Below are 56,607 nucleotides of genomic sequence, written 5' to 3'. Positions count from 1 at the left end.
TCGATCAGGCCGTTCACACCGCCCATGATCAGGACCTCACCGCCTTCATTGCCGCGTTCCAGCATCTGGTCATAGGCAAAGCCTGCCTCGGCTGTCGATTTCAGACGACCCAGCGCCTGCATGGTGTTTGCCAGCTTGACCTTCATCTCAGCGTCCAGCGACGGGTCGGTGGCCAGTACCAGATCCGACAGCGACGCACCGGAAACCGGTGTGCCGTCGATGCGGGTATAGCTGCCCAGATAGACGTTCTGAATGCCCAACCCATCGTAGTAATGACTGTTGTGAGTGTTGTCCGAGAAGCAGTCATGCTCCTCCTCGGGGACGTTCAGCATCAGGCCAAGGCGCATCCGCTCACCCGCCTGTTCGCCATAGGACAGCGAGCCCATGCCGGTGAGGATGGCGCTGACACCGGCCTTGTCGCTTTCGGCCAGCGCGGCGCGTGCCGCACCGCCTGACTGCCACTGGGCGGCCATCCATTCCAGATCGCTGACCAGCAGTTCGGTTGCGGCGCTCAGATACTGAGCGCGGCGATCGCAGTTGCCGCCGGTGCAATCGTCACCCTGCACATAGTCGGTGTAGGGACGGTTTCCCGCGCCCGAGCCGTGGCCGTTCAGATCCTGGCCCCAGAGCAGGAATTCAATGGCGTGATAGCCGGTTGCGACGTTGGCCTCGATGCCGTCTGCTTCGTGCAGGGTTTCACTCAGCAATTCGGGCGTGATTTCGGCGGCGTCGATAGTGTTGCCGGACAGATCGAAACTGGGGTTGGCGATGACGTTCAGCGCCGCAAACTCATTCTCGTCGGTCGGTCCGCCGTAGGAGGCGTCGACATAGTCGATCAGCCCCTCATCCAGCGGCCAAGCGTTCACCTTGCCTTCCCAGTCGTCGACGATGGCGTTTCCGAAGCGATAGACTTCGGTCTGCTGATAGGGCACGCGGGCCGCGACCCACGCGGCGCGTGCGGCGTTCAGCGTGGCGTCGGACGGATCGGCAATCAGTGCGTCGACGGCGGTTTGCAGGGATTTCGCGGCAATCAGGCTGTCTTCAAACGTGGCTTCGGCGATATTGGCATAGGTGTTCAGAACGTCCGCCCGGGAGGGCGCATCAGCGGCAATTGCTGAAGTTGCGGCAATTAGTGTCAACGTACCCGCTGCGGCAAAGCGTTTGGTCATGATGATTTTCTTTCCTGTCAGAAACAATAGTTCGGGTGTCTTGTGGCAGGCACCGTTCCGCCTATAGCTGATTTAATTAGTCAGGAATGTCAACCTGAGTTTTATTGTCGGAAATAGCCGTATTATGTACCGAACCGCGCCCCCTACCCATATCTGGCGAGGTCTGGCCGGGGTGCTGACATTGCGCGATTGACGGATCGGAATACAACAAAGCCAGTGATTCTTTTTGAACGGTGCACTGGTTATGAAAGCAGCGATGGTCGCATTTTCTCTGATGCCAGTCGTTGTTCTGGCCGAAGAATCCAATATTTCTCAATCACATAGCCACGGTACCGGAACACTGATCGTTACCCATTCCGATAAGAGCATACAGCTCTCATTGTCCGCGCCCGGAGCGGACATCGTCGGGTTCGAACATCCGGCGGAAAACAACGACGATCGCGTGCTGGTAGCCCGGGCCGTGTCGGACCTGTCCAAACCGCTGGAGTTGTTTGAACCTCCGGTCGAAGCTGGCTGTTTTAACGCGTCAGCGAATGTAACGCTGACCAGCGTCGCACAGGGGCAGAGCGACAAGGCAGGTGACGAACGGCATATGGAATTTGTTGCCGACTATCGGATCACTTGCCAGAACGCAGAGCAGCTTGATCGAGTAAAGTTCGCGTATTTCGACAGGTTTCCGAACGCAGGGATGCTGCGGCTTCAGGTTGTTTGCGGCGATGTTGGTCACGTAAAGGAAGTTTCCCGCACAGACCCGATTGCCGGTTTGGCCTGCACCCAATAGCACGCAAAGCAACCGAGGCGTCCGCGACGTTCAGATACCGAACCGGGTCAGTACGTTCCTTGTGATCCGTTCAACCTGCCAGTCCCGCCGGGTCAGCCCCATGACCCATTCACAGGTGGCGGCGTTGAACACCTCACCCTTGCCGCGGTGCCAGTGCACGATCACCCCGTTGCCGCGGGTGCTGCGGTCCAGCGTTTCTTCGGTGATCTCTCCAAAGATTGCCTGCGCTTTGAACGTGGCATCATCGTCACCGATGTAGACGGTTTCACCCCAGACGCCATATTCCGGCTCGATATTTGTGGCCAGACCCAGCGCAAGGATTTCGACCTCCGGATAGGTGCCGTCATTTCCGGTGGCAAAGGGCAGGCCATCCTCCATCCGGTAGTCGACGCCATCCACCTCGTACCCGAAAATGCGTGAGGTCGCCCCCAGGTGGTCGCCGTAACCCAGTTGGGTGCCTGCAAACGCCCAGTGCCGGGGGCGATAGACGGTGAAACCGCCGCTGCCCTGACCCGCGCAACGTCCGAGGCTGGCATACACGCCCCCCAGTCCGTTTGCGCCAAAGGTCTGCGCGCCGGGCCAGTTGGTGGGGGCGACCTCCCATGCGGATGTGACCAGATGGTCCCGGTTCGTCCCTACCAGAGGGTCCTGATCGGCATTGTACTTGTAGCAGACCTGCTGATGGCCCTGATCCTGGATCCGGGTCTGCCATAGGAAGTTTCCGCCAAACCGCGCCACCTTGCCGCCGTTTTCGGTGAACCGGTCCAAGGCGTGGCGCATCGGGGCAGACCAGTATTCGTCGTGACCCACGAAAATCGCACATTTGTAGCGGTTCAGCAGGTCCGGGTCAGCATCAAGATCGTGCTGAGTGGCAAAATCCAGATCAAAACCGTTCGCTTCGGCCCACACAGCAAAATGCCGCTCGTAACTGGCCCAGCCGGCCGAGGCGTATTTCTTGGAGTACCCATAGGAATAGGCCCATTCCATGTAGGGGTAACGTACCATTCCACCGGGCACATGCGGGGCTTCGGGAACCGCGCGCGGGGCGCCGTCGGGCAGTTTACAAAACCCACGGGTCCAGGGGCGCCGGGTCGAAACCACGGGCGAAAACGCATCGCCGTCTGGGCCCGTGATGCCCTGATAATGGTTCGAACCTCCCCAGCAGTTGTAGGCCAACCAAGTGCCGGTGGCACAGACCAGAACGTAAGGGGCGGGCACGCGATCCGCCGCGCGGCGCAGCAGAAACAGGTGATGCTCTTCGACCCGGTCGCCGTCCTGCTCCGCACTGAAGGTGATCAGGTATCCGCCCGGGCGCCAGTCATCGGGGATGGTGAATTCGTAGGCGACGGCCCAGTCACATCCATTCACCGAACAGTCCGGCGGGGTGGTTTGGTGCATGCCGGGCAGGTTGGTTTTGTGAAGCAGCGGCTCGTAATCCGGCCCGTCGCGGCCAATTTCCAGTGTCCAGTTTTGGGCAGTGGTCGAAACCCGCAACGCAACCCGATCGCCCGGTGTATAGGACATGCGGTCCGTGTAGCCCCAAATTTCCAGAACTGAGCCGTCCCCGGCCGGTCCGATATAATAGTTATCCAGAATGTGGCGGGCCTTGGCGCGTGTGCGCGGCGTTGTTGCGGGGCCGGGATTTTCCGATCTGGTCATGGGGCTATCCTGTATCGGGTTGCTGCGATCCGCTGTGCCTGCACGGTGGTTCGATCATGGCGAGAAACCGGAAAGCGGAAAAGCAAAAACGCTGTCCCCGTTGGGTGAGCAGGGCCAAACCCTATGCCGCCTGTGCGATCCAGTTCTGAAACAGGTGTGCGCCGGTCTTAGTTTTCCCCAAGGCCGTGACCGAGCAGAAGTAGCCGCGTTTGCTGTCATGCTCGTGGTCACAGGCCAGCGCCAGGGTTCCGTTGGCCAGAAACTCGTCAATCAAGGGCCGCCAGCCAATACCGATGCCCAGACCGTTCTGAATGGCGCGCAGATAGACCATGAAACTGAGGTAGGTGTCATGGCCGGGTGGTGGCGGCACTTTCTTTCCGGTTCCCTGGAAATACCGCCCCCAATCGCCGTTGTGGTCACGCTCGGACATATGCAGCAGTTTTTGCCCGGCCAATGCCGCGCGGGAATAGGGTTGCCCGTCGTGCAACAGGTCGGGGCGGCAAATGGCCACCATGCGCTCGGGGAATATTTGCAGCGATGGGCAACCCGGAATGCCGTGTTCGCCGAAAAGAATAACGACGTCACATTTTGCCGGATCATAGTCTGGGTTTTGATCCCGGGTGACAATCTGGAGCTTGGTGTCGGGGTGATCCGCCTGAAACCCGGCCAGTCTCGGCAACAGGTAAAGGCTGGTGAAACCGATGCTGGCGCTGACCACGATCGTGTCCTCGTGCGCGCGGGTTCGCACCGCGTCAAGCCCGCCTCGGATGGCCCCGAATCCTTGTGACACTGCCTTGGCCAGCAAAACCCCGTCTTCTGTCAGGGTCAGGCGAGGCTTGGTGCGGACAAAAAGCCGGGTCCCCAGTTCCGCCTCAAGCGCCGCGACATGGCGACTGATCGCGGGTTGCAGCACGTTCAACTCCTCGGCTGCACGGGAAAAGCTAAGGTGGCGGGCGGCGGCGTCGAAGGCGTTGATCTGGTGCAGGGGAATGGACATGCGTCACAATCATTCATTTTAGGAACAATATTCATTCATCATTTCCGTCTTTTTCTTTCGCTGCAAGCGGGCAAATCTGTTTGCGGAACCAAATCAGGGTCGTTCCATGGAAAAGACGATTCTTGCGCTGGGTGGCGATGGCATCGGTCCCGAGATCGTGGGCTATGGACTGCAGGTGGCCGAAGTGCTGGCGCAGCGATACGGTATTGCGCTGTGCGTCAGGCACGGGCTGCTGCACGGCGCTTCGTGGGAGGTGCATGGCACGTTTTGCACGCCCGAGGTTCTAGAACTTGCAAAGGCATCGGATGCTGTTCTGGTGGGCGCGGTCGGCGGACCCGACTGGGATGACATCCGGGTATCCGGCGGCGCGGAATGCCAGGACGGGCTGATGTATCTGCGCCACCATCTGCAGACCTATCTGGGGCTAAGGCCCGCGCGGGCATGGGCAGGATTGATGAACCGGACCCCGTTCCGGGCCGGTGTTGCCGACAGGGCGGACGTTTTGATCCTGCGCGAAATGTGTGGCGGTGCGATGTTTGCCCGCGAACGCGGCCAGCGTCGGGTCGATGGGGTGCGGCAGGGTCATGACCTGACCGCTTATGACGAAAACGAAGTCGCCCGGTTTGCACATGGTGGGTTTCAGTTGGCTCGCGAACGGCGCAGGCGTCTGATCAGCTGCGACAAATCCAATGTCATGGAAAGCTACAAACTGTGGCGCAACGTCGTGACCGAGGTGGCGCAGGAATACCCGGATGTCGAATTCGAAAACATGTTCGCCGACAATTGCGCCTATCAGTTGATGCAGCGGCCTGCTGATTTTGATGTCGTGTTGTGCTGCAATCAGATGGGAGATGTGCTCAGCGATCTGACGGCTGTGTACGCGGGGTCACTGGGTATGCTGCCCTCGGCAAGTCTGAGCGCCAGTCCCGCCCGTGGTCCGGTGTTTGGCATGTATGAAAGCACCGCCGGGTCTGCGCCGGACATTGCGGGTCAGGGGATCGCCAATCCGGTCGGGACGATCCTGTCGGTCGGGATGATGTTCAAATACAGCTTTGGCCTGCCCGACCCTGAAAACCACCTGCACAGAGCTGTTTCTGCCACATTGCGGGACGGGATCATGACGCCCGATCTGGGCGGCCCAGCAACCGGCGCCGAGATGACCGGCGCCATTCTGGACAGGCTGCCGCGATGAATAGTTCCTTCGATTATGTCATCGCCGGAGGCGGCTCGGCCGGATGCGTTCTGGCGGCGCGGCTGGCCGAAGATCCGGACATATCGGTCTGTCTGGTCGAGGCGGGAGGCGAGGGACGCGATCTGTTTATTCGGATGCCTGCGGGGAACGGATTCGTGTTCGGCAATCCAAGGCTGGACTGGGGCTATACATCCGTTGCTCAGCCCGGATTGGGGGGCCGTTGTGTTTACTATCCGCGTGGCAAGGCGCTGGGCGGGTCCTCGATCGTCAATGGCATGATCTACATGCGCGGCGTTGCAGCGGATTATGATCTGTGGCGGCAGGAAGGGCTGACCGGATGGTCCTACGCCGAGGTCCTTCCTTATTTCCGCCGGGCCGAAGGTGCCAGTGACAGACGGGATGCCTGGCATGGCGCGGATGGCCCCCTGAAGACGGAACCGGCGCGCAATTTCGGCCTGATGGAGCAGGCGTTTATCGCGGCGGCGGCAGCCGTCGGGCATCGCGAACTGGACGATCTGAACGGTCCGCACAGAACAGGCGTGGCGCGCAATGACAGCACGGTTGCCAAAGGCGTCCGGCAGTCGGCGGCGATTGCCTACCTGAAATCCCGGCCAAAGAACCTGACCGTCCGCACGGGCGTTCATGTTGCGCGGGTTGTCACCGAAGACTGCCGGGCCGTCGGACTGCTAACCTTGACGGGTGAGGTCATCCGGGCAGAGCGCGAAGTGATCCTGTGTCAGGGCGCCATCGGGACGCCGCAGTTGTTGATGTTGTCGGGGATTGGACCGGCAGATCATCTGCGGTTTCATGATATCGATGTTTTGGTCGACCTGCCCTCGGTTGGCGCGCATCTTTCGGATCATCCGAATGTGTCGATGCAGTTCGGATCGGACCGCGCGGACCTGAGCCACGCCAAACATCAGCGTCTGGACAGGGCAGCTCTGCTGATGGGAAGATGGTTGCTGAACGGATCGGGCCCCGGGGGCGGCGCTTTTTTCTCGACAGTGCTGTTTCACGCCTTCGACGACCACAAATGGCCCGAGCTTCAGGTGCACATGACCCCGATGGTGGTTTAGGAAAACCTGGGTGACGGTGCGCATGAAACTGTGCCGTTGCTGAACCGATTAGGCCGCAAGTTACTGGTGCGTGGGCGAAAGATGGCGCGACCTGGTGTGCAGATCGACATCAATCTGGAGCGCCCGATCTCGGAGGGTACGGTTCGATTGTCCGGCCCGGACCCTCTTCTGCACCCGGTCATCGACCCCAAATACTTCGCCGACCCCCGCGACCTGGAGTGTCTGAAGCGTGGCGTTGCCACGATGCGCGAGGTGATGGCACAACCCCAGATCGCGCAATATCTGACGGGTGAAATCGGCCCGTGGCTTGGGGCCAAAACCGATGCGCAGATTACCGATGCCATCCGAAGAACCGCCTATACCGGCCATCACCTGTGCTGCACTGCCCGGATGGGTGATGTGCTGGATTCCCAACTGCGCGTGCACGGGGTTGAGGGGCTGCGGGTTTGCGATGCCTCTGCCATGCCCGCTCAGATCACCGGAAACCTTTATGCAACCGTTGTGATGATGGCCGAGAAAACCGCCGACATGATCCTTGGCCGGGCACCTCGTCCCGCTGAACATCCAATGGAGACCGCGTCATGAGCAATATCCGGACCTTTCGGCACTTTGCCGGGAACCAATGGCACGACCCGGCGGGCGGCGCATATATCAACAGCGAAAACCCCGCCAACGGAGAAGTATGGGCCCGTGTACCGGACTGCCGCGAAACAGATGTGAACCGAGCGGTCGAGGCGGCGCGAAAGGCATTTTACGACGGACCCTGGGGACGAATGCAGCCCGCCGAACGCGGGCGGGTGCTGCGCCGGATCGGGGACGTGATTTCCCGACACGCCGAGCGTCTTGGGGTGATTGAGACACAGGACAACGGCAAGCTGCCTTCCATGATCACGCCGGGCTTGCAACCCGGTCAGTGGCAGGTCGACAGTTGGCACTATTACGCAGGCATGTGCGACAAGTTCGAAGGCCGTGTGATACCGGCCGAGGCACCGGACATCCACAACTACATGACATGGGAGCCGTTCGGCGTGGTGGCACAGGTGCTGCCGTGGAACTCTCCGTTGGGTACGCTGATCTGGAAGCTTGCGCCTTGTCTGGCGGCGGGAAATACCGTTGTGATCAAACCTTCGGAGCATTCCAGTTGTTCGACGCTTGAGCTGATGGACATCTTGCTCGAGGCCGATCTGCCACCCGGGGTTCTGAATGTGGTCACAGGGTATGGGCCGACAACCGCCAAACCGATGATCGAACACCCGGATGTGCGCATGGTCAGTTTTACCGGCGGCACGGCTGGCGGGCGGGCCGCAGCAATCGCGGCTGCGCAACAGGTCAAACCGGTGGTGATGGAACTGGGCGGCAAGTCGCCGCAAATCGTGTTTCCGGATGCGGATCTGGAACTGGCGGTGAATGGCGTGGCTGCCGGGATATTTCCACCCGGTGGGCAAAGCTGCATTTCCGGCTCGCGCCTGCTGGTGCATGCCGAATTGATCGAAGATTTCACCGACCGCCTGTTGGATGTCGTGAAAAAGGCGCGGGTCGGCGACCCGCTTGATCCCGCAACCCAGATCGGACCGATAGCCAACCGGCCACATTATGAATTTGTTCTGAGCCGGATCGCCGCCGCTGAGGAGGCCGGTCACAACCTGCGACTGGACGGACGCACGGCCTGCAGGGACAAGGGCTACTATATCGGTCCCACCATCTTTCCCGATGTCCCGAATTCTGCCGATCTGGCGCAAAACGAAGTTTTTGGCCCGGTTGTCAGCACCGAAGCCTGGACCGAGGAGCCCGAGGCCATTCGCGTCGCCAATGATACGGTTTACGGGCCGGCCGCCGGGATATGGACCCGCGATGTCGCACGCGCGATGCGGGTGGCGTCCAGGATCGAGGCCGGGACCGTCTATATCAACAACTACTTCAACGCAGCCACCCAGTCGCCGGTTGGAGGCATGAAACAATCAGGCTACGGCCGCGAAAACGGCTGGGAAGGGATGCGCTGCTTCATGCAGACCAAATCCGTCTTGCTGTCGACGAACCCGCATCAACCTGATCCATTCGCGGATTGAGTGGGTGCGGGCATGAGCATTTGGATGACGCTGCTTTCCGGGTCCACTCAGCCGAAAGGGGGTACACCGTGACGGCCATTGAAACACTTGCGCAATTTGCGGTTGCGGCCCGCCCGGACCCGTCTGTACAGGCGCAGATTGCCTCGGCGGTTGTCGATTGTTTCGGGTGCATTCTGGCTGGCGCGAACAGTGCGGTGGCGCGTCAAACGCGGGCTGCGTTGGCCTTGGTCGCGCCCGGTCCGGTCTGTGTTTACGGTGCGGATCAGACCCTGTCGGCTCCGGTTGCCGCGCTGGTAAACGGGGTCGCGGGCCATGCCTGGGATCTGGATGACTGGGAAGAGCCGGGAAATACCCACCCGACTGTTGTTCTGCTGCCCGCCTTGCTGGCGGCCGCGCATCTGACCCCGGTTTCCGGAAAGGACCTGATGACGGCCTATGCCGTGGGGGCCGAAATCATCATGCAATTGGGTAAAGCGGTGTCATTGGCGCATTATGCACGCGGATTTCATTCCACGGCCACGCTGGGTGTCATCGGTGTCGCCGGGGCGGTTTCGCGGTTGTTGGGGCTGTCGGCGGACCAGACAGTGCATGCCCTGTCTTTCGCGGTGTCGCAGGCGGCGGGCTACACAAGGCAATTCGGGTCCAACGCCAAGCCCTTGCAGGCCGGTTGGGCCGCCCGCAACGGTGTTGAGGCCGCCTTGCTGGCAGCCCAGGGCCTGACGGGGCAACTGCATGTAATGGACCACGAACGCGGATTTGCAGGGCTTCTGAGTGCCTATGATGCGAAACGGTTCTCAGACGTCATGTCGCGGTTGGGGCGGGACTGGGCTCTGTCCGATTATGGGCTGATCCTGAAACCCTGGCCCTCGTGCGGATACACGCACCGCCTGATGACTGCGGCGGTGGAAATCCGTTCGCGACTGGCCGGGTGCGTGCATGGGATTACGGCCATCGAGGCATTCATGCCGGATTTCCACTATGAAATCCTGCCATTCGATCGCCCGGCATCGCGTACCGAAGCCCTGTTTTCGGCTCCGGCCTGTGTTGCGCAAATCTTGGCAAAGGGACAGCTATCGCTGCGCGACAGCGCAGATGCGTTCTGGGCCAACCCCGAAGTTGCCCGGTTGATCGACTTGACCACCGTCAAGGCAGAACAGGCCAAAAACCCGGCGCTGAATTATGACCCGGATCAGCCAGACAGGCTCAGGGTTGAACTGACAGGTGGCGAGATTGTCCAGACCACCTGCGCCGCCCCTCTGGGTCATCCATCCAACCCAATGACGCCTGACCAGTTGGCGGACAAGTTTTCTGGTCTGACTGGATTGCCTGAGGACAGTTACAAGACTGCACTCAACTGGCCGCAGGCGGACAACGTTGCCAGGTTTTTTGACAGGATCGACCGATGACTGCACGTAAACGCAACGGCGGTCGCGCGGCCCGCAGACACGCAAGACAGGATGGCGCGGGAATGGGCGTGACCGAGGCGATCTGGCCGGGGATCGAAGGCGGAAAGTTCGCCGCACTTTCGGCCCGGGAACTGTCGATGATCGACACCACGGCGATGCGTATTCTTGGGGAAATCGGGCTGAAGGGGGCGACCCGGGACTGCATCGACACGGTCTGTGCTGTTGGTGGATCCCTGACCACGGACAGGCGGCTGTTGTTTCCCGAACCTATGGTGCGGCGGGTCCTGGAAACCGCCGGCCGCGGGTTTCACCTGTTTGGCCAGCGGCCCGAGCATGATTTGGACCCGTCAGGTGCGCGAACGCATTTCGGCACGTCGGGTGCGGCGGTTCATATCATCGACAGCGAAACCGGTCAGATCCGCGACACGACCTTGCGCGATCTTTACGATATGGCGCGGCTGGCCGAAGCGCTGCCCAACATCCACATGTTCCAGCGCACCGTGGTGGCTCGGGACATCACGGACCCGCGCGAGATGGATCTGAACACGCTTTACGCGTGCCTGAAGGGAACGGCCAAGCCGGTTGGCACCTCATTCGGTTCGGCAGCCGTTCTGGAAGAGGCCGTCGGTATGCTGACGATGATCACCGGCGGTCCAGAGGCGCTGCGGGCACGGCCGCCGCTTTGTATCTCAACCTGTTTTGTGGTGCCGCCGCTGAACTTTGCCGAAGATGCGCTGGAAGTCATCGCGACTGCCGCGCGCCATGGCATTCCGTTAAAGCTGGTTTCGGCGGGGCAGGCTGGCGCCACCAGCCCCGCACCGCTGGCCGGGGCGGTTGCCCAGCAGACCGCCGAGGTGCTGGCAGGGCTGGTATATGTCAATCTGCTGAATCCCGGTCATCCGGCCACTTTTGGAGCCTTACCCTTTGTCAGTGATCTGCGCACCGGTGCGATGTCGGGCGGCAGTGCGGAACAGGGGCTGCTGATGGCGGCCTGTGCACAGATGGCGCGGTTTTATGATATTCCTTGCGCAGTCAGCGCAGGGATGACCGATAGCAAGATGCCGGATTTTCAGGCCGGATATGAAAAGGGCTGTACCGAGCTATTGTCCGCGCTGTCGGGTGCGAACCTGATCTACGAGGCGGCAGGGATGTATGGTTCGCTTCTGGGCTGTTCGCTGGAAAGCTTTGTTCTGGACAATGACATGATCGGGTCGGTGATGCGTGCGACGCGCGGTTTCGAGGTTTCGGAAGAAACACTGTCCCTTGAAATCATCCGCGATGTCTGTGTCGGAGGGCCGGGACATTTTCTGGCGCATGACCAGACGCTGAACAGGATGGAAAGCGACTATTACTATCCGGCGATGGCGGACCGGCGCACGCCACAGGAATGGGCGGCGGCGACAGACAAGGATTCGCTGGAACGGGCCCGGCAGCGTACCCGCGAATTGCTGGCGGCCCCCGATCCCGGTCATATCCCGGATCGGGTGGACGCGGAAATCCGCGCGCGGTTTCCCATTCGCCGGCTGGGACGCGCCAAGGGTTGATCAGGCGGGATCCCCGCGCTTGGGCGTAGGCAATACGAGGCCGGATGGCCGGAACCGGCCTGGGTCGCTGAGGCCCAGATACATGCGCCCGATCCCCGCCAGACCAAGCATCAGGCCAGGTGTTTCACCGCCTTCGACCAGGCCGCATCTCCATTCCTCGTTTGCAGGGGGTCGCATTGCCAGACCAAGTTCGCGGGCCAGGGCTATTGCCTCGGGATCAGGGCGGAGCTGAGTTGAGTAGATCAGGGGTTCGACGATACTTCCAAGGCCATGGCAAACGCTTGCGTTTTCTTCGAAACCGGAGCGTTCGGTGGTCAGAGCCTGCCGCGCCCGTCGCTTGCAGGCGAAGATGGCGGCGTTGGCTTCTGCAAGGGCTGTCTTGTCGCCTGTCAATTGCCAGGCCCGAAGCCGCGACAACGCGATGCCGCCCGACCCGTAACACCAGTAGGTGGGGTAAACCATCGCTTTGGGGTCACCGGCCTGATCGGCCCTGACATCGCGCAGATCGGGCCAACCGCATTGGTGGCGATCGAACCATTGCCGCTCGTACTCAAAGGCGCGGAAACCGGCTTTGCGATAACGTTCGTCCCGGGTCGCGGCCCAAAGCTCCAGCAGCGCGAGCGCTGGGGAAGAGGCACCGTGTGCAAGGCCGCAATGTGGAAAGGCGTGTGACGTTTCCGCATTTTCTTCCTGCCAGGACAGCCCGATACCGGGTCCGGGCTGCGCCCGGTCCAACAGCCATTCGCCATTGAGGTGACAGGCGCGCAAAATATTATCGCCTGACGCCCCCCCGTGCAGAGTCAGCAAGCCCGCAATCGTTCCCGATGGCCCGGCGATCAGGTCAAAGCTGCTATCCTGGGGTGGTGCCGCTGTCAGAACTTCGTGCAGAAGGTTCGTATCGTCTGCCATCTCCGTTTCTGGCAGTATGTCGTACAGGGACCGAACGGTGCCCAGAGTGCCGATGAGACCGCTGAACCATCCGTGCGGTGTGACGCTGCGCCGTTCACGTATCAAATGCATGGCGCCGTTGGCTGCGCTGGATGCGGTGTTGGCGTAGTCCGGATTGCGGGTCTCCCGCCACATTTCCGCAAGAAACAGCGCAACCCCGGCCAGTCCGCCGTAAAGGGATTCGTCGATTGTCTGGTAAACGGACCGCCATTCCCCGTCGACCAGATCCATTTCATACCCAAGCCAGGTGCAGCAATCGCCGTCCCGAATAGCATCGCGCACCAGTTGATCCGCGATTGCAGTGGCGACCGCAAGAAAGGCCGGGCCCTGGTCGCCGCCGGGAGGCGGGGGTGATGGGTCCAGTTTTCTCACGGCAACGCGTACTCCGGGCTGTCGGCAGCTTCGGCCCACGGCCGATCCGGTGCGATGCCTTCGGACGAGAATACGGCGCGCACGGATTTGACCCAGTCCGTGGGCTGATCGACACCGCGATCAACGCATTGCAGGACACCCCGCGCCACCAACGCGCATCGGGACGACCCAAAGCTTTCACCCCGTGCTGCCGGGTCGTCGGCCACGCCGACCCCGGGACAAAGCCTTCTGGTCAGGGGGGGAACCGGATCACACAGGTCGTCGCATGCACGCCTGGCAGTAGCGGCGATGGCCTCGGCGGCCTGTGCGAAATCTGGTCGGGGCAGATAAAGGACAAGCGCATCCCGGCGGTCATATTCGGCCGGTCGCCTGGGGCACTTGAGGAAATATGGGAATACGTCGCCCAAAGCCTGACTCAGCGCGTGAACCAGAACAGGTGCACCTATTGGCATTGCGTTCCAGTACACCCGGACAATCGGGTGCCGGTTTGCATGCCAGGGTTCCGAGAAGGTGACGTAATCGCCAGGGTTCATGGTTTCGGAATCCCGGCGGGCCACAACCGAAACGGTGTCGCCGGGGCAAATACGTGCGCCACGGCCATCTTCGGGCAGGCAATCGATCACGTGGAGCACCCGCCTTTCGCGTCCGCGCGTTACGGCAACCTTGCCGCGTCTGGACACTTTCGCGACATGCCACCCTTCCTCCCATCGGTGCGAGGATGCGTGCGCTGTTCTCAGCAACTCGCACAGATCGCGGTCTTCTGCATTCAGGCCCGGTTTTTCACCGACTGCACAATACCAGTCCCGATAGAGCGCATCCGTCAGGGGGGCGGGATCGCCGCTCCTAAGGGGTCCACTGGCCAATACCCGCGAAATGACGTCAAACGCCGCAGGTAAGGCCTCGTCCAGCGCATCAGCACCCATTGCTATACCGATCCTGTTCCAATTCGCGGCCCGTCCCGAAGAAGGGTTTCAAGCCATTTCGGAGTCTGGCACACCCTCAGCGCCATGGCCAAGGCTACCTGACTGCGCGTCCCGTCCGGGCTTTCCATCGATTGCAACTCGAGAGTGGTCTGGACAAGTCGGATACCGGTGTAGAGGCTGCATCTTTTCAGGAAATCCGTATTTGCGGATCCTAAAGAGCCGGTGGCGCGCGTGTAGGCTGAATACAGATGGACCGCAGCCCGGCAGGCTTCGTTTTCAGGGACAGAGGCCAGTGGCTTATTGTCCGGGCTGACGGGCGGTTGCGCCAGCTGAAGGTACTCCTGCACGGCCGTTGCGACGTCCCAGGCGGGATCGCCCAGACCCGCCAGTTCCCAATCGACCAGCCGGATCTGCACCGTTCCATCCGGGCCGGACTGCAGCAGGCAGTTGTCCCATTTGAGATCGCCATGGATGAGGCAGGTTTCCCGCCATCTTGCCTGAGCGCGGTTGATGCAGGCCATGACCGCCGCACGCGCAGCCGGATCGGGCAGGAGGTGATGCAACTGTTCGTGCAGCCCACCGGAATCCCCGGCCAGCATCCAGGGACGAGCCGAGGGAAGGTGCGTGTCATCTACGTGTCCCTGATGCAGACGGGCCAGCACGTTTGCCAGACCATCAAGCACGGCTGGGTCATCCAAGGGGTTGCGCCCCATGAAGTCGTGCAGGGTTGTGGCCGGGTCCAGAAGTTCGGTGATCAGGATGCCTCGATCCGGATCGGAATGCGCCAGATAGGGCGCGATGCCGGGGCTGAGCGATTGTACCGCCTGATAGCAGGTTATCTCGCGCCGGTTCCAGTTGCTGGCGGATCGGGTGCCCAATTTGACCAGAAACATTCCCTGTCCGCCCAGATGAACCGTGGCTGTTGTTGCGCGGTCACGCCGGGTTGCCATGATGCGCATGCCCTGTTGCACGATCCGCGCCGCGGGGATCAGGTTACACCTGCGCAGAACAGAAGCGACCCGTTCTTCCGCACGCGGCCTGCGCGATGGTTCTGTGTTCGAACGAATGGCTGCATCGGTCATGTCGTAAGTCCCTCAGGAACACCCCCGGGCGGTTGGCCCGAGGGTGCGTGGTCGTTACATCCGGCAGGATGACTCAGTACTCGTCATCATACCCGTAGTCGTCGTCCCAATAGTCGGCGTCGGACTCGGCGCCGTACTCATCCACCCATTCATCGTCATAGGCATCTTCGTACATCGCGTAACCGTCGTCCCAGTCGTCGTATCCGTCGTCCCAGCCGCTGTCATAGTAATCCTCGTCGCCAGCGCGGAAGCAAGCCAGTGTGGGACGTGGGCAGCCTGCGAGCGTCGGACGCGGACATCCGGCCAGTGTCGGGCGCGGACAGCCTACCAGCGTGACCCTAGGACATCTCGGCCCGCTCAGGGTCGGGCGTGGGCATCCGGCGAAGGTCGGGCGTGGACACCACGGTCCGGTGAAGGTCCGGCGCGGGCAGCGCGGCCCGACGGTTGTCGGACGCGGGCACCACGGCCCGACCAGGGTCCGGCGCGGACACCATGGGTCAACCAAAGTCCGGCGCGGGCAGCGCGGCCCGACGGTTGTCGGACGCGGACACCACGGCCCGGTCAGGGTCCGGCGCGGGCAAAGGGGTCCAACCACCGTTCTGCGCGGGCATGCGGGTCCGACGATCGTTCTGCGGACAGGCCGGTGCAACCGGTCATATGCGGCCTTGATCTGGACAATGCCGGATCCGGAATGCTGGTCGAAGCCGCTGGCCCCGATATCCTTGGCCGTTGCTTTCAGTATGGATTTCAGCTGTGCCTGCGTTGCGCTGGGCTGGGATTGCTTCAGCAACGCCACCGCACCCGCAAGGATCGGCGTCGCTGCCGAGGTGCCGGAGTCACTTGTGAAATACCCCGTGAAATGGCTGATGGAACAGAAGTCAGGCTTGTTCGAATCCAGAGCGGCAGGTCCGCGGCTGCTGTATCCGATGAACTCTTCGTTCTTGTTCACCGCGCCGACGGTCATCACCAGCGGGTGGCCATTTGCACCCCAGATGCTGCGTCCCGGGCCGTTATCGGCGCCGCAACGGTTGTCGGGGCAGGTATCTCCGCAGTTACCAGCAGCGAAGAGCACGAGAATGCCTTCGTTGATCGCCTCGACCACCTTGCGGGTAAACGGGTGGTTGGGGTTGCGGGCATAGGTGGTATCCCATGTTTCCTGGAAAATACCCCAACTGTTTGTCAGAACTTGCGGAGTGCCATTGCTTCGAAACTGGTTGATGGACCAGTTGAACGCCTGCAATGCCCGGCTGATCGTCCCGGGCGAGCCGCCAGATCCGGCAATCCGCAGATCGTAAAGCTGGGCTTCGGGCGCCATGCCAAGAACATCAGTGGCGCACATGTTGCCGTGATTGCCCCATTTGCCGGATTCGGTGCCCCAGTCTGACGGCCATCCGCCGATTACGCGCGGGATGCGACGCGAGGTCTCTCCGTTCTTGACCGGCCGGCCTTGCGCGGTGATGCCGCTGTCCAAAACGCCGACAACAATTCCGTTGCCACGGAACCCCGCCGCCCAGACCTGATCGACGCCCAGATAGGTGGCGACGTCGGCCATGTTGCCCTTTGGCGTGCCGGGGCTGCAGTCGCAGGGCGGGATCGGGCATGCTGCCATGCCGCCGCCTGTCTGCGGCCCGTACGGATTGTCGACGGGGAAACCGTCGATTGGGACGTCGCGCCAGACACCGGCCACTTCGGGGCGGTTGCGCAAGGCTGCCATTGCGTCTTCGCTTGCAACGGTGCCGCGCACCACGAAGGTTTCGTCAGGGGCCTGACCCGAAGCGGCAAATTCGGCGCTTCCGGTGCCGCCCATGCTGACGGGCTCGAATTCATTGTCGACAGCGAAGCCGTCGCCCGAGAAACCTTCGGCCGAGGACATCGCCATGGGACCGGAGCCGCCGGGTGTATACCGCATTTCGACCAGTATACTCAGCCGGCCCTTGCCGTCAGTGGGCTGGGGAACCCCGTTTGGGGGCGAGCCGTTGTCGCCGTTGGACTTCCTGCCACGCGTGGTTTTTTTAGCAGCCATCTTTATACCTCCATTGGGTTAAATTTGTTGCACTGGAAACTGGTTGCGCAGGTTGTCGGTCGCGGCGAACGTCGCCACGACAGATTTCGGGATTGGTTGAGTTTGAGTGGTGGAAGAAATCCGGTTCAGCAGGTTGAACGCGGCTTATGGGGCAAAAGGCGCAATTGGCGTATCGCCCCAAATGTTTATGACGTCCGGCCGTAGCTTGAGTGCGTCCAGAGATGCCGCGTCGGCAATGGTTCCGCTGAGTATCACGCTGGTCGGCTGCCGTTGTGCGCCGTGGCCCGTCTCGTTCATCGGAACAGGTTCCAGATCCGGGTCGAGTTCGAACCCCAGCTTTCTCATCTGAGTGGCCAGTGCTTCGGGATCCTGCAAATCGAAATGTGCAGATGCGGTAATCTCGACCATAACGCGCATATTCACGGCCGGACCCTTTGCAAAGGGTGGGTGGTGTCTGACGAATGGTCTCGCGACAGAATATGCCCCCGGTGGATCCAGGCGGTTCGATCCGTTGTGGTCTTCTCAACACCTGTTTTGTGAAGGAGTGCCATTTCACAACCTCGGTTCGTACGGGATCCGGCGTAATACACGGAGCCATATCAAATTCTCGTCGGAGATTCGAGCGGGGAGTGCTCATGACCGTTTCTTTCAATACCTGCGCAGATGCGGGCTCGCCCGGGCGTCAAAGCATCAGGTCAAAAGAATACGGACTAACTTGTTAATGCCACGGCACGTGTCTGGTGTTTCATCCGAAAGCGGGGGCGTTCCGTCAGAGGCAGAAAAGCCTGCTGTCGAAGGGGCGCTGTATGCTTCGGTCAGGTCCAGCCGCAGTTCAAGCCGCAATCCTTTGGAACAATGGCTCTGAGGCCACCGAGCGGAGAAAAAGTGGTGCCCGCCGTCTACATTCAATAACTCGTATAAACGCGATCATAATAGCGTTTTAGGCTGGTTTTTTCAATTCTAAACAGAGTCCGCCGGGCGCCGGAATAGACCGCTTGCCTGTGCACCAGCCCTGTTCTGCGTCAATGATCCAGCGTTTGCAGAAAGAGGTTTTCCGGTCCGGTCTCGTGTAAAAGGTTGATAAGCTGCGCACATCCCGAGGTTGTCCGGAGTGGTTGCAACGCAGCGGGTTTGTTAGGCCGGGTCGCTCGCGCACATTGCGTTGATGGTCAATTTGGCTTGGCTGATTGGGTTGCCGCCGGGGTTGTGCTTGCGAACGCCCCAATTCGGATCCCCGTTTCGGCGCTGGGTCCGGGGCGACCGGTCCGCCATCGATTCCCCCGTTTTGCGGCGATAGGAACTGGGGCGGCCCGCGCCAGCCGGTCGGTCAGGGCTCTTCTCCAACTGGGGATTTTACGAACAGGATTCTGGTGTCGGAAACAGTTGCGAACGTGGTCTCTGACGGTGTGCATGGGATCATCCGGTTGGTTGATTGACTGATCAATAAAAATCCACCATGGTCATCCCCGCAGATAAAATGGCCGGTTCGATCCGCGCTGGCCCGTCTGCTTAGAACCATGCGTTCGCAATACAAACCTGCCGGAGAAAACCAGTTCCGGACTACCCATCAGCCATGTTTCGGAGACCTCAGAACATGATCGCGCAGCCTCAGGCCAGCCATTACGTGAATGGCGCCTATCTTGAAGATGAAAACGGTCGATCCCTTGATGTGATTTACCCAGCGACCGGAGAGGTGATCGCGCGGTTGCACGAGGCCTCTCCCGAGCTCGTCGATCAGACGATCGCGCTGGCCCGGACGGCGCAAAAAGCCTGGGGCGCCATGTCCGGCACCGAACGCGGGCGCATCCTGCGCCGAGCCGCCGACATCATGCGCGAACGCAACCATGAGCTTTCAGTGCTGGAAACCTATGATACCGGCAAGCCACTGCAGGAAACCCTGGTTGCGGACGCAACATCGGGCGCAGATGCATTGGAGTATTTTGGCGGTCTTGCAGGCAGCCTGACCGGCGAGCACATACAGCTTGGCGAAGACTGGGTCTACACCCGGCGCGAACCGCTGGGACTGTGTGTCGGCATCGGTGCCTGGAACTACCCCACGCAAATTGCCTGCTGGAAGGCCGCGCCAGCACTGGCCTGCGGCAACGCCGTGATTTTCAAGCCTTCTGAAGAAACGCCACTTTGCGCGCTCAAGGTTGCTGAAATCCTGTCCGAGGCAGGCCTGCCGCCGGGTCTGTTCAACGTGCTGCAGGGGCGGGGTGAAACCGGCGCTGCCCTTGTCACTGATCCCCGGGTGGACAAAGTATCGCTGACCGGTTCGGTGCCCACCGGGCGAAAGGTCTATGCTGCTGCGGCTGCGGGCATGAAACATGTCACGATGGAGCTCGGGGGCAAGTCTCCGATGATCGTGTTTGACGATGCCGATCTGGAAGACGCCGTCAGTGGCGCGATCCTTGGCAACTTCTATTCTTCGGGGCAGGTGTGTTCGAACGGGACACGTGTGTTTGTTCAGAAGGGCATCAAGGACGCGTTTCTGAACCGCCTGCAGGAGCGGCTTGCCAACGCGATCATCGGTGACCCGCAGGATGAGGCCACCAATTTTGGCCCGCTGGTCAGCGCGCGTCAGTTGGAGATCGCCCAAAGCTATATCGAGGCAGGGAAATCCGAAGGGGCCCGCTTGGTTTGTGGCGGCGAACGGATTGAACGTCCGGGCAACTGGATGACGCCTGCGGTTTTCGCCGACGTTACCGACGACATGAAGATCGCGGTTGAAGAGATCTTTGGTCCCGTGATGGCCGTGCTGGATTTCGAAACCGAGGAAGAGGTGATCACGCGCGCCAATGCCACCGATTTCGGTTTGGCCGCCGGTGTGTTCACCAGCGATCTGAAACGTGGGCACAGGGTCATCGCGCAACTGGATGCCGGAAGCTGCTTTATCAACTCGTACAATGATGCGCCGGTCGAAGCGCCGTTTGGTGGCGTCAAGCAATCGGGGGTCGGGCGCGAGAACTCCAAGGCTGCGATCGAACATTACAGCCAGCTCAAATCCGTCTATGTCCGCATGACGCCGCTTGAGGCGCCGTACTAGAACGCGACAACAGTGCAAAAGGATGCCGGATCGGCCATAGGCATGGTTGCCTATTGGCCGATCCGGCTTTTGTTTTTTCGTTTCGGCGAGTGGTTTTATGGGGCCAATGCAGTTGCGCCTGTCAATGCACGAGGTCGAAATGCGCCACGGTGATGGCTTGATGACCGAGCCTTCGCGTATACGCATGCCTTGCGGGGCAGCGCCCGAACAAGCGCAGTTGGCTTTGACCCAGGTCTTACTTCCTGAATTTTCCGAGTTTGACTGAGGTGAGTTTGCAGCGGCAATCAAGGTCGCCGACCCGTGAGCACATCATACCACAAGCCATTGGGAATTAGTCGACCCGCTCATCGCCCGTTCTGAAGAATGTGTGATTGGGTCTTAGGGTTGCGGCTCCGAAAAAACATCGCCGAGCTTGCTGAGCCCAGGCGATTCCGCCCCTGACGTTTGCCCGGAAGGTTGCGCGCGTGGGAAGTTCACATTTAGTATCGCAATGTATCGATGTGAAACACCCGGCGTTCAGCCGAAAAAATGTCTATCTGGGGGGTAGGGTATGAAACAGTTTTGCTATCGGGTGCTGACGGCAGGTCTTTTCGCGTCGCCTGGATTTGCGCAGGATGCTCCGATCATACACGATGCCGAGTTTTACATTCTTCAGTCCCAGCATGAAGACCAATGGGCACAGGATGACGCTGCGGTCAACGACGCTCTGGCCGCATTTCGGGACGGCAACGGAGGCAACCCACCGAACATCGTCAGTGTGCTGATCGACGATATGGGTTTTGGCGACATGGGAATACCCGAGCTGAACGCCGTGCGGGGATATGAAACGCCGAATATCAACGATTTCTCGGATCAGGCCATGCGAATGGTACGCATGTATACCGAACCCTCCTGTACGCCGACGCGGGTGGCGCAGATGACCGGGCGGTTGCCGGTGCGGATGGGCATGGGCGACACGACAGTCGATATCGCAGGTTTTGGCCTGCCGGAGAACGAAGTCACGCTGGCCGAGGTCCTAAAACAGGCGGGCTATGCGACCAGTCATGTGGGCAAGTGGCATATGGGCGACATCGCTGAAAGCTGGGCGATGAACCAGGGATTTGATTACGCTCAGCACGCAATCCATCAGCAGGGGCAGCTGACCATTTTCAACGACGACGCGATCAGGGAACAGGTTTCGGTCGCGATCCGGGATTACGACGACAAGTACACGCTGGACGGCTGGTTCCGGCCGGATGCTGCTGCAATGATGACCGTGATCGAAGGTGAAACCGACGGCCCAATCCGTGAAATCCGCATGGAAACCGGTGAACGCTGGAATGCCGCGAAATATGACGAGATGAACCAGGCGTTCCAGGACAAGACGCTGGAGGAGCTGGACCGCCTTGCAGGCGGTGAGCAGCCGTTCTTCCTGCAATACTGGCCAATGATCCCGCTGGACAACACCCGTGCCGGACGATCGGGACCGGAAAGCGTGAATGGCGGACTTTATGTCGACAAGATGCAGCTGCTGGATCAGTGGCTGGGTGATCTGTTTGCCCGCTTGGATGAACTTGAGCTGACCGACAACACCGTTGTCGTGGTGATGGGAGATAACGGACACTTCACAAAATACGCTCCACAATCCGGCTTTACGCCGTTGATCTACGCAGGAGGCAAAGGTGACACGACCGAAGGCGGTGTCCGCGTCGATGCCTTCATCCGTTGGCCTGGTATGATCGAGGCTGATGGTCTGCTGAACAGCATCATTCACGTCTCGGATCTTTACACAACGCTCTCCCGGTTCGCCGGGGCCGATCAGCATATCCCACGAGATCGTCTGGTTGACGGGGTGGACCAATCGGCCGCCCTGTTGTTTGCCGATGAAACCAAGGCGCGGCGCGATCATGTCATCATTTATTCGGTCAACAAGCCTGAGGCCGTTGTGAAAGACCAGCTTAAGCTGAAACTGCCGGGGCCCGGGGAAAGTGCGATTCTCGCGAAGTTCTTTGATCTTTACCGGGACACACGCGAAGAATACTCGGTCTCGACCGAGGTTGGCGCCTGGGGCGGTCAGGAGTTCGCGCGGATTCTGGGGCGTCACATGGCAAGAAAAGAGAAATATCCCGATACAACGCCTGCCTACGGTGTGCCCTATGAAGGGATCGAGAACATACGCCCCGAAACGCAACAGGCCGTAGATGCGTTCATGACAAAACGCGCCTCTGCGCAGCAATAACGCAAAAACCGGAACAGGATCACGAGGTGCAGATGGTCGGAAACATACTCTTCGCTCTTGGCCTGATCGCCTCGCTTGGGATCGGATTTGTCTATTTCCGCGATCTTGGCGACATCTCGCAGATGCTGTTGAAGGTGAAGCGCGAAAATATGGTGCGGTTCATCCGAAACGAATACCGCCTCATCGGCATAGGGCTGAGTGGCTTTGCCGTTTCAACGCTGGCGCATTTCCTGTTTGGCGGTGGTCCGCTCTGGCTTTGGTTTGTCGCCGCGCTGCTGGTGATATTCCTGTACGGGTTTCCCTATGTCTGGGTGCATCTGGGTTTGCGGAACCAGCTTAACACGGCGCGGTATTTTCCGATCAGCGAAGCGCGGAAATACGTCGGGTCGACGGCGCCGGTTATCGTGATCGAAAACAATGGGCATGCCCGCGCCCATCCGGATGCGCAGATCATGCGCCCGCATCTGGCAGGCAACGAAAAAGGTCTGGGCGGCGAAGACGTCGTGATGACCTATTGTGCCATGGCCAATCTCGGTCAGGGATATTCGCCGGCCATCGAAGGCAAGCGGCTGAACCTTGAGGTTCTGGCCCAGCACGGCAACAACCTGATCCTGCGTGACAATGATACTGGCGAGCCGATTCAGCATATCTACGGCTTCCGCGAAGCAGATCGCGACCCGAATGCGGACGGACCTGCCTGCCCCCTGCGGCCGGAAGCTCGGATGAAGCCATGGCCCACGTATCGGATGACGTTTCGCGGGTTTCAGAAGGCCTTTCCCGACGGCGAGGTTTACCTGAACAAACCCTCTTCGAACCCGCTGCTGCGCCTGCTGGACATGGTGACGGAAATCACTTTTGGCTGGGGTATTTCCCGCCAGCATCAGGAAGATGCGCCGGTGATGGACAACATGGACCGCTCGGACAATCGGCTGCCGAACAAGACCTATGTCTGGGGGATCACAATCGGGGATGAGGCGGCCTGCTGGACCGACGATTTCATTGTCGAGAATGACTGGATCGTGAACGCGCGGGTTGGCGGGCGCGACGTCGTTGTCAGTCTGGACCCTCGTTATGAGAGTTTGGGTGTCTGGTACAACGACAGCGGCCAGCCCGTGACCCGATGCGATTTCTGGGGTGTTTCGGATCAGGGCCAGTTGCAGAGGGTCGAGACGCTGCGGGCCGGCGTGTTCTGGCATGTCTGGTCCGAGTTTTTTCCAAACACCGACATCAATCGTGTAGAAGGTGGTGAAGACGTGGTTGGAGAGACCGCCGCGTGATCCGACGGGCCCGGGGAGCATTCCAATTGCGACGGCACACTTGTTTTTGGAAGCCTCGCTGGGCGGTTCCCCGGCGCATTGACCTGCCCGGTTGCTCGGGCAGGATTTCGGATTTCGGTGTTGTACTGATCCTTGCTCTGGCAACTTGGGCGTACCTTGCCGCTGCCGTCAGGGGACAAGAGATACAGTCGGAGAACACGGACCAGCACTATGTCGGATCGGAGCAGTGTACGGGCTGCCATCAGGATGCCACCGACGCCTGGATGGGGTCGCATCACGCGCTTGCCTGGACCAGCCTCGCGCCGGATACCGTCCTGGCCGACTTTGACGGAACCCGGTTCGAGCACGACGGGGTGCAATACGAGTTCTCAGTCGACAACGGAAACTACCGCATTCACCTGACCGAGACCGACGGCACGGTGAAAGACTATTCCGTCCATTCCGTTGTCGGGGTCGCGCCGCTGCAACAGTATCTGATCGAAACCGAGCCGGGCCGATTGCAAAGCTTTGATGTCGTTTGGGATGTCGAAAACGGACGTTGGTACCACTTGTACCCCGACCAGACATTGCCGCCGGATGACGGGTTGCACTGGACCGGACCATACAAGAACTGGAATGCCCGCTGCGCGGAGTGCCATGCGACCGGTTTCGAAAAGCGCTATGACGAACGCCGTCAGGCCTATGCTTCGGTTCAGGTCGAAACGGGGGTCGGATGCGAAGCCTGCCACGGCCCCGGTTCGGCGCATGTCGACTGGGCGGAATCTGCCGGAACCTCATCGGTGCCCGCGCCCGCGGGATACGGATTTGCGATGGATTTCGCCGGGGCAGGGGCTGAGGCTGCGATACAGCAATGTGCGACCTGCCATTCCCGACGTGAGCCGTTTGGCGAGGGAAATCCAATGCCCGGAACCAGTTTTCATGAGGCTTACAACCTGTCGTTGCTGCGCCCCGGCCTCTACCACGCCGATGGGCAGATTTTGGACGAGGTCTATGTCTACGGGTCGTTTCTTCAATCCAGGATGTACTCAAAGGGCGTGACTTGCCTGAATTGCCACGACGCCCACAGCGCCGAATTGAAGGCAGACGGAAACGGCGTCTGCACGCAATGCCATTCCCCGGCAGGCAATCCCGATTTCACGTCTTTGCCGCTAAAGCCCTACGATGATCCTTCGCATCATTTCCATGAAGCGGGTTCCGAGGGCGCGCAGTGCAAAAACTGCCACATGATCGAGCGTGTCTATATGGGGACAGACGGTCGTAGGGACCACAGCTTTCGTATCCCAAGGCCGGATCTGGCAGACGTGACCGGTGCACCAGACGCCTGCACCGACTGCCACGCGGATCGGTCGGCAGAATGGGCGGCGGCGGAGATAGAAAAATACCATCCGAATGCAGCAGCGCGCCCGCATTACGGCGTCACGCTGGCGGCCGGGCGGTCTGATCCAGTGGGTGCCAAGCCGGACCTGAACTCTCTGGCGCTTGATGACAGTCAGGCGGGCCTGGTCCGGGCAACAGCCCTATGGCTGTTGTCTCAGGTCGCGGATGAGACTACCGCCGAGGATATGGCACCTCTGCTGGCACATGATGATCCGCTGATAAGGGCGACGGCCATCGCAATTCAAAGGGCCGCGCCGCCCCGGCTACAGGCGGACAGGCTAAACGAACTGCTCGACGACTCGGAAAGGATGGTGCGGATCGAGGCTGCGAAGGCCATGCTGGACTTTCCTGCCGCCGGTCTTCCGGAGCAGGAGCAGGACAAGTTGCAGCAGGCGATGTCCGAGTGGCGGGCCTCGCTGCGGGCGCGGTCAGATTTTCCGGAAACCCATCTGGTACTGGGTGGAATGGCATTGACCTTCAGAAACATTCCCGCAGCAAAACGCGCCTTTCGCGAGGTTGTGCGCATGGATCCGCAACGCGAAGAAGCCTGGGTCATGCTGGTCCGGATTGCCGCAGCAGTCGATGGGCGCGAGGCGACGCTGGCCATTCTGGAGGAGGCCCTGAGCAAAGTGCCAGACAGTCAGGCCCTGAACGAGTTGCGCGCCTCGGTCTTGGCCCAATAGACACAAGCTTTCTACAGGTTCTGAATTCCGTGAAGGGTAAGTGTGCTGACCACGTCCGAGTAATCTTCGCGCGCTTTTGACCCTGCACCAGTGTTCCACATGTAATACCAGTTCAACATGCCGAAAACGGACATGGTCGCGGCGCGCAGCTTGTTCTTGTCTGTTCCAAGAACGCCCGGAGCCAGTTCTTTCAGTATGTCGCTGACGAAATTGACCAGATCCCGCTGATATCCGCGCAGGACCTTTTGCTGTTCGTCGGGCAGTGCGGACATGCCGCTGACCTGAACGCGATGTTCATCATCCGCGCCCTGATAGGCGAACAGGATTTCTTTTATCGCGGCCCGCAGCTTCTGTTCAGCCGTCAGGCCATCCGTGTTGATGCCGCAAATCCTGTCGCGCAGATCGCGCAGGTAGGTTTCAAGGATATCATAAAGGATGGCATCCTTGCTGTCGTAGTAGTGGTAGATATTGGCTTTTGATATCCCGCACTCCTTGGCCAGCAAGGACATCGAGGCACGGTCGAACCCTTCATTGGCAAATACCCGTGCCGCCGATTTCAGGATTTGAGCACGTTTCTGATCGTGATCTTTGGCGATGGTACGGGCCAAGGTCTACTCCTTATCGCGGTTGTCGACGACCCGTTTGGCTTTGCCTTGCGAGCGTTCAACCTGTCCGGGGTCCTCTACAATAATCTCGGTTGAAACACCAACGATGTCCTTGATCCGCTTGGTCAGCATGCGCGCCGCCGCGGTTTTGGACAACTCGTCGGTCGAATCCGGATTGGCCTCGACCAGCACCCGCATCGCGTCCATGCGGCCCGACTTGTAAAGCTCGATCTGGTAATAGGGTGCCAGTCCGCCGGTCGCCATGACCTGTTCTTCGATCTGGCTGGGAAAGACATTTACGCCGCGCAGGATGATCATGTCGTCGCTGCGCCCGGTGATCTTGGCCATCCGGCGCATCGACCGGGCGGTTCCCGGCAAGAGACGCGTCAGGTCGCGGGTGCGGTAGCGGATCATCGGCAGGCCTTCCTTGGTGAGCGTGGTGAAGACCAGTTCGCCCATTTCCCCGTCCGGCAGAACCTCCCCTGATTCCGGGTCGATGATTTCGGGCAGGAAGTGGTCCTCCCAGATCACCGGACCGTCCTTGGTTTCGACGCATTCGTTGGCAACGCCCGGCCCCATGATTTCCGACAGGCCGTAGATGTCGACCGCATGCATGTCAAAGGCGGCTTCGACCTCTTTGCGCATGGCGTCGGTCCATGGCTCGGCGCCAAAGATGCCAACCTTGAGTGAGCTTTCGCGCGGATCAAGCCCGGCCTTGTGAAACTGTTCGAGAATGTTGAGCATGTAGGACGGCGTCACCATGATCCCGTCCGGACGGAAATCGGTGATCAGGCCGACCTGCTTTTCCGTCTGTCCGCCCGACATCGGTATGACCGTGCAACCAAGCCGTTCGGCCCCGTAATGTGCGCCCAGACCGCCGGTGAACAGGCCATACCCATAGGCCACATGCATCATGTCACCCTTGCGTAACCCGCTGGCGCGGATTGAGCGGGCGACCAGATCGGCCCAGTTGTCGATGTCGTTTTGCGTATAGCCAACAACGGTCGGCTTGCCCGTGGTTCCTGAAGACGCATGAATGCGCACGATTTCGCGGCGTGGAACGGCAAAAAGCCCGAATGGGTAGTTATCCCGCAGGTCGTTCTTGTAGGTGAACGGGAACTTTGCCAGATCAGTCAGGCTTTGCAGGTCGTCAGGATGAACGCCGGCCTCATCGAAACGCGACCTGTACATCGGCACGTTTTCATAAGCGTGACGCACCGACCATTTCAGGCGGTCCAGTTGCAGAGCCCGTATCTCATCGATCGATGCGATTTCAATCGGGTCCAGGTCAGCTTTGTTGGGGCTAAGATCTTCCATCGCGGTCTCCTCCAAACGCGAAGTTATTCTTTGAACAACTGGCCGTTGATCGTGCGGGACATGCCGCGAAACTCGGCGATCAGTTTGTTGTCCTGATTGGTGACGCGGACGTCGTAGATGCCGCTCCGCCCGGTCAGGGATATTTCGGTCGCCGTGGCGGTCAGGCTGTCGCCCAACTGGCCGGGGGCGAGATAACTCATCACGGTATGCTGCGCCACGGTGACGGTGTTTCTGCTGTTGCAGGCAAACGCAAAGGCGCTGTCGGCAAGGGCGTGGCTGACGCCGCCGTGGCAGATGCCCACACCGTTGCAATGGTGCGCGGCGACGGTCAGGGTCAGCACGGCGCGGCCTTCATCGACCTCAAGGATTTCCATGCCGAACCACTTGCTTGCCTGATCGCTGGCCCACATGGCGGCCGCTGATTTTTCTGCCCGTTCTTTCGCGTTCATGGTCACCTGCCCTGAAAATTCGGTGCGCGCTTTTCCAGAAAGCTGGCGACGCCCTCGGCATAGTCCGCACTCTGACCGCAGGTTTTCATGGCTTGCGCCTCCAGATCCAGCTGATCGGAAAGGGTGTTTTTGGCAGCGGCGTGAATGCATTCTTTTGTCAGCCCGTAGCCCAGTGTCGGGCCATTTGCGAACTGTTCAGTCAGCGCGCGGGCCTCGGGCATCAGTTGATCGTCCGGCACCGCTTTCCAGATCAGCCCCCATTCGGCGGCTTGCGCGGCAGGCAGGGGTTGCGCTGTCAGGGCCAGGCCCTTGGCCCGCGCTTCACCCAGTAAGCGGGGCAGGTGCCAGCTTCCGCCGGTGTCGGGTATCAGCCCCACCTTGGAAAAGCTCTGGATGAACTTTGCGCTCTCGCCCGCCAGGACCATGTCACAGGCTAATGCAAGGTTTGCGCCCGCGCCGGCGGCAACACCGTTCACCGCGCAGATGACCGGAAAGTTGAGCGACCGGATCAGCCGAACAAGCGGCGCGTAGAAGGTGCGCACAGTGTGCCCAAGATCGGGCGGCCCATCCATCTTCGAAGGGTCCCGGTCGCCAAGATCCTGCCCTGCACAAAAACCACGCCCGGCGCCGGTCAGCAAGATGGCCCGCGCTCCGTCGTCACGCGCTTTTTCCAGCGCGGAACGCAGGGCAAGGTGCATTTCCTCGTTGAAGGAATTCAGTTTGTCAGGGCGATTCAGGGTGATTTCGACCCAATTCCCGTGGCTTATGGCAAGAATGGTATCGCTCATGGCGACCTCGTGTTTGAAATCCGGCAAGTTCCATATTGCATTAACCGAACGGTTGGTCAATAAATAACCGAGTTGCGAATCTGAACCGAACTGGGAGCCGGCATGACGCAATCCCCGCTGGTCAAAGTGGATCTGGAAGGCGACATCGCCTGGGTCACGGTGAACAATCCGCCGGTGAATGCGACGTCGTTGCAGGTGCGCCAGGGGCTGGCGGATGCGGTTGATGCCGTCAAGGATGCCCGGGTTGCCGTTCTGCGCTGCGCCGGTTCGACCTTCATTGCCGGTGGCGACATGTCAGAGTTCGACAGCGCCCCCGTTGAGCCTCACCTGCCTGATGTCGTGCAGATGATCGAAGACAGCCCGGTTCCGTTTGTCGCCCAGTTGCATGGCAACGTGTTGGGCGGTGGCTTCGAGATTGCCATGGGCTGTGCTTGGCGGATCGCTGCGCCGGGCACTCGGTTTGGGCTGCCCGAGGTTAATGTAGGGCTGATCCCCGGTGCCGGAGGCACACAACGACTGCCACGCATTGCCGGGATGGACGTTGCCATCGATATGGCCTGTTCGGGAAAGCTGCTGACAGCCGAAGCCCTGCAAGAGCTTGGGGGTGTCGATCTTGTCGCTGAAAACATCGACCTGGCGGTCAGAGAGTTTGTCGCGGATCTTCCTGCGCGGCCTGTACCCGTCAGTCAGCGGAAAGTGCCGGAAAATGCGCCCGATCTTTTTGAAGTGGCGCGAGAGGCGCTAAGAAAACGTGCCAAAGGTCAGCAATCCATGCTGGAGAACCTGACGGCGCTGTCATGGGCGCTGGAACCATTTTCAAAAGGCCAGCCGAAAGAGCGGGCGCGTCATCTGGAGCTGAGACAAACTCCGGAAAGCCGTGCATTGCGTCATGCTTTTTTTACGGAGCGTACTGTGACCAAGCCATCGGCAATTCAAGGTGCCTCACCCCGCGCGGTTAACAGAATCGCTGTGGTCGGCGGCGGGCTTATGGGGGCCGGGATCGCCACGGCCGCGCTGAACGGTGGTCTTGCTGTAACCCTGATCGAACGTGATGCCGAGGCGGCGACAGCGGCAGAGGCGCGCGTTTCCGAGCTTTTGAATGGGGCAGTAAAGCGCGGCAGAATGACCGAAGCGCAGATGCAGGATCGGTTGTCAGCCTTCAGCGCCGTGGACGATTATTCTGGAGCCGCAGACGCAGATCTGGCGATCGAGGCGGTATTCGAGGATCTGAGCGTCAAGCGCGCGGTTTTTGCAGACCTTTCCGCCCACATGAAGCCGGACGCCATTCTGGCCACCAACACGTCTTATCTTGATCCTGTCGACATATTCGAAGGGGTGCAAAATCCCGCCCGTTGTCTGGGGCTGCATTTCTTCAGCCCGGCGCATGTCATGAAACTGCTTGAGATCGTGAAAACCCCTCACACCAGTGCCGAGGTGATCGCGACAGGTTTTACTTTGGGCAAGACGTTGCGCAAGGTTCCGGTCCTGTCGGGAATTTGTGACGGATTTATCGGCAACCGAATGCTGGCCGCATACAGGCGCGAGGCGGATTACCTGCTGGCCGATGGAGCCATGCCGTATCAGATTGACGCCGCGATGCGCGCTTTTGGAATGCCGATGGGGCCATATGAATTGCAAGACCTGACCGGGTTGCAGATCGCCTGGGCCAACAGAAAACGCAATGCGGTCACGCGTGATCCGCAGGAGCGGTACGTCACCATCGCCGATCAGCTTTGCGTGTTGGAGCGTTTTGGGCAGCGCAGCGGCAAAGGCTGGTATCGTTACGAAGACGGCAACCGCGCACCGATCCGCGACCCCGAGGTCGAGGCGCTGATCGAAACATATTCTGCCGAGCAGGGCATTACACGCCGGGAGTTTTCGGCTGAGGAAATCACCTCCCGCATTCTGGCCGTTCTCGCCAACGAAGGGGCGCTGATTGTCAGGGAAGGTATCGCCGAAACCACGGATGCCGTCGATATGGTTCAGATCCATGGCTATGGTTTCCCACGCTGGCGCGGCGGCCCGATGCAATACGCGACTGAGGTGGGATGGAAAAAAACGTTGGAAGCCATGCAGTTGGTGGCGTCCGAAAGCCCCGCGTCCTGGAAGTTGGCGGCGGCGCCTGAAAGCTCTAAACCCGTTGATGGTTACAAAAAGGACCATTAACGCATTCTTAACTCATGTTTCACTGGGAGGAGACAGATCCATGAAGTTCACTAAATTGAGTACCCTTCTTGCCTCGGCCGCGCTGGCCGTTTCGGGTACTGTGGCGTTGGCGGCGGATTACACGCTGACCATTTCCAGCTGGGCCCCGCCGACCCATGGCATCAACGCAATGATGTGGCCGAAATTCACCGAAATGGTCGAAGAAGCCACGGATGGTAAAGTCACTGCCGAGCTGAAACTTGGCCTTGCACCACCGCCCGCGCAAATGGACCTGATCATGGATGGCGCAGCAGATGCCTCGATCATTTTCCACGGCTACCAGCCAGGTCGCTTCGTCACTACAAAGATGATCGAACTGCCCGGGTACGAAGGATCGGCCGAGGCCGCATCGGTCGCCTATTGGCGCGCCTATGAGAAGTACCTGAAAGCGGCCGACGAGCATCGCGGGGTCAAGCTGATCGCGCTGCACACGCACGGTCCGGCGCAGCTGCATTCAAGCGCTCCGGTGACGACTCTGGATCAGGTCTCGGGGCTGAAGGTACGTATCCCCGGTGGTGTGGGTGGCGACGTTGGAACGGCGCTGGGCGCAACCGGCATTCAGGTTCCGGCCCCCAAGGTCTATGAAACGCTCGCGTCCAAAGCGGCGGATGGCGTGGTCATGCCGTTTGAATCCCGCAAAGGCTTCAAGCTGACCGAGGTCGCACAGAACGTTTACGAAGTGCCCGGCGGGCTCTATCGCGGCTCGTTTGCGTTCATTATGAACGAAGATACGTTTGCCGACTTGCCCGAAGATCTGCAGAAGGCACTGGAAGAGAAAGTCTTTGGCGAGCCGCTGAGCCGTGAGATCGGCAAGATCTGGGACCAGATCGACGCCATCGGGCGCGAGGCGACCGAGGCGGCGGGTGGCAACAGCATCAACGCCGCGTCCGCAGAAGATCTTGAACAGTTCAATCAGATTGCGGCCGACGTTCGAAGCAAGGTGATTGGCGAAGTCAATGAAACCGGTATCGACGCGCAGGCAACCTATGACCTGATCGTGCAAGAAATGGCGGCTCAGTAAGGCTGTCCGGCTGGTGGGGTTTCCCACCAGCCATTTTTTACCGGCAAGAGACATAATCATGCGAAAACTCGTGATCTGGGCGCGGCGCGCCAGTTTTTTTCCGACGCTGCTGGCCTGTGTGGCCCTGTTCATCCTGATGGTGATGACATTCTGCGATGTCATCCTGCGGTCGGTTTTCAATGCTCCGATCGAGGCTGCGACCGAACTGACCCGGATTTTGATGGCCATTCTCGTGTTTTCGGTCCTGCCCATGATTTCCGCGGGAAAAGGCCAGATCGCGGTCGATCTCACAGACGGTCTGTTTTCCCGTCTTCGCCTTAGCCGGGCCCGTGACGCTGTGGTTTACCTGGCATCGGGCATCATGCTGATCTGGCCAATCAACAGGGTCTGGATCCTGTCCGAGCGCGCGCGCGACTACGGGGACGTCACAGAATACCTGTCGATCCCGGTCTTCTATGTCGGCTGGTTCATCACCTTCTTCACCGTTATTGCCGCCATCGCGATGGTGATTACCGGTCTGATGTACATCTTTGCACCCCACGCCCTGTCGGAGCAGACCCAATGACCGCAGCCCTGATCGGTTTCGCACTGGTACTGGTTCTGGTGCTGCTTCGTTTGCCCATTGTCTTTGCGATGGGTTTGGTTGGCACGTTTGGCTTCGCCTACGAACGAGGCGGCGCGATTTTTTCGGAACGGGGGCTCAAGGCCGCCATGTCGATGGTGGGCCGCCAGATCACGGACACCGCGCAGGACTATGGCCTGTCGGTTGTGCCGCTGTTCATCCTGATGGGACTGTTCGTCAACAAAGGTGGATTGGCGCGTGAGCTTTACGCGGTTTCTAACGCCTTCCTGGGGCATTTTCGGGGCGGTATCGCCATGGCGACCGTCGCCGCATGCGGTGGTTTTTCGGCAATATGCGGGTCGTCTTTGGCCACGGCTGCTACAATGTCCAAGGTCGCAATGCCGGAAATGCGCCGCTATCGCTATTCGGACGAGTTGTCGACCGCCTCGATTGCGGCAGGCGGGACGCTGGGCATTCTGATCCCGCCTTCGGTCATTCTGGTGATCTATGGCCTGCTGACCGAAACCTCGATCGGGAAGCTGTTTGTCGCCGGGATATTGCCGGGGATGATGGGCATCCTGTTCTATCTGTTCGCGGTGCGCTGGACCGTCTGGCGCAAGCCTGATTCAGGCCCTGCCGGCGAACGCCACGGCTGGGGCGAGCGTCTGACAGCACTGCGATCCGTCTGGGCCGTTCTTTTGTTGTTCTTTCTGGTGATCGGGGGCCTCTACGGCGCGTTTGATTTTCACCCGCTGAACCTGACCTTCAGCCCGACCGAAGCGGCGGGTATGGGTGCGATGGGCGCGTTCCTGATCGCCCTGTCGCGCGGCGGCCTGACGCTGAGTTCGACATTCGAGGTGCTGAAGGAGACGTCATATACAGCCGCGGCCTTGTTCTCGGTGCTGATTGGGGCGCAGATCTTTTCGAATTTCATCAACCTGGCTGGTTTGCCCGAAGCGTTGATTGCGCTGGTGACGGCATATGAAGTGTCGCCTTTCGTGGTGATCCTGATGATCCTGGGCATCTACATCATCCTTGGCTGCGTTTTTGAATCGCTTTCGATGCTGCTGCTGACGGTGCCGATCTTTTTCCCGCTGGTCACGTCGCTGGGCTATGACCCGATCTGGTTCGGTATCGTCGTGGTCGTTGTGACCGAGATCAGCTTGATAACTCCGCCCGTCGGTCTGAACGTGTTCATCCTGAAAGGCGTGGTGGGCGATGTGTCGACCGGAACGATCTTCCGGGGCGTGACACCATTCTGGGTTGCCGACATCTTCCGCCTGGCGTTGATCGTTCTGGTGCCTTGGCTGGTGCTGGTCCTGCCCGAGCAGATGGGCGCGATGGGGCACTGATGTTCGCGCTGACCGCACTTCCCGAAGGGTTTCATCAGGACCCGTATCCGACCTACGCCGCTTTGCGCGAGGATGCGCCCGTTTGTGTGCAACCGGATGGCAGCGTGATCCTGTCCAGATACGAAGATCTGGATCTGGTGTATCGCGATACACGCCGTTTCATTTCGGACAAGAAGGCGGTCTTTGGCCCGAAATACGGGGTCGATAGCGCATTATTCGAACACCACACCACCAGCCTTGTGTTCAACGATCCGCCGTTGCACACCCGTGTGCGCAAGGTGATGGTCGGCGCGCTGAACCCCCGCGCGCTGGCGCAGATGGAGCCTGGGCTGGTCGAACTGGTTGATCGCCTGCTGGACGAGATGCAGGCCAAGGGCCAAGTCGAACTGATCGAAGATTTTGCCGGCGCCATTCCCATCGAGATCATCGGAAATCTTCTGGGCATTCCCCGTGATGAGCGTGAGCCTTTGCGGGACTGGTCGCTCGCGATACTTGGGGCGCTTGAGCCCAAGCTGACGCCCGAGCAGGAGGAGCAGGGCAATCGCGCTGTCGCCGATTTCGTCGAATACCTGCGCCGGATCATCGACGACCGCCGCGCCAGTCCGGGCGACCCGGAAACAGACGTCCTGACTCGTCTGATGCAGGGTGATGTGGACGATCGGTTGACCGAAGTTGAGCTGTATCAGAATTGTATCTTCATTCTGAATGCCGGGCACGAAACCACCACAAACCTGATCGGTAACGCACTGGATTTGTTGCACCGGCACCCTGATAAACGGGCTGAACTTCGGGCCAGACCCGATCTGATCACAACGGCGGTGGACGAATTCCTGCGGCTGGAAAGCCCGAACCAGTTCGGCAATCGCCTGACCACCGAGGCAGTTGAATTCCATGGTCACATGATCCCGGCGGGTACGGATATTCACCTCTGTATTGGTGCTGCCAACCGTGATCCGCGCCAGTTTGACGACCCCGATGCAGTGAAACTGGATCGCCGTCCCAACAAACATCACGCCTTTGCAGGCGGACCGCATACCTGCGTCGGGCTGACTCTGGCGCGAATGGAAGGGCGTGTTGCCGTTGGCCGTTTTCTCGAGCGCTTTCCCGGTTTTGTGTTGCAGGAGGGTGCGCAAAGAGGAAATCGCATCAGGTTTCGCGGCTTTGCCCGTCTGCCAGCTCGGGTGGCATAGATGCGGCATAGATAGGCATTTTTGCTATTTTATGTTTGACCGACCGATCGGTTAATAATAATTTGATCCGAACGACCCGGCCAAATTCGCCGACCGGATGCCAAGGATGAGGAGGCACATATGACCATCCAACAGATTTCCAGCTTTGCCGCCGGTGAATGGATTGCGCCGGGTGAAGGTGCCCGTTCCATCGCCAGTGCAGTCACCGGTGACGTGATCGCGACCGCGGGCAACAGCGCGCTGGACGTGCGGGCAATGCTGGACCACGCGCGGGATGCAGGCGGGCCCGCCCTGCGCAGGATGACATTCCACGAGCGGGCAAAGATGCTGAAGGCGCTGGCCATGCATCTGGGGCAGCACAAACAGGCACTGTATGATCTGTCTTTCGATACGGGCGCGACTCAATCCGACCACCTGATCGACATCGATGGCGGCATTGGCACGACTTTTGTCTACGCGTCCAAGGGGCGTCGCGAGATGCCTGACGGGCATGTCTTCCTGGACGGCGAGGTTGAGCAGTTGTCGCGCAACGGAACGTTCCTGGGCCAGCATGTATGCACCCCATTGCAGGGCGTCGCGGTGCATATCAACGCATACAACTTCCCGGTCTGGGGGATGTTGGAAAAACTGGCGCCAACTTTGCTGGCCGGGGTTCCGGCGATTGTTAAACCTGCCACCAACTCCTGCTACGTGACAGAGTTGTGCGTGCGCATCATGCTGGATTCAGGCATCTTGCCCAAGGGTGCCTTGCAGTTGGTGACGGGCGGATTGGGCGATATGCTCGACCGGCTGGGAATGCAGGACGTGGTCAGCTTTACCGGCTCGGCCGAAACGGCACTGAAACTGCGTGCCAATCCGGTGATCCTTGAGAACTCGGTGCGGTTTGTGGCCGAACAGGACAGCCTGAATGCCTCGGTTCTGGGGCCGGATGCGGAACCCGGAACGCCCGAGTTCGACCTGTTCATCAAGGAAGTTCAGCGCGAAATGACAACAAAGGCGGGGCAGAAATGTACGGCCATCCGCCGGATCATCGCACCGGAAACACATGTTCAGGCTGTGATCGATGCGCTTTCGGACAGATTGGCAAAGACGGTCATCGGCGATCCGAGGCTTGAAACCACCCGCATGGGCGCGCTCGTTTCACAAGGCCAGAGGCGCGATGTTCTGGAAAAAGCCGCGATCATCGGGCAGGAGGCCGAGCGGGTTTTCGGCAATCCCGAAGACTTCGCCATTGACGGTGCGGATGTCGAAAAGGGCGCCTTTGTCCCGCCGATGCTGTTCCATTGCGCCAGCCCTGATACGGCCCGGCGGGTGCACGATACCGAGGCCTTCGGCCCGGTCAGCACCATCATGGGATATCGTGATCTGGACCATGCGGTTGAATTGGCTAACAAGGGGCAGGGTTCACTGGTGGCGTCCGTGATCACCCGCGACCCATCCGTCGCGCGTGAGATTGTCATGGGGGCCGGGGCCTATCACGGGCGTTTGTATTTCAACAACCGGGATTCGATGAAGGAAGCAACGGGCCACGGGTCTCCGTTGCCGCACATGGTCCACGGCGGCCCCGGTCGCGCCGGAGGCGGCGAAGAGATGGGTGGTGTGCGAGGGGTGCAGCATTACATGCAGCGCACGGCAATTCAGGGCTCGCCCGATATCCTGACCGCGATCGGCGACAGGTGGGTTTCCGGTGCGACCGAGATCAAAGGCCCGGCGCATCCTTTTACCCGTCGGTATCACGATCTGGCGATTGGCGAGACCATTCATACGGCACCGCGCACCATCACCATGGACGATGTCGAGCATTTCGCGCATTTCACGGGCGACACTTTCTACGCCCATATGGATCAGGCCGCGGCCGAGCGGAACCCGTTCTTCCCTGGTCGTGTGGCGCATGGTTATTTGTTGCTTTCGTTTGCGGCGGGTCTGTTTGTGGAACCCAACGAAGGTCCGGTTCTGGCCAATACCGGGCTGGACAATCTGCGTTTCATGAAGCCGGTGGAAGCGGGCGATGCGATCAAGGTGCGGCTGACTGTCATGAAGAAGACCGGGCGCAATGATGAATACGGAGAAGTGCGCTGGCACGTGTCGCTGACCAACCAGGATGGTGATCTGGTGGCGGAATATGAATTGCTGACAATGGTAGCCTACTGAAGCGGGCCGGATGGCAATTTCCTTTGGCCGGGCTATATTTAGGCTATGAAGGATCCGCATTCTGACTGGTTCGAAACCTGTGTTGCCCAGCTGACGGCGTCCGGCACGCAGCGGGTTTGGTCGGTGCTGGTATCGATTTTCGGCGATCTGGCCCAGAACGAAACCGATCAGATCAGCGGTGCCCTGATCACCCGGCTGACCGGGCTTGCCGGGATAAAGTCTGAAGCGACCCGGGTTGCTTTGCACCGACTGCGCAAGGAGGGCTGGATCGAAAGCACCCGAAGCGGGCGCAACAGCACGCACAGCCTGACGGCGTTTGGGCGCGCTCAAAGCGCCGCGGCGGTGCCGCGAATCTACGCCCGCGAAACCGTGCGCCCGGAAACCTGGCATGTCCTTATCGCGGACAGTTCGGACGGGTCCCGGCAGGAACTGGCCGATCTGCTGCTGACCGGTGACTACATTCCACTGAGCAGCACGGCAGCGATGGCTCCCGGTGAGGCTCCGGAAGGTATCGAAGACCTGTTTATTGTTCAAAGCGGCGACCTCTCGGTTCCCCGCTGGCTGCGCGAACGTTGCGGACCAGATGCGCTGAACGAAGGATATAAACAGCTTCTGACTCGATTGCGGGCGGTTCAGGAGAGCATTCCGGCCTCGGGTGTCGGCGATCCGTTTCAGGCGGCGGTCCTGCGGGTCCTGATCGTTCACAGCTGGCGCCGCATCGTTTTGCGGCACCCGGATTTGCCGTCAGAGTTTCTGCCCGAGGCGTGGAAGGGTCCGGCCTGCCGAAAGGTTGTTTTCCAGATCCTCGACAGGTTGCCGCGCCCTTCGATCAAAGCGCTTGAATCGGCTTTGACCGGATAGTGGTCCCGGTATTTCCCGGTGGCGAAGGTCGGTGTGTCGAACAATAAGTTACATTGAATCAGAAATGGCAAAAAATTCGTAACATATTACTTGCTTCGAATCATTGCGACCCGTATTAACCGACCACACGGTTGGTGTTTCTGGCCGTTGCGACAGGAGGCCTTTGATGGACGCATTCATTTGTGACGCGACACGTACCCCGATTGGCCGGTATGGTGGCGCGTTGTCTTCGGTCAGAACAGATGACCTTGCGGCGGTGCCGATCGCCGCACTGATGGCCCGGAATCCGCAGGTGGACTGGGCCAGTGTGGATGACGTGATCTTTGGCGATGCCAATCAGGCCGGTGAAAGCAACAGGAACGTGGCGCGTATGGCGGCGCTGCTGGCCGGTTTGCCGGTTGATGTTCCGGGAACCACCGTGAACCGGCTTTGCGCCAGCGGGATGGACGCGGTGGGCATGGCCGCGCGTGGAATCGGGGCCGGCGACTTCGATCTGGCAATTGCGGGCGGCGTGGAAAGCATGAGCCGCGCGCCCTTTGTCATGCCCAAGGCCAGCAGCGCCTTTAGCCGCGCTAATGCGGTTTATGACACAACGATTGGCTGGCGGTTCATAAACCCGAAGATGAAAGACATGTACGGCGTGGACAGCATGCCGCAAACGGCTGACAACGTGGCCGAAGACTATGGCGTAAGCCGCCAGGATCAGGACGACTTCGCGGCCCGCAGTCAGGCTCGCTGGCAAGCAGCGCATGAGGCGGGGATTTTCCGGGATGAGATCACCCCGGTCTCGGTCCCGCAGCGCAAGGGCGATCCGGTTGTCGTGGATACGGACGAACATCCCCGTCCCGGAACCGATGCTGCGAAGCTGGCCGGATTGAAAGGTGTGAATGGCCCCGACAAAACCGTGACTGCGGGTAATGCCTCGGGTGTGAACGATGGCGCAGCGGCGCTGCTTCTGGCCAGCGAGGTGGCAGCGCACAAGAACAGCCTGACACCGATGGCGCGCGTGGTTGGGATGTCCGCTACGGGTGTCGAGCCGCGCGTCATGGGCATCGGCCCGGTATCGGCCAGCCGCAAGGTGCTGGCCCGCGCCGGTCTGAGTATCGATCAGATGGATGTGATAGAATTGAACGAGGCGTTTGCGGCTCAGGGCCTTGCCACGCTGCGCGAGCTTGGTGTTGCCGATGATGCACCGCACGTGAATGCCAATGGCGGTGCCATTGCAATGGGTCATCCGCTGGGCATGTCGGGGGCCCGCATCGTGCTGACCGCGGCTTATCAACTGCAACGCTCGGGCGGGCGCTATGCGCTTTGCACCATGTGCGTCGGCGTGGGTCAGGGCGTCGCCCTGATCCTTGAACGCGTCTAAGGGAGGAGACCCCAGATGTATGCTCAACTTGTGAAAACGGCCGGAACCGGCGTCAAATCCAAAGGCGAGATGACGGATCAGGAGCGTGAGTTCCAGGACAAGATCGACCGGGATATCAAGATCGAACCAAGGGATTGGATGCCGGATGATTACCGCGCGACCCTGATTCGCCAGATCGGACAGCATGCGCATTCAGAAATCGTCGGCCAGCTTCCCGAAGGCAACTGGATCACCCGTGCGCCCACATTGGAACGCAAGGCCATCCTGCTGGCCAAGGTGCAGGATGAGGCCGGGCATGGTCTGTATCTTTACTGTGCGGCGGAAACGCTTGGGGTCAGCCGCGATGAGATCACCGAGATGTTGCTGGACGGGCGCATGAAGTATTCGTCGATCTTCAACTATCCGACCCTGAACTGGGCAGATATCGGTGCCGTCGGCTGGCTGGTGGATGGTGCGGCGATCATGAATCAGGTGCCATTGCAGCGTACATCGTACGGGCCGTACTCGCGCGCGATGATCCGCATTTGCAAAGAAGAGAGCTTTCATCAACGGCAGGGTTATGACGCCATCCGCAAGATGGCCGAGGGCACGCCCGAGCAGAAGAAAATGGCGCAGGACGCGCTGAACCGGCTGTGGTTCCCGTCTTTGATGATGTTCGGCCCCTCCGACAAGGATTCGGTGCACTCGGCGCAGTCGATGGCGTGGAAGATCAAAATCAACACCAATGACGAGCTGCGCCAGAAGTTCGTGGACCAGACGGTGCCACAGATCGAATTCCTTGGCCTCGATTTGCCGGATCCCGGCATCAAATGGAACGAGGAACGCGGCCACTACGACTACACCGACCCGGACTGGTCCGAGTTCTTCAACGTCATCAAGGGCAACGGTCCGTGCAACGTGGACCGGCTGGCTGCGCGCAACAAGGCGTGGGACGACGGCGCGTGGGTGCGCGACGGCTTGCTGGAACATGCCCGCAAGAAAGCCGCCCGCAAGCACGCGGCAGAGTAATCAGGAGGTTCCGCTATGAAAAATGAATGGCCCCTTTGGGAAATCTTCATCCGCGGCCAGCATGGGCTGAGCCACCGGCATGTTGGTTCGCTACATGCACCAGATGCCGAAATGGCGATCAAGAACGCGCGCGATGTCTATACGCGCCGCAACGAAGGCGTGTCGATCTGGGTGGTTGAAGCCCGGCACATCGCGGCCACCGCACCCGGCGAGAAGGGCCCCCTGTTCGAGCCCTCCGAGAGCAAGGTCTACCGCCACCCGACGTTTTACGACATCCCGGACGAAGTGGGGCATATGTGATGGCAGAAGTCGACAAACAGGCCCTGCTGCAATTTCTGCTGCGGATGGGCGACAACACTTTGGTCCTCGGGCACAGGGTGTCCGAATGGTGCGGTCATGCGCCCGTGCTGGAAGAGGACATCGCGCTTGCCAATACGGCGCTGGACCTGATCGGTCAGACGCAGCTCTGGCTGGGTTATGCGGCCGAAATTGAGGGCGAAGGCAAGTCGGCGGACGATCTGGCCTTTCTTCGCGACGGCTGGGATTTTCGCAACGTTCTGCTGGTCGAGATGCCCAATGGCGATTTCGGTCAGACACTGATGCGTCAGTTTCTGTTCGATGCGTGGCATTCCATCATGCTGGGCCGGCTGATCAGATCGTCGGATCGGACTGTGGCCGAGATCGCTGAAAAGGCCAGCAAAGAAGTGGCGTATCACCTGGAAAGATCTGCCGACACGGTTGTCGGTCTGGGAGACGGAACCGAGGAAAGCCATAACCGGATGCAGGCCGCCCTGAACTATCTGTGGCCCTATGTCGGAGAGATGTTCGAAGGCGACGCGGTCGATGAGGCCATGGTTAAGGCCGGTATCTCGAGCGACCCCGGCCAGTTGCGTGAAGAATACGATACGATGGTGGGCCGGGTCCTGTCCGAGGCGACGCTGACCATTCCCGAAAGCCGCTTTGCCCATAAGGGTGGCCGCACCGGCCAGATGCATACTGAACATCTGGGCCATCTGCTGTGCACGATGCAGTGGCTGCCGCGTGCCTATCCCGGTTGCCGGTGGTGACAGTGATGGCGCGGCCCTCCGTCGGTGAAATCTGGCAGTGGCTGGACCATGTGCCCGATCCGGAAATCCCCGTGATCTCTCTGGTGGATCTGGGGATCATCCGCGACGTCGCGTGGGAAGATGATCTTTTGGTTGTCACGGTCACACCAACCTATTCGGGTTGCCCGGCGACCAGCGTCATCAATCTGGATATCCAGACGGCGCTGCGCGAAAAGGGGATCGACCGGCTTGAACTGCGCCGTCAGCTTTCACCTGCATGGACCACCGACTGGTTGTCGGACAAGGGGCGCGTGCGTCTGGAAGAGTTCGGCATCGCACCGCCGCAACCGGCAGGCGGACCCGAACGCTGTCCGCGTTGTGGTGGCAACCATCTCGAAAAACTCAGCCAGTTCGGCTCGACCCCCTGCAAGGCGCAGTGGCGGTGTTGCGACTGCCTGGAACCGTTCGACTATTTCAAGTGCATCTGAGGGAGGAACCCATGGCGCGCTTTCATGATCTTGAAGTCACAGACATCCGCAAAACGATCCGCGACGCGGTGGTCGTGACGCTGAAGCCCGAGAATGGTGCGGCTGCCGAGTTCGAGTTTAAGCAAGGCCAGTACCTGACATTTCGCCGCGACTTTGACGGTGAGGAGCTGCGCCGATCCTATTCGATCTGCGCGGGTAAGGATGACGGTGTCCTGCAGGTCGGCATCAAGCGGGTCGATGGCGGTGCGTTTTCGACCTGGGCCAACGAAGATCTGAAGGTGGGGGACACCATTCAGGTGATGCCGCCGATGGGTGGGTTCTTTACCGAACTGGATGCCGGAAACGAGAAGCAGTATCTGGGTTTCGCGGGCGGGTCCGGCATTACCCCGGTGCTGTCGATCCTGAAAACCACCCTGTCACGCGAACCCAATTCCAGTTTCACGCTTGTTTACGCCAACAAGAGCGTGAACTCGATCATGTTCCGCGAGGAGCTTGAGGACCTTAAGAATAGCTTTATGGGATGTTTCAACGTCATCCATGTGCTCGAAACGGATGCCCAGGAAATCGATCTGTTCACCGGAATGGTGACGGAAGAGAAATGCGCGCAACTATTCAAAACCGGTTGGATCGACATCGAAAATGTCGATACCGCATTCATTTGCGGCCCCGAGCCGATGATGTTGGGCATAGCCCGTGCATTGCGTGATCATGGACTGGATGACGGTCAGATCAAATTCGAACTTTTCGCCAGCGCCCAGCCCGGTCGGTTGAAGCGCAAGGCCAAGGCCAAGGATGCCGCCAGCAGCGCCAATACGGCAAAGGCCTCCATCACGCTGGACGGCGCAACCCAGACCATCGATATGCCCAAGGACACGACGCTGCTGGACGCGGCTTTGCAGAACGCGATGGATGCGCCCTATGCTTGCAAGGCCGGGGTCTGTTCGACCTGCCGCTGCAAAGTGATTGAGGGCGAGGTGGAGATGGTGACCAACCATGCGCTGGAGGATTATGAGGTCGAGAAGGGCTATGTTCTGTCCTGTCAGTCCTTTCCACTGACCGACACTGTCGTCGTCGATTATGATCAATAAAGAAGGGGACCTGTCATGCCGGATGATATGAGCATTGAAAGCTACCTTGCGCAGGGTGGGGTGCTGACAAACCCTTCGAACGTGCCTTCGCGGTATCGCGCCGAACTGATGAAGCTGATGGCGACCTTTGTGGACAGCGAGCTGGCCGGTGCCGCCGGGTTTGCCGAGGTCATTAACACCGGCCCGGGCATCAAGGAACGTATTGCCGCCCCCAAGATCGTGTTGGAGAAAACCGATAACGCCGATCGTGTCCTGACCATCATGGGTGAGTTCGGTGTCAATACGAAACGCTACGCGACGCACCACCCCTGGGCTGCGCGGCTGGACCGTTCAGCCGATATTGGCGCGACCCGCAACGAACATGATATGCGACTTGCCGTCTTCAATTATCCGCTTGAAGGGTGGACGGACGCAGTGGTCATGAACCTGATCATGGGGTGCGCTGTCGGCGTGCAACTGGCCGAATTCAGCAGTGTCTCATATCAACCTCTGGCCGAAGCCTTTCGTGCAATCGCACCGGTTGAGGCGCGCCACGCCGAGTTGGCCGAGGAAGGTGTGGCCAGACTGGCAGAGGATGGTGATACGGCCGCGATTCAGGCGTCGGTCAACTATTGGTGGCCACGCGTCGCCGTTTCCTTCGGGGGGGATGACCCGGCGCGGCTGAAAGATCTTCAGGCGCTGGGGCTGCGCCGCACCGGGAATGCCGAACTGCGCGATCGCTGGATTGTCGCGGCCTCGGCTATTCTTGAGAAATACGGGCTGGAAGTTCCGCGATAGCTAAGAACAAAGGCCGTCTGTTATTCAAAAAACAGACGGCCTTTTTGCCACGTTATTTGTTCAGTTCTTTGGCATGCAGCCAGTCTGCGTGTTTCGGGGCCTTCTTGGTCTTTGACCATTCATCTAGCATCAGCCATTTGACCTCATCCATGCGCTTGAGCATCGCCTCTTCCTCGGGATCGGGGCAGGCCAGTTCGACCCGGTGCCCGTTGGGGTCGAAGAAGTAGATCGAGTGAAAGATGGAGTGGTCGGTGACGCCCAGAACCTCGACACCGTTGGCTTCCAGATGGTCTTTGAACTGCAGCAGCGTCTCGCGGTCTTTCACCTTGAAGGCGATGTGTTGCACCCAGATCGGCGTGTTGGGATCGCGACCCATCTCGGGCTTGGTCGGCAGCTCGAAAAAGGCCAGAACGTTGCCGTCACCCGCATCCAGAAACAGATGCATGTAGGGATCAGGCTCGTGGGTCGATGGTACGTGATCCTCGGCAATGGCCAGGATGAAATCCATGTTCAGCATCTTGCCGTACCATTCGACGGTTTCCTTGGCGTCCTTGCAGCGATAGGCGACGTGGTGGATTTTCTCGATTTTCACGTGTTGTCCTCCTGTTGAAGCGACGCGGCGCGCAAGGCTTGTCGCAGCACAACGTTGTCCCCGATATGGTTGGCCAGGACCAGCACCAGGCGCGCGTTCAGCGCGTCCCCCTGTGCCTTGTCCAGCCCTTCATGTGCATCCAGCAGATCGGCGTAGAACCCATCGGTACTGTCGAAATTTGGCGTGAGGATCAGATCGGCCATGGCGATTACTCCTTACCTGTGGCGCGGCGGACCGCATGCCGGAATGCGTTTTCTTCGTAGGTGTCGCGTCGCGCCGCCACGTGCTGATCTGGCCGGATCAGATAGACCCCCTGCGGCGCATCACCCAGATAGCGGCGCTTCAGGGCCATTGTCCGGTCGTCCTTGATCGACAGGGCCAGGCGCGAAACCGTGATACCGTCCACCTCGATCTCATCCGGGGCATCGGCATCAATGGTCATCAGGGTGAACTTCCCGGCCAGTTTCGGCAGCAGGAAGCCGTCCCCCAATGGCGCATCTGGGCAGGGCGAGCCCGGACGGGTCGAAGCCGGCCCGTTCAGCGCATCCGCCGAATTCAGGGGCGAGCCATCATAGGTGCAGGGAACGCTCAACCGACCGGAGTTCACCATCGGACGGGCGAATTCATAATGTTCGCTCAGATCCAGCACCGCGTCGCGCATGATGCGGGACATCTGGGATTTCGGTGTGATGAAATCCGTGGACCTGGTCGAATTCAGGATATTCTCATCCGCCCCGTGGATACGTTCGATATCATAGCTGTCCAGAAGCGTTTCCGGAGCCAGACCGTCGATCACCAGCTTCAGTTTCCAGCACAGGTTGTCCGTGTCCTGCAGGCCCGAGTTGGCACCGCGCGCGCCAAACGGGCTGACCTGATGCGCGCTGTCGCCGGCAAAGATCACCCGGTCATGGCGGAACTGTTCCATCCTGCGGCACTGGAAGGTGTAGATGCTGACCCACTCCAACTCGAACTCGACATCATCGCCCAGCATAGCCTTGAGACGCGGGATGACGTTTTCGGGGCGCTTCTCGCGCTCTTTGTCGATGTCCCAGCCCAGTTGCAGGTCGATGCGCCAGACGCCGTCCGGTTGTTTGTGCAGCAACGCGGATTGCCCCTTGTTGAAGGGCGGATCGAACCAGAACCAGCGCTCGGACGGGAAGTCGGCCTCCATGATCACGTCGGCAATCAGGAAGTTGTCCTCGAACACACGGCCAACAAAGTCCTTGCCCAACATGGCCCGCATCGGCGATCCGGCCCCGTCGCAGGCGATCACCCAATCCGCTTCGATGGTGTACGAGCCTTCGGGCGTTTCCACGTCAAGCCTGACGTGATCGGGATGGGTGCCGACCGCCTCGACCTTGTTGCGGCCCCGGATCTGGATCGGTGCGCCCTGCGCCTGCATTTCGCGAACCCGCTCGACCAGAAACTGCTCGAAGTAATATTGCTGAAGATTGATGAAAGCCGGGCGCTGATGCCCGTCCTCGGGCAGCAGATCGAAGTTGTAGACCTGCCGGTCATCGAAGAACACCTTGCCCTTGTTCCAGACGACGCCCTTGTCGACCATCGCCTGACCGCATCCCAGCCGGTCGAGGATTTCCAGCGGACGCTTGGCGAAACAGATGGCCCGGCTGCCAAAGCTGACCTTGTCATTGTCATCCAGCACCACAACCTCGACCCCTTGCTGTGCAAGATCGATGGCAGCGGCCAACCCGACCGGGCCCGCGCCGACAACAATGACCTTGTGACGCACCGGTGTCGGCGCGGTCTGATCCGGGCTGGGCTCGTATGCATAAAGAGGGTCTTCGAAAATCTTGTTCACAGGCTCTCTCCCCAGGTGTTGCGCAACAGGGCGCAGAAATTCGAACCCTGGCGCGCAGGCGCCAGAGCGTCAGGTCAATAGTTTCACCGTCTGATTCGGGTCGCCACGATCTGAATCAAACCGGCCCCAGTTCGTCAGCCTTGCAGGGCTTCCCACATTTCAAGATCGCGCTGGGCGGTCCAGATGCGGGGATGGGCGATACCGCGGGCTTCGTCATAGGCGCGGGCGACGTTGAAGGGCAGGCAGTGTTCATAGATCGCGTAATCGGAAAATTTCGGGTCGCATTCGGCGCGCACGGCATCCCATGCCTCTTTCAGCGATCCGCCGCGGGCAGCAATCCTGCGAACAGGCCGGTAGGTGCTGTCTACAAAGTCGCGGGTGTTTTCGATGGCCTTTTCCACCATCTCCTTTCCAACCAGCGCATCGCCGCGCCCCGGTGCGATGGCGTCCACGTCATAGGCCTTGATGTTGTCCAGGGTCTGACCCCAGTCGGCGAAATGCCCGTCGCCGCAATAGCAGGCCGAGTGATATTCGACGATATCGCCGGTAAACATCACGTTGTGATCCGGCACGTGAATGATGGCGTCGCCTGCCGTATGGGCGCGACCGATCTGTTTGATGTCGACGCGGCGTTTGCCCAGGAACACGGTCATGCCGTCCGAGAAGGTCGTTGTCGGGAAGGTCAGGCCCGGAATGCTCTCATGTCCTTCGAACAGGCGCGGAAAACGCTGGAATTCACTGTCCCAATCTTCCTGCCCGCGTTCCAGAACCATGTTGTAGGCTGCGTTCGACATGATCACCTGCCCGGCGTCAAAGGCGCTGGCACCCAGAACGCGCACGGCGTGATAATGTGTCAGCACCACGTGGCTGATCGGCTTGTCAGTAATGGATCGGACACATTCGATAACCTTGTTTGCCAGACGCGGTGTGGCCTGTGCCTCGACGATCATCACGCTGTCATCGCCGACGATGACGCCGGAATTCGGGTCCCCCTCGGCGGTAAAGGCGTACAGCCCGTCGCCGATTTCATCGAAGGTGATTTTCTTTTCGCTCAGATCGCCCTGCGAGGCGAATGCCTTGGCCATTTCCTGTTCCTTTGACGTTCCGTCATCCGCACAGCAATAACCGCAGCGCGGCGGGTGGGTCCCATAAGTTACGATCCGGGCGGTCAGCCTGTGCTGCCTTCGCCCTGACATGCGAATACGCCAACGACGGGTTCTGCCGCCTTGATCTGAGACAGATCGACACGTCCGCTGACGTCTATTTGCTTCTTCTTGCGCTGCGCGTCAATTCAAATATTGAGCCGATGGATCAAATATTGCTTTGACCTTCTGCTCTGTCAAGCTATTCATGCATGGGGTAAGGATCATCAGGTCTGGTTTGCGAGGTGACATGGCGGAAGGCCCATCAACAGTACATAAGGCGCTGTCATTGCTGGAGTTTTTTGATGAAAGACGCCACCGTATCGGCCTGAGCGAGCTTTCGAAATTGTCCGGTTACAACAAGGCGACAACGATGCGGTTTTTAGCCGCGCTGGAATCCAAGGGCTTTGTCGAACAGGACGAGGAAACACGTTTGTTCAATCTGGGCCCCGCGTTTCTGCGGTTTTCCCAATTGCGCGAGGCCAGTTTTCCGCTTGTCGATGCGGTAAAGATCGTGTTGCGGGATCTGAATGCGATCACGGGCGAAACGGCGCATGCGTCGCGCATCGCGGGCCAAACGCTGGCCAATATCGCCACGATCGAAAGCAAAAGCATGAACCGGGTTATCATAGGATCAGGCGAGTCGCTGCCGTTGCACGCGACGGCCTCGGGGCTGGCCTATCTGGCTTTCGCGGCCCCTGCCTTTGTCGAGCCGTTTATTGAAGGGGGCGCCTTGCAGTCGCATACGACGCAAACCCAAACCGATGCGGCTGCAATCCGGCAGCAACTGGATCAGATCCGTCGGACAGGCCTTTCGATTTCAAGCGGCACGTTCGAGGAAGGTGTGATCGGAATAGCGGCCCCGTATTTTGGCCCCAGCAACAAGGTTTGCGGGGCCGTGGCCGTGGCTCTGCCCGCCGTTCGGGCGACCGAGGCGCATCAGAGCATCATCGAGGAAAATGTCAGGAAGGCCGCCAAGCGACTGACATTGTTGCGCGGCGGCCGGTATCCCGAAGCGATAGACAACGGAGCGGTATCCGACAACGGGTAGGCGGGCGCGTGGTCCGAAGGCTTGGCGAGGGTACAAAAAAATGCACCTCCTTTGATGGGAGGCGCATTATCAAAAGACTACATCGAAAAAGAGATGACGTTCAGCCGTTTGCGGCGATCAGTTCGGACTGTGCGACGATGACTTCGGCCTGTTTTATTGAGGCGATGTCGACCAGGCGGCCCTTGTAGACCGTTGCACCTTCACCATTGGCTTTTGCCTGTTCCATCGCCGCCAGAATCTCACGCGCTTCGGACACAGCTTCGTCTGACGGGGTGAACACCTGATTGGCCAGAGCGATCTGCTTGGGGTGGATTGCCCATTTGCCGACCATGCCCAAAGTGGCCGAACGTTTCGCCTGCGCGATATAGCCTTCGTCATCCGAAAAATCGCCGAACGGCCCGTCCACCGGCAGAATCCCATGGGTCCGGCAGGCGGCGACGATGGCGGCTTGTGCCCAGTGCCACGGGTCGGACCAGTGCTTTTCGCCCTCGCGCAGCATGTAGTAGTTTTCCTGCGTTCCGCCGATGCCGGTTGTCTGCATGCCCATCGAGGCTGCAAAATCAGCGGCACCAAGACTCATCGCTTGCAAACGAGGAGAGGACGCGGCAATGGCCTCGACATGCGCGATACCGGCAGCGGATTCGATGATGACTTCGAAACTGATCGGCTTGGTGCGCCCTTTGGCCCGTTCGATGGCGGTGACAAGGGCATCCACGGCATAGACGTCCTCGGCGCAGCCCACTTTGGGGATCATGATCTGATCCAGGCGGTCACCGGCCTGTTCCAGCACATCCACGACATCACGATACCAATAGGGAGTATCCAGCCCGTTGATGCGTAAGGACATGTATTTGGAGCCCCATTCGACGGTGTTCAGCGCCTCGATCACGTTGGCACGGGCTGCATCCTTGTCGGACGGGGCAACCGAGTCCTCAAGATCCAGATTGATGACATCCGCAGACGAAGCGGCCATTTTCGGGAACAGCTTGGTGTTCGATCCCGGCCCGAACAATTGGCAGCGGTTCGGGCGTGCAGGGGCGGCGGGTTGGATGCGAAAGCTCATCGGGACCTCGTGCGAGAAAGGAAATTGCGGTATTCTTGCTCAATGAGGTATTAAATTGCGCGGTCAGGCGCAAGCGCCTTTGTGCAGCTGCGGCAATGCTGTTGCAGCATTCGCCGAAAATCGGTGCGTTGACGGTGACTAAAGTTTAATCAGTTTGAAAACTTGCAAGATTGTCCCGAAATTCTGCGGGTTAATGCAAGATAATCCTATTGCGTGGGGTGCGTCCGGGCGAAAATGCGAAACGCTCGTTTGCTGCGTTCTTTAGCCTGCGCCGGAATCAAAGGAGTGCATGGCGATGATCGAAACACCGTATCTGCTGTTTTTGGGCGATGCGCCCGACCAATTGGCGGCCAAAGTGGCTGTTGGCATCAAGGACTGGCGACCGGAGAATGCCGTGGGCCAGTATCGGATGGAAGGCTGCAAGGCCGATCTGGGTCTGACCGACATGTCTTTGGTCGAAGCGCGTGAGGCTGGTGCCAAGACACTTGTGATCGGGGTCGCAAACCGTGGCGGTGTGATCAGCCAGGAATGGAAAAAAGTTCTGGTCATGGCGTTGGAGGAAGGGTTTGACCTGGCTTCGGGTCTGCACAACCTGTTGCGGGATGAGCCCGATCTGGTTGCCGTGGCAGAAGCCACCGGGCGCACGCTGCATGATGTCCGGGTGCCCGAGGTGGACTACCCGATTGCCAACGGCATCAAGCGCAAGGGCAAGCGCTGCTTGGCCGTGGGGACGGATTGTTCGGTGGGCAAAATGTACACGGCGATGGCGATGGATGCTGAAATGCGCAAGCGCGGCATGAAATCCACCTTCCGCGCAACCGGTCAGACAGGGATCCTCATCACTGGTGACGGTGTGCCGCTGGACGCCGTCATTGCGGATTTCATGGCGGGCTCTGTCGAATGGCTGACACCTGACAATGACGAGGATCACTGGGACCTGATCGAAGGGCAGGGATCCCTGTTCCACGTGTCCTATTCGGGTGTGACCATGGCCTTGATCCACGGCGGCCAGCCTGACGCGCTGATCCTGAGCCATGAACCGACGCGCGAGCATATGCGCGGCTTGCCGACTTACCAGCTGCCGAGTCTGGAAGACCTGCGCGACACGGCGCTGGCACTTGCGAAAGTGGCGAACCCGGACTGTCAGGTTGTAGGCGTATCGGTCAACACTCAGCACATGTCCGAGGAAGATGCGACCGCTTATCTGGCCAGAATCGAAGCCGACATGGGCCTGCCGGCAACGGACCCGTTCCGATTTGGGTCGGGCAAGCTGGTGGACGCGCTGGCTGCGTTGTGATCTGAACGTTTCGCCGGCGGCAGGCGCTGTTCTGCCTCCGGCGGGAGTATTTGGAAAAAGATGAAGGAGCGTGTTCGTGCAGATTGAAGTTTCTCGCGATGTGTTTCGGCTGGCGCAGGTCTTCACCATCTCGCGCGGGTCGCGAACCGAGGCGAGGGTGCTGACCGTTCGGATTTCGGACGGGACGCATCAGGGGTGGGGCGAATGCGTGCCATACGCCCGGTATGGCGAAACGCTGGATTCGGTTGAGGCCGAGATCGCGGGTTTGCCTGCGAATATATCCCGGGAGGCGCTGACTGGTTTGCTGCCCGCTGGTGCCGCGCGGAATGCGGTTGATTGCGCGCTTTGGGACCTGGAGGCAAAACGCGCGGGCAAGCGTGTGTGGGAAATGGCCGGTTTGCCGATTCCGGGACCTGAAATCACGGCATACACGCTGTCGCTGGATACGCCTGAGGCGATGCAAAAGCAGGCGGCCGAAAACGCGAACCGGCCGCTGTTGAAGATCAAGCTGGGAACTCCGGACGACATGCCGCGGCTTGAAGCCGTTCGCGCTGGCGCGCCTGACGCAAAAATCATCGTGGACGCCAATGAAGGGTGGTCCGCTGAGGTATATGCTGATCTTGCCCCGCATCTGGTGCGTCTGGGTGTGGCGCTGGTCGAACAGCCGTTGCCTGCAAGTGATGATGAGGCACTGATCGGGATGGACCGCCCGGTACCTGTGTGTGCTGATGAATCCTGTCATGACCGGGCCAGCCTGCCTGCGCTGAAGGGCAAATATGACGTGGTCAACATCAAGCTCGACAAAACCGGAGGTCTGACAGAGGCGCTGGCGTTGCGCGAACACGCACTGGCCGAAGGTTATCGCGTGATGGTTGGCTGCATGGTCGGCAGTTCGCTGGCGATGGCGCCTGCGACATTGCTGGCGCAGGGAGCGATGGTAACGGACCTTGACGGTCCGCTTCTGTTGGCCGAAGACCGCGACAACCCGCTGATTTTTGATGACGCCGGAGTTCACCCGCCCGTGGCGGCACTTTGGGGCTGAGGAGACATACATGACCCGCACCGTTTACGTGAATGGCGAGTACCTGCCCGAGACCGAGGCCAAGGTATCCATTTTTGACCGAGGCTTTCTGTTTGCAGACGCCGTTTACGAAGTCACCAGCGTTCTGGACGGCAAGCTGATTGATTTCGAAGGTCATGCCGTGCGCCTCAAACGTTCGTTGGACGAGTTGGAGATGGCCGAGCCCTGCACCAAGGAAGAACTGCTTGAGATCCACCGAAAGCTGGTGGAGCTGAATGGCATTGATGAGGGTCTGATTTACCTTCAGGTGAGCCGCGGATCGGACGGCGACCGGGACTTTGTGTTCCCCTCTGCGGATACCAAACCCAGCCTTGTTCTGTTCACTCAGAACAAGCCGGGTCTGGCCGACAGCCCGGCCGCGAAAAAGGGTGCAAAGATCATTTCGATTGAGGATATCCGCTGGGGCCGCCGCGACATCAAGACCGTGCAGTTGCTGTATCCGTCGATGGGCAAGATGATGGCCAAGAAAGCGGGCTGTGACGATGCGTGGCTGGTCGAGGACGGCTACGTGACCGAAGGCACCAGCAACAACGCCTATTTCGTCAGGAACGGCAAGATCGTCACCCGCCCGCTGTCCAACGACATTCTGCACGGCATTACCCGCAAGGCCGTGCTGCGCATGGCGGCAGAAGCGCAGATGGAAATCGAAGAGCGGCTGTTCACCATCGACGAAGCCAAAGAGGCGGATGAGGCTTTCACCACTTCGGCCAGTGCATTTGTCATGCCCGTCGTCGAGATTGACGGTGTGGCGTTGGGCGACGGAACGCCGGGTCCGATTGCCAAGCGTTTGCGCGAGATCTATCTGGACGAAAGCCGCAAGGCTGCGATCTGAAGAAAAGGCCCGCTGCATCGGCGGGCCTTTTTTCAGGCGTCAGCCTTTCTTGGTGACATTTTCTTCGAAGGCGACTTTGAAGGCGGCTTGTTTCTCGGGGCTGGCTTCGGTTTGGTGGTTGGCTTTCCACTCATCCATTGTCATGCCGTAGAATATCTGACGGGCATCGTCCTTACCTATCTCGATGCCTTTTTCATTGGCGGCTTCCTGGTACCAGCGCGACAGGCAGTTGCGGCAGAACCCGGCAAGGTTCATCATGTCGATGTTCTGCACATCGGTGCGGTCTTCCATCAGGTGCTTCTGCAACCGGCGGAAGGCCGCAGCCTGAAGTTCGATTTCGGTTTGCTTGTCCATGAGATGGCTCCGAGTGATTGTCTTGTGTTCCGAGCCTGACCTAACAATCCGGCGGCTTTGTTACAACAAACAGGAAGGGCCTAACGGACCCCTCCCAGCCTTTGAAATCGAATTCATGCCAGTTTCAACGCCAGCCAGGGCATCAGGCAGAATACGATTGTCAGGATCTTGTAGTTGGCGAGATACCTGAAATATGCCCTTTTCACGTCGGCGCGTTCCATCTGGAACATCCGGCCGTGAATCCCCGCGATCCAGTCCTGAAGGACTATGATCATCAATGTGGTAAAGCCCAAAAGGGCGATGTTCAGGACCGTCATCCAGCCGAAGACGGTCGTCAGGATTTCCTGAGTCATGGTCGTCTCCTTTCCCGTAATATATGGGGTTCGAGAGGTGTGCTCACAATGACGTGAGGTCGGGAAACGGCCCGAGGTGACCCAACGTCACAGGTCGCTGTCTTCCAAGGCGCTTTGCAAGATCGGGGCCAGACGTTCGGCCCATTCACGCTGTCCGGCATGGTCTGCGATCAGGTCATTGCGCAGTTCGATCAGCGCGTTCGGGCGACCGAAGTTGGTGCAGTGCTTATTGATCGCATCGCCGGGAAGAACTCCAGTATAGGGTTCGTTAACGCCAACACACAAATCGCGCTCTGCCTCGAGCCGGTTGATCAGCGGACGTGAGAAACGTTCATCCGGCGTGTGCAGGATTCCGATATGCCAGGGGCGCGGTTCGCGGCCCCGCAACTGACGCGTAAACGAATGCATCGACACGATCACCGCGTGCGGCAGGGCCGCCAACTGCGCCAGCGCCTCGTGATAGGGGCGGTAGCACATGTTCAGGCGGCGTTCCTTTTCGGCCGCGTCCGCGTGGCGGTTGCCGGGGATGATCGAACCGTCATAGAGCTTCATCAGAAGCGTCGGGTCGTCCTCGCCGCGGTTCGGGTCGATCACCAGACGTGAGAAATTGGCGGCGATCACCGGAGCGTTGAGAATTTCGCCCAGATGTTTCGACACCTCGTAGGCACCTACGTCATAGGCGATGTGACGTTCCATATCCTCACGCGGCAGGCCAAGGTCTCCGCCGTTGATTTCGGGCGGTACGGTGTTGGTTGCATGGTCGCAGGTGATCAGCCAGCGGGACGGGCGATCCTCGCCGTGAATGAAAAACGGAGTGTACGTCATGAGCCTGTCATCAAGTTTGCCGCAGGTGTAGGGCAGTTGCTTCGGAAAGGGAATTGCGCAATAAGCACATCCAAGCACTGTTTGCGGTAACATTGAGTCATCGAGGAGAGCAAGACCGATGCGACGCCTGAGAAATGTGAAAATCGTGGCGACGCTGGGGCCGGCGTCCAACGACTATGACACCATTCGCGCCCTGCACGAAGCCGGAGCGGATGTCTTCCGCCTGAACATGAGCCACGGCAGCCATGATGAAATCCGCGAACGGCACCGGATCATCCGGCAGGTGGAAAAGGACCTGGAAAGCCCGATCGCGATTCTGGCCGATCTTCAAGGCCCGAAGCTGCGGGTCGGTGTGTTCGGCAATGGCGAAGAGGAATTGCAGGAAGGGGCCGCGTTCCGGTTGGACCTGGATCCGGCGCCTGGTGATGCTGACCGTGTCTGCCTGCCGCATCCCGAGATTTTCGCCGCACTGGAACCGGGTGCGCGCCTGTTGGTCAACGATGGCAAAATTCGTCTGATCGTTGCCGATTGCGGTCAGGATTTCGCCAATTGCACGGTCGAGGTCGGCGGTACGATCTCGAACCGCAAGGGGGTGAACGTGCCGGACGTGGTGCTTCCACTGGCGGCCCTGTCGGCCAAGGACCGTGACGATCTAGAATTTGTCTGCCAACTGGGCGTGGACTGGCTGGCGCTCAGCTTCGTGCAGCGGGCACGGGACGTTTATGAGGCGCGCACGCTGGCCGATGGCCGTGCCGCGATCTTGTCCAAGATCGAAAAGCCCGCCGCTGTCGAGGCATTCGAGGACATTCTCGATGCGTCTGATGGGATCATGGTCGCACGCGGCGATCTGGGCGTTGAATTGCCGGTGTCGGCTGTGCCCCCGATCCAGAAACGACTGGTACGCAGATGCCGGGCCGCGGCCAAGCCGGTGATTGTGGCCACGCAGATGCTGGAAAGCATGATCGAAAGCCCGATGCCGACGCGCGCCGAAGTTTCGGACGTGGCCACGGCGATCTATGAGGGTACCGATGCCATCATGCTCAGCGCGGAATCCGCTGCCGGGGATTACCCTGTCGAGGCGGTTCAGACCATGAACAAGGTTGCCATCGAGGTCGAGGCCGACCCGACCTACACGCAGATCATCGCGGCCTCGCGTTCGGCCAAGGGGACGACGATCGCCGACGGTATCGTCGCCGCCGCCCGCGAGATTGCTGAAAAGACGGATATCAAGGCCATCTGCTGCTTTACCCAAAGCGGCACAACAGCCTTGCTGACCGCTCGTGAGCGCCCCGGTGTTCCGATCATCGCCATGACGCCGGCCCGAGGCACCGCACGGCGCCTGTGCCTGAGCTGGGGCTGCCATTGTGTCATGACGCCCGAGCTTGAGCGGTTCAAAGGTGCTGTGGTCAACGCGGCCCGTGCTGCCCGCGCCGGTGGGTTTGCGTCCGAGTCCGATCAGATCGTGGTTACCGCAGGGGTGCCGTTCAACGTGCCGGGCACCACCAATATTCTGCGCATTGCCCCTTGTGACGAACGGTTGATCTACAACACCGACCCCGGTTGAAGAGATAACGATGCCCCGGCATGTCGCCGGGGTGCCTGAGCCGGGCCGGAAAAGCGAAGATTCTGGTCGAACCCCCCTTGCCAGTATGGCCGAACTTGCGTAAACGGCGCTTCTGATCGCGTGACCGGCCGAGATGGCATGCCGAGTCGCGTTTGAAACCGAACCCGGAAAAGGAGACGGAAATGCCTAAGATGAAGACAAAAGCGAGCGCCAAGAAGCGCTTCAAGGTGACTGCGACCGGTAAGGTCCTTGCTGGCCAGGCCGGCAAACGGCACGGCATGATCAAGCGGACCAAGAAATTCATCCGCGACGCCCGTGGCAACACCACCCTGTCCGCCCCCGACGCCAAGATCGTCAAGGGCTACATGCCCTACGACCGCTAAGAGGAGATTAAGAGATGTCCCGCGTTAAAGGTGGAACCGTAACTCACGCCCGTCACAAGAAGGTTATCAAGGCCGCCAAAGGTTACTATGGCCGCCGCAAGAGCACCTTCAAGGTTGCCCGTCAGGCCGTCGACA

52 protein-coding genes (2 of these 52 only partly in view) are annotated in these 56,607 nt (G+C 59.8%); 32 read left to right on the top strand and 20 right to left on the bottom strand.

From position 1 onward, the window contains the following. Positions 1–1,169, bottom strand: the 5' portion of a protein-coding gene (locus tag ACR0J8_RS17890) for an imelysin family protein (RefSeq protein WP_480891475.1). The gene continues 103 nt to the left of window position 1, outside the view; only the first 1,169 of its 1,272 coding nucleotides appear in the window; its start codon is at positions 1,167–1,169; its stop codon lies off the left edge, out of view. A 256-nt stretch (positions 1,170–1,425) separates the two neighbouring features. On the opposite strand from ACR0J8_RS17890, the gene ACR0J8_RS17885 reads away from it, so the two are divergent. After that, the gene (locus tag ACR0J8_RS17885) at positions 1,426–1,950 is read left to right on the top strand and encodes a ZrgA family zinc uptake protein (RefSeq protein WP_480523679.1); all 525 of its coding nucleotides are present in this window, start codon (positions 1,426–1,428) and stop codon (positions 1,948–1,950) included. Positions 1,951–1,980: 30 nt separating this feature from the next. Here the strand turns inward: ACR0J8_RS17885 and ACR0J8_RS17880 are convergent, their stop codons facing one another. Continuing rightward, positions 1,981–3,609, bottom strand: coding sequence for a N,N-dimethylformamidase beta subunit family domain-containing protein (locus tag ACR0J8_RS17880; RefSeq protein ID WP_480523677.1), 1,629 nt, complete (start codon positions 3,607–3,609; stop codon positions 1,981–1,983). A gap of 121 nt (positions 3,610–3,730) precedes the next feature. Next, complete coding sequence (locus ACR0J8_RS17875; RefSeq protein ID WP_480523675.1) at positions 3,731–4,606, bottom strand: LysR family transcriptional regulator; 876 nt, start codon at positions 4,604–4,606, stop codon at positions 3,731–3,733. A 106-nt stretch (positions 4,607–4,712) separates the two neighbouring features. Between ACR0J8_RS17875 and leuB the strand changes: the two genes are divergently transcribed. The 6 genes from leuB to ACR0J8_RS17845 all read left to right on the top strand — a co-directional run bounded on the left by leuB (position 4,713) and on the right by ACR0J8_RS17845 (position 11,890). Beyond that, the gene (gene leuB, locus ACR0J8_RS17870; RefSeq protein ID WP_480891471.1) at positions 4,713–5,798 is read left to right on the top strand and encodes a 3-isopropylmalate dehydrogenase; all 1,086 of its coding nucleotides are present in this window, start codon (positions 4,713–4,715) and stop codon (positions 5,796–5,798) included. Beyond that, entirely contained in the window at positions 5,795–6,874 is a 1,080-nt protein-coding gene (locus ACR0J8_RS17865) for a GMC family oxidoreductase (protein ID WP_480523672.1), read from the top strand. The genes leuB and ACR0J8_RS17865 overlap by 4 nt, the downstream gene beginning before the upstream one ends. An 81-nt stretch (positions 6,875–6,955) precedes the next feature. Further along, complete coding sequence (locus ACR0J8_RS17860; protein WP_480523670.1) at positions 6,956–7,459, top strand: GMC oxidoreductase; 504 nt, start codon at positions 6,956–6,958, stop codon at positions 7,457–7,459. Further along, positions 7,456–8,940, top strand: coding sequence for an aldehyde dehydrogenase (locus ACR0J8_RS17855; RefSeq protein ID WP_480891467.1), 1,485 nt, complete (start codon positions 7,456–7,458; stop codon positions 8,938–8,940). Before ACR0J8_RS17860 ends, ACR0J8_RS17855 begins: the two co-directional genes overlap by 4 nt. Before the next feature lie 68 nt (positions 8,941–9,008). Continuing rightward, entirely contained in the window at positions 9,009–10,346 is a 1,338-nt protein-coding gene (locus tag ACR0J8_RS17850) for an MmgE/PrpD family protein (protein ID WP_480891463.1), read from the top strand. Further along, positions 10,343–11,890, top strand: a complete 1,548-nt coding sequence (locus tag ACR0J8_RS17845; protein WP_480891461.1) for a trimethylamine methyltransferase family protein — start codon at positions 10,343–10,345, stop codon at positions 11,888–11,890. The genes ACR0J8_RS17850 and ACR0J8_RS17845 overlap by 4 nt, the downstream gene beginning before the upstream one ends. On the opposite strand, the gene ACR0J8_RS17840 is transcribed toward ACR0J8_RS17845, so the two are convergent. From ACR0J8_RS17840 to ACR0J8_RS17820, 5 genes are all read right to left on the bottom strand, one after another. Beyond that, entirely contained in the window at positions 11,891–13,210 is a 1,320-nt protein-coding gene (locus tag ACR0J8_RS17840; protein WP_480523663.1) for a lanthionine synthetase LanC family protein, read from the bottom strand. It abuts the gene before it with no gap. Beyond that, the gene (locus tag ACR0J8_RS17835) at positions 13,207–14,133 is read right to left on the bottom strand and encodes a T3SS effector HopA1 family protein (protein WP_480523661.1); all 927 of its coding nucleotides are present in this window, start codon (positions 14,131–14,133) and stop codon (positions 13,207–13,209) included. Before ACR0J8_RS17835 ends, ACR0J8_RS17840 begins: the two co-directional genes overlap by 4 nt. Before the next feature lie 2 nt (positions 14,134–14,135). Continuing rightward, positions 14,136–15,215 (bottom strand): phosphotransferase family protein, encoded by a 1,080-nt coding sequence (locus ACR0J8_RS17830; protein WP_480523660.1) that lies wholly within the window; start codon positions 15,213–15,215, stop codon positions 14,136–14,138. Between the two features lie 73 nt (positions 15,216–15,288). Continuing rightward, positions 15,289–17,238 (bottom strand): S8 family peptidase, encoded by a 1,950-nt coding sequence (locus ACR0J8_RS17825; RefSeq protein ID WP_480523658.1) that lies wholly within the window; start codon positions 17,236–17,238, stop codon positions 15,289–15,291. 144 nt (positions 17,239–17,382) lie between these two features. Further along, complete coding sequence (locus tag ACR0J8_RS17820) at positions 17,383–17,661, bottom strand: hypothetical protein (RefSeq protein ID WP_480523656.1); 279 nt, start codon at positions 17,659–17,661, stop codon at positions 17,383–17,385. 1,171 nt (positions 17,662–18,832) lie between these two features. On the opposite strand from ACR0J8_RS17820, the gene betB reads away from it, so the two are divergent. From betB to ACR0J8_RS17800, 4 genes are all read left to right on the top strand, one after another. Then, a complete protein-coding gene (gene betB / locus ACR0J8_RS17815) occupies positions 18,833–20,284 on the top strand; it encodes a betaine-aldehyde dehydrogenase (RefSeq protein WP_480523654.1) in 1,452 nt (483 codons plus the stop codon). A 550-nt stretch (positions 20,285–20,834) separates the two neighbouring features. Then, positions 20,835–22,502, top strand: coding sequence for a sulfatase-like hydrolase/transferase (locus tag ACR0J8_RS17810; RefSeq protein ID WP_480523652.1), 1,668 nt, complete (start codon positions 20,835–20,837; stop codon positions 22,500–22,502). A gap of 32 nt (positions 22,503–22,534) precedes the next feature. Then, complete coding sequence (locus ACR0J8_RS17805) at positions 22,535–23,779, top strand: DUF3179 domain-containing (seleno)protein (protein WP_480523650.1); 1,245 nt, start codon at positions 22,535–22,537, stop codon at positions 23,777–23,779. 26 nt (positions 23,780–23,805) lie between these two features. Further along, positions 23,806–25,839, top strand: a complete 2,034-nt coding sequence (locus ACR0J8_RS17800) for a cytochrome c3 family protein (protein WP_480891455.1) — start codon at positions 23,806–23,808, stop codon at positions 25,837–25,839. Between the two features lie 11 nt (positions 25,840–25,850). Here the strand turns inward: ACR0J8_RS17800 and ACR0J8_RS17795 are convergent, their stop codons facing one another. Genes ACR0J8_RS17795 through paaG form a run of 4 tightly spaced genes read right to left on the bottom strand, consistent with a single transcriptional unit; the run spans position 25,851 to position 28,998 of the window. Next, entirely contained in the window at positions 25,851–26,447 is a 597-nt protein-coding gene (locus tag ACR0J8_RS17795) for a TetR/AcrR family transcriptional regulator (protein ID WP_170682139.1), read from the bottom strand. A gap of 3 nt (positions 26,448–26,450) precedes the next feature. After that, the gene (paaK, locus tag ACR0J8_RS17790) at positions 26,451–27,761 is read right to left on the bottom strand and encodes a phenylacetate--CoA ligase PaaK (protein WP_480523644.1); all 1,311 of its coding nucleotides are present in this window, start codon (positions 27,759–27,761) and stop codon (positions 26,451–26,453) included. Between the two features lie 23 nt (positions 27,762–27,784). Then, positions 27,785–28,210 (bottom strand): hydroxyphenylacetyl-CoA thioesterase PaaI, encoded by a 426-nt coding sequence (gene paaI / locus ACR0J8_RS17785; protein WP_480523643.1) that lies wholly within the window; start codon positions 28,208–28,210, stop codon positions 27,785–27,787. A 2-nt stretch (positions 28,211–28,212) separates the two neighbouring features. After that, complete coding sequence (paaG, locus tag ACR0J8_RS17780; RefSeq protein WP_480523641.1) at positions 28,213–28,998, bottom strand: 2-(1,2-epoxy-1,2-dihydrophenyl)acetyl-CoA isomerase PaaG; 786 nt, start codon at positions 28,996–28,998, stop codon at positions 28,213–28,215. 102 nt (positions 28,999–29,100) lie between these two features. On the opposite strand from paaG, the gene ACR0J8_RS17775 reads away from it, so the two are divergent. The 14 genes from ACR0J8_RS17775 to ACR0J8_RS17710 all read left to right on the top strand — a co-directional run bounded on the left by ACR0J8_RS17775 (position 29,101) and on the right by ACR0J8_RS17710 (position 44,116). Then, complete coding sequence (locus tag ACR0J8_RS17775) at positions 29,101–31,164, top strand: 3-hydroxyacyl-CoA dehydrogenase NAD-binding domain-containing protein (protein WP_480891451.1); 2,064 nt, start codon at positions 29,101–29,103, stop codon at positions 31,162–31,164. Positions 31,165–31,204: 40 nt separating this feature from the next. After that, positions 31,205–32,224: a TRAP transporter substrate-binding protein gene (locus ACR0J8_RS17770; protein ID WP_480523637.1), complete on the top strand. Its 1,020-nt coding sequence runs from the start codon at positions 31,205–31,207 to the stop codon at positions 32,222–32,224. A gap of 58 nt (positions 32,225–32,282) precedes the next feature. Further along, entirely contained in the window at positions 32,283–32,789 is a 507-nt protein-coding gene (locus ACR0J8_RS17765) for a TRAP transporter small permease (protein ID WP_480523635.1), read from the top strand. Further along, a complete protein-coding gene (locus ACR0J8_RS17760; RefSeq protein ID WP_170616009.1) occupies positions 32,786–34,138 on the top strand; it encodes a TRAP transporter large permease in 1,353 nt (450 codons plus the stop codon). The genes ACR0J8_RS17765 and ACR0J8_RS17760 overlap by 4 nt, the downstream gene beginning before the upstream one ends. After that, positions 34,138–35,328 (top strand): cytochrome P450, encoded by a 1,191-nt coding sequence (locus tag ACR0J8_RS17755; RefSeq protein ID WP_480891447.1) that lies wholly within the window; start codon positions 34,138–34,140, stop codon positions 35,326–35,328. The genes ACR0J8_RS17760 and ACR0J8_RS17755 overlap by 1 nt, the downstream gene beginning before the upstream one ends. Positions 35,329–35,448: 120 nt before the next feature. After that, on the top strand, positions 35,449–37,479 hold the full coding sequence (paaZ, locus tag ACR0J8_RS17750; RefSeq protein ID WP_480891444.1) for a phenylacetic acid degradation bifunctional protein PaaZ: 2,031 nt from the start codon (positions 35,449–35,451) through the stop codon (positions 37,477–37,479). 45 nt (positions 37,480–37,524) lie between these two features. After that, complete coding sequence (locus tag ACR0J8_RS17745; RefSeq protein ID WP_480523629.1) at positions 37,525–38,340, top strand: PaaX family transcriptional regulator C-terminal domain-containing protein; 816 nt, start codon at positions 37,525–37,527, stop codon at positions 38,338–38,340. A 166-nt stretch (positions 38,341–38,506) separates the two neighbouring features. Continuing rightward, a complete protein-coding gene (gene pcaF / locus ACR0J8_RS17740) occupies positions 38,507–39,709 on the top strand; it encodes a 3-oxoadipyl-CoA thiolase (RefSeq protein ID WP_480523627.1) in 1,203 nt (400 codons plus the stop codon). A gap of 15 nt (positions 39,710–39,724) precedes the next feature. Further along, positions 39,725–40,717, top strand: coding sequence for a 1,2-phenylacetyl-CoA epoxidase subunit PaaA (paaA, locus tag ACR0J8_RS17735; protein ID WP_480523625.1), 993 nt, complete (start codon positions 39,725–39,727; stop codon positions 40,715–40,717). A 15-nt stretch (positions 40,718–40,732) separates the two neighbouring features. Further along, complete coding sequence (paaB, locus tag ACR0J8_RS17730) at positions 40,733–41,017, top strand: 1,2-phenylacetyl-CoA epoxidase subunit PaaB (protein WP_170616022.1); 285 nt, start codon at positions 40,733–40,735, stop codon at positions 41,015–41,017. Continuing rightward, positions 41,017–41,784: a 1,2-phenylacetyl-CoA epoxidase subunit PaaC gene (paaC, locus tag ACR0J8_RS17725; protein WP_480523623.1), complete on the top strand. Its 768-nt coding sequence runs from the start codon at positions 41,017–41,019 to the stop codon at positions 41,782–41,784. The genes paaB and paaC overlap by 1 nt, the downstream gene beginning before the upstream one ends. Before the next feature lie 5 nt (positions 41,785–41,789). Further along, entirely contained in the window at positions 41,790–42,251 is a 462-nt protein-coding gene (gene paaD / locus ACR0J8_RS17720) for a 1,2-phenylacetyl-CoA epoxidase subunit PaaD (protein WP_170616027.1), read from the top strand. Between the two features lie 11 nt (positions 42,252–42,262). After that, positions 42,263–43,339 (top strand): 2Fe-2S iron-sulfur cluster-binding protein, encoded by a 1,077-nt coding sequence (locus ACR0J8_RS17715; protein WP_480891439.1) that lies wholly within the window; start codon positions 42,263–42,265, stop codon positions 43,337–43,339. A 15-nt stretch (positions 43,340–43,354) separates the two neighbouring features. Continuing rightward, positions 43,355–44,116 (top strand): Phenylacetic acid catabolic protein, encoded by a 762-nt coding sequence (locus ACR0J8_RS17710; RefSeq protein ID WP_480891436.1) that lies wholly within the window; start codon positions 43,355–43,357, stop codon positions 44,114–44,116. 52 nt (positions 44,117–44,168) lie between these two features. On the opposite strand, the gene ACR0J8_RS17705 is transcribed toward ACR0J8_RS17710, so the two are convergent. From ACR0J8_RS17705 to ACR0J8_RS17690, 4 genes are all read right to left on the bottom strand, one after another. Continuing rightward, complete coding sequence (locus ACR0J8_RS17705; RefSeq protein ID WP_170616033.1) at positions 44,169–44,708, bottom strand: VOC family protein; 540 nt, start codon at positions 44,706–44,708, stop codon at positions 44,169–44,171. Continuing rightward, on the bottom strand, positions 44,705–44,911 hold the full coding sequence (locus tag ACR0J8_RS17700) for a DUF2783 domain-containing protein (protein WP_480523617.1): 207 nt from the start codon (positions 44,909–44,911) through the stop codon (positions 44,705–44,707). Before ACR0J8_RS17700 ends, ACR0J8_RS17705 begins: the two co-directional genes overlap by 4 nt. Before the next feature lie 5 nt (positions 44,912–44,916). Next, positions 44,917–46,527 (bottom strand): FAD-dependent oxidoreductase, encoded by a 1,611-nt coding sequence (locus ACR0J8_RS17695; protein ID WP_480891433.1) that lies wholly within the window; start codon positions 46,525–46,527, stop codon positions 44,917–44,919. A gap of 134 nt (positions 46,528–46,661) precedes the next feature. Beyond that, positions 46,662–47,612 (bottom strand): MBL fold metallo-hydrolase, encoded by a 951-nt coding sequence (locus tag ACR0J8_RS17690; RefSeq protein WP_480523824.1) that lies wholly within the window; start codon positions 47,610–47,612, stop codon positions 46,662–46,664. A 307-nt stretch (positions 47,613–47,919) separates the two neighbouring features. Between ACR0J8_RS17690 and ACR0J8_RS17685 the strand changes: the two genes are divergently transcribed. Beyond that, complete coding sequence (locus ACR0J8_RS17685) at positions 47,920–48,720, top strand: IclR family transcriptional regulator (RefSeq protein ID WP_480891429.1); 801 nt, start codon at positions 47,920–47,922, stop codon at positions 48,718–48,720. 100 nt (positions 48,721–48,820) lie between these two features. Here ACR0J8_RS17685 and ACR0J8_RS17680 read toward each other — a convergent pair whose 3' ends face one another. After that, complete coding sequence (locus tag ACR0J8_RS17680) at positions 48,821–49,783, bottom strand: L-malyl-CoA/beta-methylmalyl-CoA lyase (protein ID WP_480891427.1); 963 nt, start codon at positions 49,781–49,783, stop codon at positions 48,821–48,823. Positions 49,784–50,078: 295 nt separating this feature from the next. Between ACR0J8_RS17680 and dgcN the strand changes: the two genes are divergently transcribed. The 3 genes from dgcN (at position 50,079) to ACR0J8_RS17665 (ending at position 52,993) form a co-directional block, all read left to right on the top strand. Further along, positions 50,079–51,080 (top strand): N-acetyltransferase DgcN, encoded by a 1,002-nt coding sequence (dgcN, locus tag ACR0J8_RS17675; RefSeq protein ID WP_170616045.1) that lies wholly within the window; start codon positions 50,079–50,081, stop codon positions 51,078–51,080. A gap of 76 nt (positions 51,081–51,156) precedes the next feature. Then, the gene (dgcA, locus tag ACR0J8_RS17670) at positions 51,157–52,122 is read left to right on the top strand and encodes an N-acetyl-D-Glu racemase DgcA (protein ID WP_480523610.1); all 966 of its coding nucleotides are present in this window, start codon (positions 51,157–51,159) and stop codon (positions 52,120–52,122) included. 10 nt (positions 52,123–52,132) lie between these two features. Further along, positions 52,133–52,993 carry a D-amino-acid transaminase gene (locus tag ACR0J8_RS17665; RefSeq protein WP_170682119.1) on the top strand — a complete coding sequence of 287 codons (861 nt, stop codon included), beginning with the start codon at positions 52,133–52,135 and terminating at the stop codon, positions 52,991–52,993. 39 nt (positions 52,994–53,032) lie between these two features. Here ACR0J8_RS17665 and ACR0J8_RS17660 read toward each other — a convergent pair whose 3' ends face one another. The 3 genes from ACR0J8_RS17660 to ACR0J8_RS17650 all read right to left on the bottom strand — a co-directional run bounded on the left by ACR0J8_RS17660 (position 53,033) and on the right by ACR0J8_RS17650 (position 54,525). Continuing rightward, a complete protein-coding gene (locus ACR0J8_RS17660; protein WP_480523607.1) occupies positions 53,033–53,347 on the bottom strand; it encodes a DUF1244 domain-containing protein in 315 nt (104 codons plus the stop codon). A gap of 113 nt (positions 53,348–53,460) precedes the next feature. Beyond that, on the bottom strand, positions 53,461–53,700 hold the full coding sequence (locus ACR0J8_RS17655; protein ID WP_170682117.1) for a DUF6868 family protein: 240 nt from the start codon (positions 53,698–53,700) through the stop codon (positions 53,461–53,463). Positions 53,701–53,787: 87 nt separating this feature from the next. Further along, complete coding sequence (locus ACR0J8_RS17650) at positions 53,788–54,525, bottom strand: N-formylglutamate amidohydrolase (protein WP_480523604.1); 738 nt, start codon at positions 54,523–54,525, stop codon at positions 53,788–53,790. A gap of 118 nt (positions 54,526–54,643) precedes the next feature. Between ACR0J8_RS17650 and pyk the strand changes: the two genes are divergently transcribed. From pyk to rplT, 3 genes are all read left to right on the top strand, one after another. Then, positions 54,644–56,089, top strand: coding sequence for a pyruvate kinase (gene pyk, locus ACR0J8_RS17645; protein WP_480523602.1), 1,446 nt, complete (start codon positions 54,644–54,646; stop codon positions 56,087–56,089). Between the two features lie 182 nt (positions 56,090–56,271). After that, the gene (gene rpmI, locus ACR0J8_RS17640; protein WP_088632295.1) at positions 56,272–56,472 is read left to right on the top strand and encodes a 50S ribosomal protein L35; all 201 of its coding nucleotides are present in this window, start codon (positions 56,272–56,274) and stop codon (positions 56,470–56,472) included. Between the two features lie 14 nt (positions 56,473–56,486). Beyond that, a protein-coding gene (gene rplT, locus ACR0J8_RS17635; protein ID WP_152457001.1) for a 50S ribosomal protein L20 crosses the window boundary here: on the top strand, positions 56,487–56,607 show its 5' portion. 245 nt of this gene lie beyond the right edge of the window; only the first 121 of its 366 coding nucleotides appear in the window; its start codon is at positions 56,487–56,489; its stop codon lies off the right edge, out of view.

Source organism: Ruegeria sp. N11, from assembly GCF_056531525.1.
This window is presented reverse-complemented; position numbering and strand designations above follow the sequence as displayed.

What these genes read in the sequence shown, in the direction of transcription:
- ACR0J8_RS17885 (WP_480523679.1), top strand. Translation starts at nt 1,426, where the DNA reads ATGGTCGCATTTTCTCTGATGCCAGTCGTTGTTCTGGCCGAAGAATCC.
- ACR0J8_RS17880 (WP_480523677.1), bottom strand. Translation starts at nt 3,609, where the DNA reads ATGACCAGATCGGAAAATCCCGGCCCCGCAACAACGCCGCGCACACGC.
- ACR0J8_RS17875 (WP_480523675.1), bottom strand. Translation starts at nt 4,606, where the DNA reads ATGTCCATTCCCCTGCACCAGATCAACGCCTTCGACGCCGCCGCCCGC.
- leuB (WP_480891471.1), top strand. Translation starts at nt 4,713, where the DNA reads ATGGAAAAGACGATTCTTGCGCTGGGTGGCGATGGCATCGGTCCCGAG.
- ACR0J8_RS17865 (WP_480523672.1), top strand. Translation starts at nt 5,795, where the DNA reads ATGAATAGTTCCTTCGATTATGTCATCGCCGGAGGCGGCTCGGCCGGA.
- ACR0J8_RS17860 (WP_480523670.1), top strand. Translation starts at nt 6,956, where the DNA reads ATGGCGCGACCTGGTGTGCAGATCGACATCAATCTGGAGCGCCCGATC.
- ACR0J8_RS17855 (WP_480891467.1), top strand. Translation starts at nt 7,456, where the DNA reads ATGAGCAATATCCGGACCTTTCGGCACTTTGCCGGGAACCAATGGCAC.
- ACR0J8_RS17845 (WP_480891461.1), top strand. Translation starts at nt 10,343, where the DNA reads ATGACTGCACGTAAACGCAACGGCGGTCGCGCGGCCCGCAGACACGCA.
- ACR0J8_RS17835 (WP_480523661.1), bottom strand. Translation starts at nt 14,133, where the DNA reads ATGGGTGCTGATGCGCTGGACGAGGCCTTACCTGCGGCGTTTGACGTC.
- ACR0J8_RS17830 (WP_480523660.1), bottom strand. Translation starts at nt 15,215, where the DNA reads ATGACCGATGCAGCCATTCGTTCGAACACAGAACCATCGCGCAGGCCG.
- ACR0J8_RS17825 (WP_480523658.1), bottom strand. Translation starts at nt 17,238, where the DNA reads ATGGCTGCTAAAAAAACCACGCGTGGCAGGAAGTCCAACGGCGACAAC.
- betB (WP_480523654.1), top strand. Translation starts at nt 18,833, where the DNA reads ATGATCGCGCAGCCTCAGGCCAGCCATTACGTGAATGGCGCCTATCTT.
- ACR0J8_RS17810 (WP_480523652.1), top strand. Translation starts at nt 20,835, where the DNA reads ATGAAACAGTTTTGCTATCGGGTGCTGACGGCAGGTCTTTTCGCGTCG.
- ACR0J8_RS17805 (WP_480523650.1), top strand. Translation starts at nt 22,535, where the DNA reads ATGGTCGGAAACATACTCTTCGCTCTTGGCCTGATCGCCTCGCTTGGG.
- paaK (WP_480523644.1), bottom strand. Translation starts at nt 27,761, where the DNA reads ATGGAAGATCTTAGCCCCAACAAAGCTGACCTGGACCCGATTGAAATC.
- paaI (WP_480523643.1), bottom strand. Translation starts at nt 28,210, where the DNA reads ATGAACGCGAAAGAACGGGCAGAAAAATCAGCGGCCGCCATGTGGGCC.
- paaG (WP_480523641.1), bottom strand. Translation starts at nt 28,998, where the DNA reads ATGAGCGATACCATTCTTGCCATAAGCCACGGGAATTGGGTCGAAATC.
- ACR0J8_RS17775 (WP_480891451.1), top strand. Translation starts at nt 29,101, where the DNA reads ATGACGCAATCCCCGCTGGTCAAAGTGGATCTGGAAGGCGACATCGCC.
- ACR0J8_RS17770 (WP_480523637.1), top strand. Translation starts at nt 31,205, where the DNA reads ATGAAGTTCACTAAATTGAGTACCCTTCTTGCCTCGGCCGCGCTGGCC.
- ACR0J8_RS17765 (WP_480523635.1), top strand. Translation starts at nt 32,283, where the DNA reads ATGCGAAAACTCGTGATCTGGGCGCGGCGCGCCAGTTTTTTTCCGACG.
- ACR0J8_RS17760 (WP_170616009.1), top strand. Translation starts at nt 32,786, where the DNA reads ATGACCGCAGCCCTGATCGGTTTCGCACTGGTACTGGTTCTGGTGCTG.
- ACR0J8_RS17755 (WP_480891447.1), top strand. Translation starts at nt 34,138, where the DNA reads ATGTTCGCGCTGACCGCACTTCCCGAAGGGTTTCATCAGGACCCGTAT.
- paaZ (WP_480891444.1), top strand. Translation starts at nt 35,449, where the DNA reads ATGACCATCCAACAGATTTCCAGCTTTGCCGCCGGTGAATGGATTGCG.
- ACR0J8_RS17745 (WP_480523629.1), top strand. Translation starts at nt 37,525, where the DNA reads ATGAAGGATCCGCATTCTGACTGGTTCGAAACCTGTGTTGCCCAGCTG.
- pcaF (WP_480523627.1), top strand. Translation starts at nt 38,507, where the DNA reads ATGGACGCATTCATTTGTGACGCGACACGTACCCCGATTGGCCGGTAT.
- paaA (WP_480523625.1), top strand. Translation starts at nt 39,725, where the DNA reads ATGTATGCTCAACTTGTGAAAACGGCCGGAACCGGCGTCAAATCCAAA.
- paaB (WP_170616022.1), top strand. Translation starts at nt 40,733, where the DNA reads ATGAAAAATGAATGGCCCCTTTGGGAAATCTTCATCCGCGGCCAGCAT.
- paaC (WP_480523623.1), top strand. Translation starts at nt 41,017, where the DNA reads ATGGCAGAAGTCGACAAACAGGCCCTGCTGCAATTTCTGCTGCGGATG.
- paaD (WP_170616027.1), top strand. Translation starts at nt 41,790, where the DNA reads ATGGCGCGGCCCTCCGTCGGTGAAATCTGGCAGTGGCTGGACCATGTG.
- ACR0J8_RS17715 (WP_480891439.1), top strand. Translation starts at nt 42,263, where the DNA reads ATGGCGCGCTTTCATGATCTTGAAGTCACAGACATCCGCAAAACGATC.
- ACR0J8_RS17710 (WP_480891436.1), top strand. Translation starts at nt 43,355, where the DNA reads ATGCCGGATGATATGAGCATTGAAAGCTACCTTGCGCAGGGTGGGGTG.
- ACR0J8_RS17700 (WP_480523617.1), bottom strand. Translation starts at nt 44,911, where the DNA reads ATGGCCGATCTGATCCTCACGCCAAATTTCGACAGTACCGATGGGTTC.
- ACR0J8_RS17690 (WP_480523824.1), bottom strand. Translation starts at nt 47,612, where the DNA reads ATGGCCAAGGCATTCGCCTCGCAGGGCGATCTGAGCGAAAAGAAAATC.
- ACR0J8_RS17685 (WP_480891429.1), top strand. Translation starts at nt 47,920, where the DNA reads ATGGCGGAAGGCCCATCAACAGTACATAAGGCGCTGTCATTGCTGGAG.
- ACR0J8_RS17680 (WP_480891427.1), bottom strand. Translation starts at nt 49,783, where the DNA reads ATGAGCTTTCGCATCCAACCCGCCGCCCCTGCACGCCCGAACCGCTGC.
- dgcN (WP_170616045.1), top strand. Translation starts at nt 50,079, where the DNA reads ATGATCGAAACACCGTATCTGCTGTTTTTGGGCGATGCGCCCGACCAA.
- ACR0J8_RS17665 (WP_170682119.1), top strand. Translation starts at nt 52,133, where the DNA reads ATGACCCGCACCGTTTACGTGAATGGCGAGTACCTGCCCGAGACCGAG.
- ACR0J8_RS17660 (WP_480523607.1), bottom strand. Translation starts at nt 53,347, where the DNA reads ATGGACAAGCAAACCGAAATCGAACTTCAGGCTGCGGCCTTCCGCCGG.
- ACR0J8_RS17655 (WP_170682117.1), bottom strand. Translation starts at nt 53,700, where the DNA reads ATGACTCAGGAAATCCTGACGACCGTCTTCGGCTGGATGACGGTCCTG.
- ACR0J8_RS17650 (WP_480523604.1), bottom strand. Translation starts at nt 54,525, where the DNA reads ATGACGTACACTCCGTTTTTCATTCACGGCGAGGATCGCCCGTCCCGC.
- pyk (WP_480523602.1), top strand. Translation starts at nt 54,644, where the DNA reads ATGCGACGCCTGAGAAATGTGAAAATCGTGGCGACGCTGGGGCCGGCG.
- rpmI (WP_088632295.1), top strand. Translation starts at nt 56,272, where the DNA reads ATGCCTAAGATGAAGACAAAAGCGAGCGCCAAGAAGCGCTTCAAGGTG.